The following is a 55,763-nucleotide window of genomic DNA, read 5'->3' as shown; positions in this document are numbered from 1 at the left end:
GGCAGGATATCGGGATGGGCATCGACCAGCCATTTCGGCGGCGTCGCCGTCGGCGTGCCGAGCACGACCTTGAGACCCGCCGCATGCAGCACGTCCATGGCGCGGTCGAGCCAGGCAAAATCGAAGCGGTCGCGCTGCGGCTCCAGCCGCGACCAGGCGAATTCGCCGATGCGCACATGGGAAATGCCGAGCGCGCGCATGCGCCTGGCATCCGTTTCCCAGCGCGCCTCGCTCCAGTGTTCGGGATAGTAGCAAACGCCCAGCATTATCGTCTCAGGTCCCCGTTGAGCACGGCCTTGCCCTCGCCGTCGAAGAGGTGGCAGGCCGAAGCCGGGATGCCGATCGTGATGGCATCGCCGACCCTGAGGCCGGAGAGGCCGTCGGCCTTGACCGAGAGTTCCGTGCCATCGGGCAGGGCGGCGAAGTAGAGGGTTTCGGAGCCGAGATGTTCGGCAACGCGCACCGTGCCCGTCAGGGTCGCATCGCCCTCGCCGGTGGCGGAGAGATGTTCTGGGCGCACACCGAGCGTCACCTCGCCCTTCGGCAGGTCGCCAGCCGGGGCAGGCAGCGACAGCGTGCCGCCGCCCGGCAGCGTGACGGTAACGCCCGCGCCGGCCGCGGTAGTGCGCGTCTTGATGAAATTCATCTTCGGCGAGCCGATGAAGCCGGCGACGAAGAGATTGTCCGGGCGGTGATAGAGATCGAGCGGCGAGCCGACCTGCTCGATCCGGCCGGCCGAGAGCACCACGATCTTGTCGGCCATGGTCATGGCCTCCACCTGGTCATGGGTGACGTAGATCATCGTCGCCTTGAGGTCGGCGTGGAGATGCGACAGCTCGATACGCATCTGCACGCGCAGCGCCGCATCGAGGTTCGACAGCGGCTCGTCGAAGAGGAAGACTTCCGGCTTGCGCACGATGGCACGGCCGATCGCGACGCGCTGGCGCTGGCCGCCGGAAAGCTGGCCGGGCTTGCGCTCCAAGAGCGCGTCGAGCTGCAGCATGCGGGCCGCTTCCGCGACGCGCGCGTCGATGTCGGCCTTGGCATGGCCGGTCATCTTCAGGCCGAAGCCGATATTGTCGCGCACCGTCATGTGCGGATAGAGCGCGTAGGACTGGAAGACCATGGCGACGCCCCGCTCGGAAGGGCCGACATTGGTCATGTCGCGCCCACCGATCGAGAGGGTGCCGCCGGAAATGTCCTCAAGACCGGCGATCATGCGCAGCAGCGTGGATTTCCCGCAGCCGGAGGGGCCGACGAAGACGCAAAATTCGCCGTCGGCGACGGAGAGATCGACGCCCTTGATGACGGCGTGGGCGCCGAACTGTTTCGTTACGCCCTTGAGGGTCACATCAGCCATGGTTCGGCCCTCCCGAGACCGGTTCCAGTTCGATCAGCAGCGCGCTTTCCGGCCGCAGCATGGGCAACGGCAGGCCTGCGGAGACGGCGCTGGCAAGGGTGAAGGTAACGTCGCCGGCAAGGAGCCTCTCCTGCGCCGCTGACGTACGGATGAACTCCGGCCTTTCCGGCAGGATTTGCGCGATGCGCCAGCGACCGCCAAAGCGGGCGAGATCGGCAGGAAGCCTCAGCGGTGCGGGCTGTTCCGCCACCATCTGCGGTCCCTGCGCCACGAAGAGCGCGATCCGCTCCGCACCGGCCGCGCCCCAAGCATAGCGCCCATCCACCGGCTCCAGCATGAAGTTCGCGCCCGCCTCATGCAGCAGCGGCCGCAGCCGCTTGTGGGCAGCGACGTAGGTGCCGAGCGTCGCCCGTTCTGCCTCTGTCATCTCCAGCGGGTTCAGTTCCACGCCGAAGTGATAGGCGAGCGCCACGAGGGCGCGGAAGTCGAGGCTCAGCATCCGGCCTGTCTGGTGGTTCGGCGAGGCCGAGACATGGGCGCCGAGCAGCTCCGGCGGCAGAAGGCGGCTCGCGCCGCGCTGGATTTCCAGCCGCTCCAGCGCATCGGTGCAGTCGGAGGTCCAGACGCGGTGGGTGCGGGCGAGCGCGCCGAAATCGATACGGCCGCCGCCCGACGCGCAGCTTTCGATCTCGACCTTGGGATGGGCGGCACGGATGCGGTCCATCAGCGCATAGACGGCGCGCGTCTGCCGGGCCGTGGCGGCGCGCCCGTCGGCACCGCCGACATGCGTCAGGTCGCGGTTCATGTCCCATTTGATGTAGGCGACCGGATGGGCCGACAGCACGGCGTCGATCTTGGCGAAGAGATAGTCCGAGACCTCGGGCCGCGCGAGATCGAGCACGAGCTGGTTGCGCGAGGGCAGAAGCGGGCGCCCGGCAACCTGCAACGCCCAGTCGGGATGGGCGCGGAAGAGGTCGGAGGAGGCGTTCACCATCTCCGGCTCGAACCAGATGCCGAATTCCATGCCGAGGGACACGACGTGGTCGATGAGGGGGCCGAGACCATCCGGGTATTTGCGCGGATCGACATCCCAGTCGCCGAGCGAGGTCGTGTCGTCGTCCCGCCGGCCAAACCAGCCGTCGTCGAGCACGAAGCGCTCGATGCCGAGGGCGGCGGCGGCGCTCGCCTGCGCCTTCAGGGCCGTGAGATCATGGTCGAAGTAATTGCCTTCCCAGGTGTTCAGCGTCACCGGCCGCGACCGCATGGCGCCGCCCGGCCAGTCGATCAGCTCGGCGCGCACGAAGGTGTGCAGGCTGGCGCTGTCGGCCGCGACATAGGCGATCGGGCTCTGATAGCTCTCGCCGGGCGCAAGGCGCATCTCGCCGGGCTCGAAGAGTTCACCGACATGCACGAGGCGGCGGCCGTCATCGAGACGGTCGATGGCGGTGAAATGATTGCCGCTCCAGCCGAGCGTGACGGCGATCCCGCCCCGCGCACCGGAGAGGAAGAGGGTGGGGTAGCGGTCGTGGGAGGTGCGACCGCGTCGGCTTTCCTGAAGCCAGAGCCCGGTGCCGAGCAGCTCTTGCCGCAGCTGGAATTCGCGCCCCCACATGCCGGTGAAGGTGGTCAGCGTCGCCGGATCCTCCGGGGCGAGGAACGAGGCGGCAGCAAGGCGATCGAGCTGGTAGGGCGCTTCGCCGAGATTGGTGAGGCGGCTCGACACAGTGATCACGTCGCCGGGCTTTGCAGCCAGCGTGATCTCCAGCCGGATCGCGGCGACGGTGTCGGTGGCGGTGAGGCGCGTTGCGCCTTCGTCTTCGCTCACCGTCCAGCCGGCGAAGGCGAGGGTGAAGTCGCGCCCGTCGCGGTGGCCGGTGATCGCCGGCCAGCCGAAGAAGCCAAGGCCCCCGGTCGGCAAAAGCACGGCGTTCGGCACGGCCGCATCCATCCCGTTGATGCGGCTGGAGCGGTCGAGGTGGGTCAGCGTGTCGTCGTCGCTCAGCGCGCGGCCGAGGCTGACGATCTCGGGCATGCCGGTCTCGGGCAGGGAGAGGCTAAGCGAGAAGGCCTCGCTGCCGATGGTCAGAAGGCGGGATGTCATCCTTTGGTGGCTCCAAGGGTCAGGCCGGCGATGAAATGCCGCTGCATGAGGAAGAACATGGCGACCGGTGGCAGGGCCGCGACGATGGCGCCGGCAGAAACGAGGTGCCAGGCGGCGACCCACTGGCCGTTGAGCGAATAGAGGCCGGCCGTCACCGGCATGGCGTGACTGCCCTGCACCAGCACGGTCGCCCAGAAGTAGTCGTTCCACACGAAGGTGAAGACGAGCACGGAGAGCGCGGCAATCGCAGGGCGCATCAGCGGCAGCACGACGTGGACGAAGATCTTCCACTCAGAAACACCCTCCACCCGCGCCGCCTCGATCAGCGAGAAGGGCAGGCCGCGGATGAAATTGCGCATGAAGAGCGTGCAGAAGCCGGTCTGGAAGGCGATGTGGAAGAGCACGAGACCGAGCGTGGTGTCGTAGAGCCCGGCCTTCAGCGTGAAGTCGCGCACCGGCACCATGAGGATCTGGAACGGGATGAAGTTGCCGGCCACGAACATGAAGAAGACGATGAGATTGCCGCGGAACTTGTAGACCGACAGCGCAAAGCCCATCAGCGAGGCGAGCGCCACCGAACCGATGACGGTCGGGATCGTCACCTTGAAGGAATTGAGGATATAGAGGCCGATCGGCGAATCCCGGAAGACGGCCGTGTAGTTGTCGACTCCGGCAAAGCCCGAGGGCACGCCGAAATAATTGCCGGCAGCAAGATCCGACGCCGGCCGCACCGAGGTGATGGCGACGCCGATCAGCGGCAGCAGCCACAGCACGAGCGCGATCGGCAGCAGGATGACATAGGCCTTCTGCGTCAGCGGCGAGGCCTTCTGGATGGGTGTCGGGAACATCAGGCGTTCCTTTCCTGCGAAAGCATCCGCACGATGAAGACGGAGATGAAGACCATCATGATCAGGAACAGCACCACGGCGATGGCCGCGCCATAACCCATGCGGAAGCCATATTCGGACAGCGCCTGCTCGTACATGAAGTAGGAGAGCACCTGGCTGGAGCCGTAGGGGCCGCCTGATGTCATGATCGAGACGAGGTCGAAGGAGCGCAGCGAACCGATGACGGTGACGACGAGCGCGATGAAGGTGGCGGGCGCCAGCTGCGGCAGGATCACGTACCAGAGCAGCTTCAGGCCCTTGGCGCCGTCCATGCGGGCGGCTTCCACCTGCTCCGGATTGATGTTGTTGAGGCCGGTCAGGTAGAGGATCATGCAATAGGCCGTCTGCGGCCAGAGGCCGGCAAGGATGATGCCGTAGGTGACGTAGCGCTCGTCGGCGAGGATGGCGATCTCCTGCCCCGTCAGCGATTTCAGGAGCGCCGAGAACAGGCCGAAATCGGGCGCATAGAACCAGGTGAAGATGAGGCCGACGACGACCTGGCTGATCACGAAGGGAAAGAAGAACAGCGACTTGTAGAGCCGGATGCCGGTGACCGTTTGGTTGAGGAAGAGCGCGACGGCGAGCCCCGCCGGAATGGCCAGCAGGTAGAGAACGAGCCAGAGCACATTGTTCTTCAGCGCCACATAGAAGGTGTCGTCATCCATCAGCTCGACATAGTTGCTAAGGCCGATGAAGACCTTCTCGCCGAGGCCGTCCCAGTCGTAGAAGGAGATGGCGATCGACTCGAAAATGGGGATCAGCACGTAGATGGCGAACATCAACAGGCCAGGCGCCATGAAGAGCCAGGGCGTGAGCCTCTGCTGGTTGCGCCTCCAGAAACCGGGCGCGCGGGCGGCGGTTGCGGTCATGTCCTCGGTCCTTGAATAGGGGCGATGGCGAACCGGCTGCCGGAGGCGTGTCCTCTCCGGCAGCCAGCCTCAGGGAGCGGACCGACACCCGGCGAAAGGCAGGGATGACCGGTCCGCGGAGGAGGGCTTACTTGTAGGCGCGGGCACGCACCTTCTCGAGCCGGGCAAGGATCTGGTCGATCTTGTCGGGCTTCACCATGAATTCCTGGAAGCCTTCCATGCCGGCCTTGGCCATGTCGGCAGGCGCGTCGCGGTCATAGAACTGGGCGAGCGCATGGGCGTTCGACAGCATCTCGAACCCGGCCTGGAGGAAGGGATCGGCAGGCTTTTCGGCCTTGTTGTTGACCGGTAGCTGGCCGAGCGTCGCATTCATCTTCGACTGCGCTTCCGGCGAGGCGAGATAGGCGAGGAAGGTCTTGGCGTCTTCCTTGTTCTTCGCGCCCGAGGGGATGTGGAACGTGTCGGTCGGCGCTTCCTCGGAGAAGGGAATGCCGGGGGTGATTTCCGGGAACTGCAGGAAGCCGATCTGCTCGTCCTTCAGGCCGCCGCTCTTCATGGTCGCAACCGCGAAGTTGCCCATCAGATACATGGCGGCCTTGCCCTGCACCATCTGCGGAATGGCGTCCTGCCAGTCGATGGCGGCGTGGTTGGCGATGAAGTAGCCCGGCGTCACCAGTTCGGCCCACTTCTCGAACACGGCCTTCACGCGCGGATCGGTGTAGGGAACCTTGCCGGAGGTCAGCTCCATGTGGAACTCGTAGCCGTTGACGCGAAGGTTCAGATAGTCGAACCAGCCGCCCGTCGGCCACAGCGCCTTGGTGCCGATGGTGATGGGCGTGATGCCGGCGTCCTTCAGCGTCTTGCAGGCGGCGAGGAACTCGGCCCAGGTCTTCGGCGGCTGGATGCCCTTCTCCGCGAAAATGTCCTTCCGGTAGTAGATGCCCCACTGGTAGTAGGTATAGGGCACGCCCCACTTCTTGCCGTCGATGGTCATCGAAGGCGCGGCCGACTTCAGCTGGTCGTCGAGGCCGTTCTTGGTCCAGACATCCGTGACGTCCTCGAAGAGGCCGGCCTTGACGAAGGGCTCCATGCGATTGCCCGCATACCAGGCGGCGACGTCAGGCGCGTCGGCCGTCAGGAAGTTGCGGATGGCGGACTTGTAGCCCTCGTGGTCGAAGTTGTTCCACTTCACCGTGATATCCGGATGGGCCTTCTGGAAGTCAGCGATCAGCTCTTCCATGGCCTTCTTCGGCACGGGGTCGGAATGGTCGGAATTGATGGTGATCTCGCCGGCAAAGGCAGCGGACGAAAACAGATAGGCAGCAGCGGCGATCGCGCCGAAACGCTTGAAAGCGGTCATATGATCCTCCCGATGACCAGAAATGCTCACCTCCCGGCCGGCCCGACTGTTCTCCCTTGGGCCCGCCCGAAAGCGTGACTTGATCCTCGTCTGCGATCCCGTAGAATTCTACCGCTCTTTGCTGAAATTTTTCCGGGATCCTAAGATGAAAGTGGTGTCACCCCTTCAATCCACCGACGAAGCGGTTCCGCTCCACAAGGAGCTCGATCCGCGCCATCCCCTTGTCGTCTTCAGCGATCACAAGTTCTGCGCCGGCATCAGCACGATCGTGCACCGCATGCCCGGGCCGCACATGCACAGCCAGATCGAGCTGAACTTCCTTCTGGAAGGGCGGATGACCTACTGGTTCGACGGCCGCGAACTGACGCTGAGCGAAGGACGGCTGGTGCTGTTCTGGGGCATGATCCCCCATCAGGTCATCGATCGGGCGGAGGGCACCCGCTTCATCTGCCTCTACGTGCCGATGTCGGTGTTTCTCGGCATGGCGCAGCTCAGCCGGTTCCGCGACGCCGTGTTCCGCGGCGCCATGGTCGAGGCGCTGACCATCCGCCCGCACGACCGCGGCGTCTTCTCCCAATGGCATCAGGAACTGCTGGCGGGTGGCAACGAGATCACCGACATCGTGCGCAGCGAGTTGACGGCCCGCGTGCAGCGCATCGAACACGAGGGATGGCGCGACCTGCGCGAAGACGGCGCCTCCATCGCCAGCCTCTCGGCCCATGATGGCGAGCGCATCGAGCATGTCGAGAAGATGCTGCGCTTCGTGGCCGAGCATGCGCTGGAGGATGTGTCCGCAAGCCAGGTGGCGGCCGCCGCCGGCCTGCATCCGAACTATGCCATGACGCTCTTTCGCCGCTCCGTGGGGCACACGATCAACCAGGCGATCGTGCGCCACCGGCTCGACACGGCGCAGTCGCTGCTGATTTCCACCGATCTTTCGGTGACGGAAGTCGCCTATGAATCGGGCTTCCGCTCGGTCTCGCGCTTTTACGAGGCCTTCGCCGACCGGTTCCGGGACCGTCCCCAGGCCTTCCGCAAACGCATGCGCATCAAGGCGGCCTGACGACACGGTGGCCACAAGCTACCACCGACACAGGGGTCATCCACTGTCCAGATCGCGCATGCCTCTTGATACAGCGGCCCTCATTATGCCCTGTTACGGCAGGGCGGCAGTGCTCGATCCGGACAGGCCGGAGGCCCTGAACATGGTGACCGAAACGACATGACGGCAACATTCTGCGTCACCGGCGCCCGCATTCTGGCGGGAAAGGCCTTCGAAGACGGCAAGGCGCTTTTGGTCCGCGACGGGCGGATCGAAGCCGTGCTCGGCGAGGCATCCGTGCCCGATAATGTCAGGCGCGTGCCGGCGCATGGCGCGCTGCTCGTGCCCGGCTTCGTGGACCTTCAGGTCAATGGCGGCGGCGGTGTTCTCCTCAACAATGCGCCGACCCTTGAGGGCATCGCCGCGATCTGCGCCGCCCATGCTGGGTTCGGCACGACCAGCCTGCTGCCGACGCTGATCACCGATCGGCCCGAGATCCGCGATGCAGCCGTTGAGGCCGGGAAGCAGGCCCTCGCCGCCGGCGTGCCGGGCTTTCTCGGCCTGCACCTGGAAGGCCCGCATCTCTCGCTCGCCCGAAAAGGCACGCATGACCCGGCCCTGATCCGCCCGATGACGGAGGCGGATCTGGCCTATCTGACGAGGGAAGCGAGGGATGTCGGCCTGAGGCTCATCACCATCGCCCCGGAAAGCGTCAGCGAAGATCAGGTCCGCGCACTGGTCTCAGCCGGCTACGTTGTCAGTCTCGGCCATACCGATGTCGGCGCACAGACGGCGGCAGCTTATTTTGCCGCCGGTGCCACCATGGTCACCCATCTCTTCAATGCCATGAGCCCGCTTGGCCACCGCGAGCCGGGTGTGGTCGGCGCCGCGCTCGATGCGGGAGGGGTCTCCTGCGGCCTGATCGCCGATGGGTTCCACGTCGATCCCGTCGCGATGGGCATCGCGCTGCGTGCCAAGCGCGGGCCGGGCCGCATCTTTCTGGTGACGGATGCCATGTCGACCATCGGTTCGAACGAGCAGGGCTTCGAACTGAATGGCCGGCAGGTCTATCGCCGGGACGGACGCCTGACCCTTGCCGACGGCACGCTGGCGGGTGCCGACATCGACATGCTCTCCTCGGTCCGCTTCGTGCATGAACGGCTGAGCCTTCCGCTCGAAGACGCGCTCGCCATGGCCAGCCTCTACCCGGCCGAGGCCTGTGGCGCGACGACCAAGGGCCGCATTGCCGCCGGCTGCGATGCGGATTTCCTGCTGCTGACGCCGGAACTGTCGCTTCTGTCCACCTGGATCGGCGGCCGCTGCGTCTTCCACGCGACCACGAGGGGACTGCCCGCATGATCGTCTGCTTCGACATTGGCGGAACCGCCATCAAGGGCGCCGTGGCGCACGCGGCGGGCGACATCCGGCCCGTGCCGCGCCACCCGACCCCGCGCGATGACTTCGACGCCTTCGTCGGCGTTCTCCGCAGCGTCATCCATGACGCCGGAGGCCGGCCGGACTGCGTGGCGCTGTCGATTGCCGGCATCATCGATCCCGACACGCAATGCGCCGTCGTCGCCAACATCCCCTGCATCCACGGCCGGCCGCTGAAGGCCGATCTGGAGGCTGCCCTCGGTCTCCCGGTGCTGATTGCCAATGACGCCGACTGTTTCGTGCTGGCGGAAGCCGGCGTCGGCGCCGGGCGGGGTCACCGTGTCGTTTTCGGCCTCATCCTCGGCACCGGCATCGGTGGCGGCCTCGTCATCGATGGCCGCCTGATCAATGCCGAGGGCGGCTTTGCCGGCGAATGGGGCCATGGCCCGATCGCGGCGACCGAGGCAGGGCATCCGCCGGTCCGTCTGCCCCGTTTTACGTGCGGGTGCGGGCAGGAAGGCTGCATCGACGCGATCTGCGGCGCGCGGGGCCTCGAGAGGCTGCACCATCACCTCTCGGGCGAGACGCTGACCAGCGAAGAGATCGTCACGGGCTGGACGGCGGGCGAGACGCAGGCCACCCGCACCATCGATGTCTATGTCGACGTCATCGCCTCGCCGCTGGCGCTGGTCGCCAACGTCACGGGCGCCACGATCATGCCGGCCGGCGGCGGGCTCGCCAATTCCGATGCGCTGCTGGCTGAGATCGACCGGACCTTGCGCAGCCGCATCCTGCGCACGTTCAACCGTCCGCTGCTGGTGAAGGCGCAATGTGCAATCGAGCCCGGCCTGATCGGCGCGGCGCTCCTGGGCCTCAGCGAGCGCCCGGCCTGAGGCGGGGCAGCTGACGAGAAGCCTCGTCCGGCGATGCCCGGCGCCTCGGTCTGACCTTACTGCGCCTTGGCGTCGCCGAGGAACTCTTCGCAGTAGCTCGGGCCGCTGCCGCTCTTGCGGTCGCCCTGGATGCGGATGGCGCGGATCACATAGTCGCTGTCTGTGGTGATCTGCACCGAGCAGCTGAGATAGAGCGTGCGGGCCGGCGAGATCAGCTTGCCGCGCTTGCCGTCGGCCGTCTTGGCATATTCGGCGGGAACGCGGCGCGTCTTGTAGCCGCCCTTCCAGCTGTAGATGGTCGAAGAGCCGCTTTCCGTGTCGGAGACCGGCGGGCCATAGGCCGCGAAGAAGCCACCGGCCGGCTTGCCGAGCCACTTGGCTTCCACCGCATTGCCGCCGCCGGCGCCGCCCGTCGTCGTGCAGCCGGCAAGCGCCAGCGCAAGGCCGGCCACCGTCATCATCCGAAGCTTCATGCCAATCCCTTTCACATCCTTCGCGCCGGGCGCCTCAGGCGCTGTCGGCTCCGGCGCCGCGGCCGGTCCTGTCTGGTTGTCCCGTGTCTGCGCCCTGCGTGACCGGTCTTGCCGTCATCTCTTCGGGAGGCCGGCCCGAAGGGCAGGGAAGAAACCGGTCCGGGCCGCAGCCGCGTTCCTGCTCTAGCGCCAATTGCCGATGTTGCAAATCACCGCGCCGCACGCTTTGGAAAAAAACAATCGAAAAGCGGCGCTATCCACACCGGCGCTGCCGACGGCGATCACCGACGACCCGCAGCCGCCCGCCACCCCCCACCATTCCTGCCTACGAAAGGCCAGGACGCCATCTCCACCCCCCGCTTTCGCCGGCCTCCGCAACCGTCATCCACCTGTCACACGCCGCGCCGCACCCGGCCGCAAAGGACCGCCGCACCTTTCTCCACAGCCCCGTATTTTTTGACGAATTTCCCCTTGTACATCCCGAAAGCCTGTTCTATAGGAGCGCCACTGGTCACGGAGTGTAGCGCAGTCTGGTAGCGCACCACGTTCGGGACGTGGGGGTCGAGTGTTCGAATCACTCCACTCCGACCAGTCGAAAAGCCCGCAAATGCGGGCTTTTTTCGTTTCTGGGGTGGCGCGGCGCCGATATGTGAAGGTGCCGGATACTGCACCCCCGACCGGTCCGGCAGGGGTGCGGCGCGCCTGGCTTGGGATCAATCCAGCCGGATGTTGGCGTCCTTGACGATTGGTCCCCATCTGGCGATGTCGTCGCTGACATGGGTCTTCGGCGCGTCCGGGGTCGAGGCAACGATGGTGGCGCTGAATTCGCCCTTGCGTTTGATGAGGTCGGGATCGGCGAGCGCTGTCTTGGCCACGGCGTTCAGCTTTTGACGATCTCCTTCGGCGTGCCGGCCCGCGCGAAAAGTGGGTTCCAGGTGTAGGACTCGTAGCCCGGCACGGGCTCCCCAATGCTCGGCACATCGGGGACGGAAGCGGCACGGTCCCTGGTGGTGTTTCCGGTTAAATATTTGATAATATTTAATAAAAATCGACGCGCAAGGTGCGCGGAGGGCGCCATCCGGCTGATCGGAAACACCAACCGATTGAACGATGGATGCGGCGCAAGCCATTGCGAAATTGTGATCTATCAAACCTCCCGGAAGCAAAAGGCGCGCTCCTTTCGGAACACGCCTCTGCATTGGGTTGGATTTCGCTGATAGGGGCGCGCGTCGTGCGCGCTCGGCTCAGATGTCCCCGCCCGCATCCTTCCAAAGGTCCGCGGCTTCCGAGGCGCTCATGCGGCGCACGTCGGCCTCGTGGCGGCGGCTGGAAAAGAGTTCGGTCGCCATCAGCTTGTCGGCGAGATCGGCGGGAAGCGTCAGCACCACGCGCGCCTCGTCGCCGCCGGCGTGAAGGCCGCCGATGCTGGAGCGTTTGGCGGTGATCATGCCACCGGCCACGGTGTTCAGCGTATCGGGATCGATGAGGATGAACGCGCCGGTGGCGCGGTTCTGCTCATAGGGATCGAAGACGGCCTGCTCGTCGAAATCGAGCGCCACCTTGCCGATCGCGTTCATCGCAAAGGCATCGGTGTGGGCCGACCAGACGCCCGTCTTGATGTCGAGCAGGCTGGTAGGGCGCACGGTGACGCGCTGGCGGCGCGCGCCGGCCTTCAGCCAGTAGCGCTTGCCGGGCTGGATGCCATCCGGCTGCAGCGCCACAAGCTGCGCATCGAAGGCGGTGCCAACCTGCGGCTGGGCGTCGATGGCCGCGATCACGTCGCCGCGCGCCACGTCCACCTGCCGGTCCAGCACCAGCGTGATCGCATCGCCGGAAACGGCCGCGTTGCGCACGAGGTCGAAGGTGACGATCTTGGTGACATTGGCGACCATGCCGGAGGGCAGCACGACGACGGAGTCGCCGGGCTTCACGGCACCGCCGGCAACCGTGCCCTGATAGCCGCGGAAGCTTTCGCCCGGACGCGACACGCGCTGCACCGGCAGGCGGAAGCCGACGGCTTGGCCGGAGCGTACCGGCGCCTGTTCGAGGAACTCCACCAGCGTCGGACCCTCGTACCAGGGCATGGCGGCGCGGCCGTCATAGACGACGTTCTCGCCCTTCAGCGCCGACATGGGGATGGCGGTCACCTGACGGATGCCGAGCGACAGCGCGATCTCGCGGAACTCGTTCGCAATCTCCTCGAAACGGGCACGGTCGTAATTGGTCAGGTCGAACTTGTTGACGGCGAGCACGAACTGCCGGATGCCCATCAGCGAGGCGATCGTGGCATGGCGGCGCGTCTGCTCCAGAATGCCGGCGCGGGCATCGACCAGCAGCACGGCGAGGTCGGCGGTTGAAGCGCCTGTCGCCATGTTGCGCGTATACTGCTCGTGGCCGGGCGTATCGGCAACGATGAAGGAGCGCCGGTCGGTCGCGAAATAGCGATAGGCGACGTCGATGGTGATGCCCTGTTCGCGCTCGGCCTGGAGGCCGTCGAGCAGCAGCGCGAAGTCCGGCAGGCCGAGATCGTTCTGCTTGCCGACGGAGTCACGGCGCAGCGTCGCAGCCTGGTCTTCCTTGACGGCCTTGGTGTCCCAGAGAAGACGCCCGATGAGCGTCGACTTGCCGTCATCCACGCTGCCGCAGGTGATGAGGCGCAGCGGACGGCTGTCGCGCTGAGCGGCCAGCGGGGTAGAGGAGAGCGGGGCGGCTGCCGGCACGGTGTCGGCGAGGGCGGCGGTTGCCGTTGCGGAGGCGGTCATGTCGTTTTACCTTTCGGCGAAAATCTAAATCGGCATTGAGTTCGCGGTGGTCTTTGTGACCTCCTCTTCTCCCCTCGGGGAGAAGTGCCGAACGCAGTGAGGCGATGAGGGGGGCTTCCTTCAACCCGGGGAGGGAACCCCTCATCCGCCCCTCCGGGGCACCTTCTCCCCAAGGGGCGAAGGGAAGATCAGAAGTATCCTTCGCGCTTCTTCTTTTCCATGGAGCCGGACTGGTCGCGGTCGATCGCGCGGCCCTGGCGTTCGGAAACGGTTGCGATTTCGAGTTCGGCGATCACCTCGTCGAGCGTGGTGGCGTCGGAGCGGATACCGCCCGTCAGCGGCCAGCAGCCGAGCGTGCGGAAGCGCAGCATGCCCTCCTGCACCTCTTCGCCCGGCAGCGCCTCGAAGCGCGGGTCTTCCGCCCACATCAGCATGCCGTCGCGCTCCACATATTTGCGCGGCTTGGCATAGTAAAGCGGTGGCAGCGGAATGGCTTCGGCCTGGATGTAGCGCCAGATGTCGACCTCGGTCCAGTTCGACAGCGGGAAGGCGCGCACGCTCTCGCCGCGGCGGATCATGCCGTTATAGATGTTCCACAGTTCCGGGCGCTGGTTGCGCGGGTCCCATTTATGGTCGGCGGTGCGGAAGGAGTAGATGCGCTCCTTGGCCCGCGAAGCTTCCTCGTCGCGCCGCGCGCCGCCGAAGGCCGCGTCATACTTGCCGGCGTCCAGTGCCTGGCGCAGCGCTTCCGTCTTCATCACATCCGTATGGTAGGCCGAACCGTGGCTGAAGGGCGAGATGCCTTCCACCGCACCGCGCGGATTGGTGTGGACGATGAGGTCGAGATCGAACCGGCGCGCCATCTCGTCACGAAAGGCGATCATCTCCGGGAACTTCCAGCCCGTGTCGATGTGCAGCAGCGGGAAGGGCACGCGGCCGGGGAAGAAGGCCTTGCGCGCCAGATGCAGCAGCACCGACGAATCCTTGCCGATCGAATAGAGCATGACCGGCTTGTCGAATTCGGCGGCGACTTCCCGGAAAATGTGGATCGCCTCGTTTTCGAGCGCCTTCAGATGCGGGTCGAGCGGCTGCTTGGCACCCTGCGGCTGGTTGTACTCGGGCGAAAGGGAAAGGTCAGTGTCCTGACGGGCAGCTTGCATGGTGAACGGGTACTCCGAAGGCAATTCGTAAGAAAAGGCAAGGCGCAGGGCCTTAATGGGCGGCGGCGGTCTCGGGGATTTCGGAAGCGGCTTCCGCGACATGCAGGCCGCATTCGCGCTTCTCGTCATTCTCCCACCACCAGCGGCCGGCGCGTTCCGGCTCGCCGGGCTTGATGGCCCGCGTACAGGGCTCGCAGCCGATCGAGGGATAGCCGCGCGCATGCAGCGGATTGATCGGTATGCCGCGCTCGGCAACCAGCGCGTTGATCGTCTCGATCTCCATGTCGGCGAGCGGATTGATCTTGATCAGGCCCCGCTCCAGATCGGCCTCGGCAAAGGGCGTCGTGGCGCGGTTGCCGGACTGGCCGCGGCGAAGGCCGGTGATCCAGAAGCTTGCGCCCTCCAGCGCGCGCGCCAGCGGCTTCAGCTTGCGCACGCCGCAACAGGCATGCCGGGCTTCCACGCTCTCGTAAAAGCCGTTCAGGCCATAGCGCGCCGCATAGGCATCGATGTCGGCCTGATCAGGATAAAAGCGCTTGATGAGAATGCCATAGGTCTCTTCGGTCCGGTCGATCAGCGCGACGGTCTCGTTGAAGAGCCTGCCGGTTTCCAGCGTGGAGACGGTGATGTCGAGCTTGGCCGTACCGATCGCGGCGGTGATCACCTGGTCCTCGATACCGAGCGAGGTGGTGAAGACGGCGCGGCCATCGAGACCGGCGACGAGCGCCAGACGCTCCTCGAGGCTGAGGGCTGAAAGCTGGCGGTCGAGCGCCTCGGCGGCGTCGATAAGTGGAGATGCGGACATGAACCCTGATCCTGTTCCTGGAACGGCGGGACTATCGCAGGACGCAACCCGCAGGAACAGAAAAACCGCTCTCTCTTGCGCGCGCTTGAGAGCAAATATCACCAAGCCAGGTCCCTAGCGCAAAAAACCTATAAAATCAATAGAAAATAATCCAGTCGCAGACTCAATCCGCTGCCGAATTGCGTTCCGTGGCACGACGCTGGCGAATGGCGCTGGCCAGAAAATCGCGCGACAGGCCATGATAGAGCGGTTCGGGCGCAAGGAAGCGCGAGGTGAGATAGCCGAGCATGGCGGCTACCATCAGCACCAGCACGTTTTCGCGCGCATCCGACATTTCCAGGATGATGACAAAGGCCGTCATCGGCGCTTGTACGACGCCTGCGAAATAGCCTGCCATGCCTGCGAGCGCGCCGAGCGACACGCTGGCGCCGAACAGAAGCGCCATGCTGCTGCCAAAGCCCGCGCCGACCGACAGCGACGGCGCGAAGATGCCACCGGGAATCCCTGAGAGCATGGAGAGGAAACTCGCCGCCAGCTTTTCGAGGAAGAAGAGGGGTGGTAGCGCCGTGCCTTCCACCGCGCCGCGCGCCTGGTCATAGCCGGTGCCGAAGGTGGTCCCGCCACTGGCGACGCCCAGCACGGCCACGGCAAGACCGCAGAGCGCTGCGGCAAGGATCAGCCGCCGCTGCGGCTGCGGGGCCGCCCAGCGTTTTACCCGACGCCCGGCCTTCAGCGCGCCGGCCGAAAACAGCGCGCCGAAGGCGCCGCCGCCGATCCCGCAGGCAATCACCATCCACCAGGCGTTCAGATCCGGCACCACGGCCGGCGCCGTGCCGAAATAGGTGTAGTTGCCGGCAAGCGCCAGCGCCGAAAGACCCGACAGGATCACGGCCATCAGAACCGTACTGTTGGAGCGTGCCGCATAGGAGCGGCCCATTTCCTCGATGGCAAAGACGATTCCCGCCAGCGGCGTGTTGAAGGCGGCCGCGATGCCGGCCGCAGACCCCGCGAGGATGAGCCCGCGCGCATGCGCCAGCCCGCCCCAGCGCGCCGCCTGCAGCATGATCGAGGCGCCCACCTGCACGGTCGGCCCCTCGCGCCCGATGGAGGCGCCGCTGAAAAGACCGAGAATGGTGAGAAGGACCTTGCCCACTCCGAGCCGCAGCGACAGCAATCGCCCGCGTGCCTCCCGCTCCATCAGATGCCGCCCGGCAATCGCCTGGGGAATGCCGCTCCCTTGCGCATTCGGAAAGAACCTGAGCGTCAGGAATGCCGACAGCGCAAATCCCGCCGGCGTCAGCAGAAGCGGCAGGTAACCCGCCGCCGGGCTCGATCCCGTCAGCGTGCGAAACAGATGCTGCGCGAAATCCGCCGCCTCGGCAAAACCGACACTGACCACCCCGATCGCCAGGGCCCCAGCCCAGAACACCACCCGCGGCCGCCACACCTGCAGCGACACACGAAACACCCGGGACCGCCGGAACAGGCGGGACTTGCGAAAATACGGAGCCATGGATGAGGTGTGCCATGGGATGACGGACAGGTGAAGGGCGGGGGGAGGAAAATAGCTGCGTGTCTGACGCTGCCCTCACGGCGTCCCGCATTGTCGCCTGGAGCGAGCCGGTGAACCAAGCCTTCGTCGGGGGGCGAGGACGGAGAGGCAGCCGAGCGCAAAATCCCGCTTTCCGACCCGGAAAATCCACCCTTACCGATCGCTCACCGCAGCCCGCGGATTTTCCCAAGGCACCTGGTTTGACCGCGCCAGCATGCCCTTGCCGAGAATGTGGTCGGCGGCTTTTTCGCCGGTCATGATCGAGGGGCCGTTGAGGTTGCCGTAGGTGACGTGGGGGAAGATGGAGCTGTCGGCGACGCGCAGACCATCGATCCCGATGACGCGGGTTTCGGGATCGACCACGGCCATGGGGTCGTTGGCATCGCCCATGCGGCAGGTTCCGCAGGGGTGATAGGCGCTCTCCAGATGCTCGCGCAGGAAGGCGTCGATTTCCTCGTCGGACTGGACACCGGCGCCCGGCTGGATTTCCGGTCCGCGGAACTCGTCGAAGGCCTTTTGGCCGAAGATCTCGCGGGTCAGCCGCACGCAATGGCGGAACTTCTCCCAGTCCTCCGGATGGCTCATATAGTTGAAGCGGATGACGGGATCGGCCATCGGGTCGGCCGAGCGCAGCGTCACGCTGCCGCGCGACTTCGACAGGTTGTAGCCGACATGGGCCTGGAAGCCGTGGCTTTTCGCCGCCGCCTTGCCGTCGTAGGAGATGGCGACGGGGAGGAAGTGATACTGGATGTCGGGCTGCTTCAGCCCCGGCGCCGAGCGCAGGAAGGCGCAGGCCTCGAACTGGTTCGACGCGCCAAGGCCGCCCTTGGTGAACAGCCACTGCGCCCCCGCAACACCCTGCCAGAACCAGGGCAGCCAGGAATAGAGCGAGACCGGCTTGGTGGAGACCTGCTGGAAATAGAATTCCATGTGATCCTGCAGGTTGGCGCCCACACCGGGACGATCCACCTTCACCTCGATGCCCATGGACTTCAGGTGCTCGGCCGGGCCGATGCCGGAGAGCATAAGCAGCTTCGGCGAATTGAAGGAGGAGGCCGAGACGATGACCTCCCTGTTGGCGCGGACAATTTCGATCTTGCCGCCCCGCTCGATCTCGACGCCGACGGCGCGGCCGTTTTCGATGATGACGCGCCGCGCGAAGCAGCGCACCAGATGCGCATTCGGCCGTTTCAGTGCGGGCTTCAGATAGGCATTGGCCGCTGACCAGCGCCGCCCGTTGTAGATGGTCTGCTCCATTCGGCCGAAGCCTTCCTGCTTGGAGCCGTTGTAGTCGTCCGTCAGTTCGAAGCCCGCCTGATGGCCGGCATTGAGGAAGGCGTGGAACAGCGGATTGGCGACAGGGCCGCGTTTGACATGCAGCGGGCCGTCCGTGCCCCGCCAGCCCTCCTCGCCGCCGGAGGAGGTCTCCATGCGCTTGAAATAGGGCAGAACATCCTGGTAGCTCCAGCCGCGCGCGCCAAGCTCCTCCCAGCGATTGAAGTCCTCCGCATGGCCGCGCACATAGACGAGCCCGTTGATGGAGGAGGAGCCGCCGATCACCTTGCCGCGCGGCGCGGTGATGCGCCGGTTGTTGAGATGCGGCTCGGGTTCGGAAAGATAGCCCCAGTTGTAGCGCTTCATGCTCATGGGCCAGGCCAGCGCCGCCGGCATCTGGATGAACGGCCCGACATCCGACCCGCCATATTCCAGCACCATGACGGTGTTCTTCCCGTCCTCGGAAAGCCGGTAGGCGAGCGCCGAACCGGCGGAGCCGGAGCCGACAATGATGTAGTCTGCCTGGTTCATGGGGTCAGTGCCTTGTTTCGACGATGCCATTTGCAATGGCGATAGGAGGATTGAAGAATTTATAGCTATTTGTTATGGTGCCGGAATGAAGGAAATTCGCTTCACGACAGCCGCGGATCGGGCGCTGCAGCGAATGCAGCCGAAACGAAAGGCAGCCATTCTCGACAAACTGGCGGCCTATGCGCGTGGCGCGCCTGTCGATATCAAGAAGATGCAGGGTAAGCCGTACTTCCGTATTCGCGTTGGCAGCGATCGCGTCATCATCGATGACAAGGGAAATGTCGTGATGGTCATTGATGCGGGGCCGCGCGGCAGCATCTACAAGGAGTAAGGACCAATGGGAGATATCCAGAAACTCGTGATCGACGGCAAATCCTACGTCCTTCTGAGCGAGGACGATTACGAGGACCTGATCGATGGTCTTCAGGCGGACGCCATCATGGCGCGCGTCGACGCCGGCGAGGAAACATGGCCTTTCGAGGTCGTGCGGGCAAAGGCGAACGGCGAAAATCCGGTTCGGGTCTACAGGCAGTATCGGCAAATGACCTCGACCGAACTCGCGGCGGCTGCCGGCATTTCCCAGCCCTACCTGTCTGACATCGAAACCGGCAAGAAACCCGGCTCCGTGGCTGTCCTCCTGCGCATCGCCAAGGCGCTCAAGGTCGATCTGGATGATCTCGTGGTCGAGGTCGAGCCGGACTGAGGAGGTGTGGGGCACCCCCCTCTGTCCTGCCGGACATCTCCCCCACAAGGGAGGAGATCGGGGTGCGGCAAGGTCGCGGCAAATTGGATCGTGGCGGATCGGGTGAGGGGCGCGCGCCGAGCCGATCTCCCCCCGTGTGGGGGAGATGCCCGGCAGGGCAGAGGGGGGTGATCCCACCCTCAGCCTGACCCCATCACCCTTTACCCCCGCAAGCCCCATCTCAGTACGGCGCCTCGCACGGTCCCATGCCGACATAGACCGTCTTCAGCTCGGAATAATGCTCCAGCGCCGCCAGCGAATTCTCGCGACCGAAGCCGGATTGCTTGGAGCCGCCGAAGGGGATCTCGACCGGGCAGAGATTGTAGGTGTTGATCCACAGCGTGCCGGCGTCGAGCTGGTCGATCACGCGGTGGGCCCGGGTGATGTCGGCGGTGAAGACGCCGGCGGAAAGGCCGAATTCGGTGGCGTTGGCGCGCGCGATGACCTCTTCTTCCGTCTCGAAATCGAGCACGCACATCACGGGTCCGAAGATCTCTTCCCGCGCGATGGTCATCCCGTCGGTCACGTCGGCGAACACGGTCGGCTGGATGTAGAAGCCGTCGCCCGCGACATCATTGGGGATTGCGCCGCCGGTGACGAGCGTTGCGCCTTCCGCCTTGCCGGTCTCGATATAACCGAGCACCTTGTCGCGCTGCGCCTTCGAGACCATGGGGCCGAGCTGCGTCGCCTCGTCCATGGGATCGCCGATGGCGATGGCTTCGGTACGCGCCTTGAGACGTGACAGGAAGGTCTCCTTGACGGCCTTGTGCACGAAGACGCGCGTGCCGTTCGAGCAGACCTGGCCGGTGGAGTAGAAATTGCCGAGCATGGCGCCGGAGATCGCGCCGTCGATATCGGCATCGTCGAAGACGACGATCGGCGACTTGCCGCCAAGCTCCATCGTCACGTGCTTCAGGTGGCCGGCAGCGGCGGCCGCCACCTTGCGGCCCGTCGGCACGGAGCCGGTGAGCGAGACCTTGGCGACATCGGGGTGGTTGACGAGCAGCGGGCCGGTCTCCCGGTCGCCCTGGATGACGTTGTAGAGCCCCTTCGGCGCCCCGGCCTCGATCAGGATCTCGGCGATCTTCAGCGCCCCGAGCGGCGTCATTTCGGACGGCTTGAAGACCATGGCATTGCCGGCGGCCAGCGCCGGTGCGCCCTTCCAGCAGGCGATCTGCTGCGGATAGTTCCAGGCGCCGATGCCGACGCACACGCCGAGCGGCACGCGCTTGGTATAGGCAAAATCACCGCCGAGCGGGATGTAGCTGCCGTTCATGCCGGCCGCGATCACGCCGCCGAAGAATTCGAAACTGTCGGCGCCAGACGTCGGGTCGGCGACGATGGTCTCCTGGATCGGCTTGCCGGTGTCGAGCGTTTCGAGTTCGGAAAGCTCGCGGTTGCGCGCCCGCATGATCTCGGCCGCCTTCTTCAGCACGCGCCCGCGGGCGGTGGGGCTCAGTGCCGCCCATTCCTTCTGCGCGCGTTTCGCCGAGGCGATCGCCTTCTCCACGATGGCGGGCGTCGCGGCATGGAGTTTCGCGATCACTTCGCCCGTGGCGGGGTAGACGCTCTCGAAGGGTGCGCCGGCCGTGTCTTCCACATAGGCGCCGTCGATGAAGTGCGAGGCTTTGGGTTGGGCTTTCATGGTCTCATTCTCCCCGCGGGTAGCGTTTGCTGTCCTCGAGATTGTCGAGGTTCATGTGGTTGCGCATGTAGCGTTCGGAGGCCTTCTGCAGCGGCTGGTGGTCCCAGGGATAATAGGCGCCGTTGCGCAGCGCCTCGTAGACCACCCAGCGCCGCGCCTGGCTCTCGCGCACGGCCGCGTCGAAGGCGGCCATGTCCCAGCGCGCCTCGCGCATCTGTCTGAAGGTTTCGAGCGTCGCGCGGATGACAGGATCGGTGGTTTCAGCTAGATTCGTCAGTTCGCGCGGGTCTGCCTCAAGATCGTAGAGCTGTTCCGGGTCGAGGTCGCAGTGGATGTATTTCCACTTGCCCTCGCGGATGCCGACCAGCGGTGCATAGGAGGCTTCCGCCGCATATTCCATCAGCACCGGCGTGGTGCGCGGCGCGCCGTTGATCACCGGCAGCAGGCTTTCGCCGTCCGTCCATGGCATCACGGCTTCCATGGAAATGCCGACGAGATCGCACAGCGTCGGCGTCACGTCGAGATTGGAGGTCGGCGCCAGATGCAGGCCGGGCGTCACGCCGGGGCCGGCGACCATCAGCGGCACGCGCGCCGAGCCCTCGAAGAAGTTCATCTTGAACCACAGGCCCCGCTCGCCCAGCATGTCGCCATGGTCGGAGCAAAAGAGGATCAGCGTGTCCTCGAGCATGCGCGTGCGGGTTAGCACGTCGATGAGCGAGCCCACCTTCTCGTCGAGATAGGAGATGTTGGCGAAATAGGCCTGCCGCGAGCGGCGCACGTTCTCGTCGGTGATGTCGAAGGAAGCGTAGTCGCAGGATTTCAGGATACGCTCGGAGTGCGGATCCTGTTCCGCGAGCATGCCGACCTCCGGCATCAGATGCGGGCAGTCCTCATAGAGGTCCCAGAACTTCTTCCGGGCCACATAGGGATCGTGCGGATGGGTGAAGGAGACGGTGACGCACCAGGGTCGGCGCTCCGCATCGTCGTTCTCGCGGGCGAGATGGTAGAGCTTCTGCTCGGCGAGGAAGGCGACTTCGTCGTCATATTCCATCTGGTTGGTGATCTCGGCCACGCCCGCGCCCGTCACCGAGCCCATATTGTGATACCACCAGTCGATCCGCTCGCCGGGCTTGCGATAATCCGGCGTCCAGCCGAAATCGGCGGGATAGATGTCGGTCGTCAAGCGTTCCTCGAAACCGTGCAACTGGTCCGGCCCGACGAAATGCATCTTGCCCGACAGCGCCGTGTAGTAGCCGGCCCGGCGCAGGTGGTGGGCGAAGGTCGGGATGGAGGAGACATATTCGGCGGCATTGTCATAGACGCGTGTGCGGCTCGGCAACTGCCCGGCCATGAAGGAGGCGCGGGCCGGCGCGCAGAGCGGCGAGGAGGTGTAGTTGTTGCGGAACCGCGCCGAGCGGGCCGCCAGCGCCTTCATGTGCGGCGCGTGCAGGAAGTCGGCCGGACCATCGGGAAAGAAGGTCCCGTTCAACTGGTCCACCATGATGATGAGAATGTTGGGGCGACCCGTCTTTGGCTCGGTCATGCCTGTGTCTCCTGAGAGGTGTGCCGGGCCTGCCGCTGGGCAAGCTCGGCGCTGACGTAATCCTCGACGAGGGCCTGGGAGGCCGCGATGCTGATCGGCGCCGATTTCAGACCTTGCCGCAGATAAAGCCCGTCGATCAGCGCAGCCACGCCCTCGGCGATCCGGGCTGCGTCATCGGTGCCGGCGAGATGTTTCAGGCTGGCGACGAGGTTCGAGCGCAGCCGCCGCGCATAGGTGAAGAGCAGGCGCCGTACGGCGTCCGAACGCTGCGCTTCCGAGTAGAAGGCGAGCCAGGCTGCCACCGTCTCCGGTGCGAACTGGTGTGCCTGGAAATTGACGCGGATAATGGCGGAGACCCGCGCCCGCGGCGTTTGCGCTGCCGTCAGTGCCGCCACCGCATCCGCGCGCAACTGGCGCAGCAGCGAGCGGATCGTCTCGATCAGCAACTGTTCCTTCGAGCCGAAATAATGATGCGCCAGCGCTGGCGAGACCCCGGCATGGCGGGCGATTTCCGCCATCGGCACCGCCAGCGAACCGTTCTCGCCGATTGCCCGCAGGGCAGCATCGACAAGCGCCTTGCGGCGCAGCGGCTCCATTCCGACCTTGGGCACGCAGTCTCTCCCGGCTGAGGGCCGCACCTTGCGGCGATGGCCCATGACAGACGTCAGATTATTTTTAATTGATCAATCAATCAACAAAAATCTGAGCCCCATACCCTGCATCGATGGGGGTGTTTCCGAGGCTTTTCGGGATGGTTTCCAAAACCTTGACGAAAAAATGTAAGATATTGGGAAGACTGCACTTTCATGAAACTGTCATGTTCGGAAAAGATTTTGTTGAGCTTGCACGCCGTATCAAGACGACAGTCGCCAATGCCCGGAGTGAAAGATGTCGGCAATCAGCGAAATGAAAGTGCAGGCACGCACCGTCGGTGACGAGCAGATCGTCTCGCTGGCACGGCTCGCCCTTGATTCGGCCTTCCAGCCCATCGTCGAGACCTGCACCGGCGGGGTGTTCGGGTATGAGGCGCTGATGCGCGGTTTTGATCGGCTGGGCTTTGACAGTCCGATCGCCCTTCTGGACCGCGCCGCCGCCGTTCAGCAATTGCTGCCGCTGGAGGTCATGATTTCCAGCCGCGCGATCGCCAAGTTCGCCGCGCTGCCATCCTTCGAAACCCGCACGCTCTTCATCAATTTCGACCCGCGCCTCGTCGTCTCCGGCTCCTGGCTGATCGAGGAGTTGCTGCGCTATCTCGATCGCGCCCGCATCCCGGCCTCCTCGATCTGCTTCGAGATTTCCGAACGTGTCGATACATCGCTGATCCCCGAGCTGAAAGCCGTCGTGCACATGATGCAACTGGCCGGTTTCAAGATCGCCATCGATGATTTCGGCGCCGGCTGCAACGGGCTGCGGGCGCTGTGCGACTACAACGTCGATTACGTGAAGATCGACCGGCATTTCATCGCGGGCATCGACCAGAGCCCGCGCCGCCGCCAGATCGTCAAGCATACGCTGGCCATGGCCCATGTTCTGGGCATTCGCGTCGTCGCCGAAGGCGTGGAGACAGAGGCCGAATTCATGACCTGCCGCGATCTCGGCTGCGATCTCGTCCAGGGATATTACATCGCCCGGCCGGTCACGGGCCGCGATCAGTTGCAAACCGTCTATCCGCATGTGGAGCGCGCCGGTCTGCGGCGCCTTGCCTCCGGCACGCTCGACAGCATGCTGATCCGCCGCCAGATCGAACATGTCGAACCCGTTTCCGAAAATGCCGACCTCGAAACCGTCTTCGACTATTTCCGCGCCAACCCCAGCCGCCGCTTTTTTCCCGTCGTCAATGCCAGCGGCGAGCCGCGCGGCATCCTCAGCGAGCAGCGGTTGAAGGCGCTGAGCTACCACCCCTTCGGCCGCGACCTGATGAAGAACAAGGTCTATCAGCGCGGAATCTCGCACTATGTGTCGAAGGCGCCGATCGTCGATATCCGCATGCCGGCCGAGCAGATGCTGGCCATGTTTGCCGACATCGACGGCGCCGAATGCGTGCTGCTCACCGAAAACATGCGCTATGCCGGCATCCTCTCGGCATCCTCGCTGCTCAAGATCATCAACGAGAAGCAGTTGCAGATGGCGCAGGACCAGAACCCGCTGACGGGCCTGCCGGGCAACCGCGCCATCCGGGACTATCTCGAGGATGTCGCCCTCGACGGTGATGGTGACCGCTTCCTCTGCTACTGCGACTTCGACAACTTCAAGCCCTTCAACGATGCCTATGGCTTCCAGTCCGGTGACCTCGCCATCACGCTGTTCGCCGGCTTCATGAAGCGTCACTTCGTGGGGGAAGATGTCTTCCTCGGCCATATCGGCGGCGACGATTTCTTCATCGGCCTCAAGGGCGTGCCGCGCGCGAGCGCCTTGGCGGCGCTCCGGCACCTGTTGGCGGATTTCCGTAGCGAGGTGCGGCAGTTCTACAGCGCCGAGGATCGGGCGCGCGGCATGATCGAAGGCCATGACCGCCAGGGTGCGAGCCGTCATTTTCCGCTGATGCGCTGCTCGGTTGCCGTTCTCGCCATTGCCGAAGGCGCGCTGGTGCCGGACGTCAACCTCATCAGCAACCGCATCGCCGTTTTGAAGGCGCAGGCCAAGGACAGCGAAAGCGGCATGGCCGTCGATCAGTTCGTATAGCCACGCTCCGTCCATTTGCGTGGCATGCCCCTGATTGTCGGGGGCGGTGTTCGACACGTCGGTGTGCGCGGCCTATAACCTGCGAATCAATGCCGGAGGAGAACCCCATGACGCCATTGCCCACATCCATGCGCCATATCGCTTTTGATGCGCCCGGCGAACCGGATGTCATGCATGTGGTGGAAGGGCCGGTGCCGCAGCCCGGACGCGGCGAAATCCTCATTCGGGTGCGCGCCGCCGGCGTCAATCGTCCCGACGTCTTCCAGCGGCAGGGCAGCTATCCGCCGCCGCCGGGCGCCAGCCCCATCCTGGGTCTCGAAGTCGCCGGTGAGGTCGCGGCCCTTGGCTCCGACGTCAAGGACGTGGCGATCGGCGAGAAGGTGACGGCGCTCGCCAATGGCGGGGGCTATGCCGAATATGCCGTCGTGCCCGTCGGCCAGGCCCTGCGCTTTCCGAGCCGTTACGGCGCCGTCGAGGCCGCCGCCCTGCCGGAAACCTTCTTCACCGTCTGGGCCAACGTCTTCGACATGGCCGGTCTGAAGTCGGGCGAGACGCTGCTTGTCCACGGCGGCACCAGCGGCATCGGCACGACGGCGATCCAGCTGGCACGGGCGCTTGGCGCCCGCGTTCTGGCCACCGCCGGCAGCGCCGACAAGTGCGCAGCCTGCGAGCGCCTCGGCGCCGTGCGCGCCATCAACTACCGCACCGAGGACTTCAAGGCCGTGGCGCTGGAGGTCACCGGCGGGCGGGGCGTGGACGTCATCCTCGACATGGTCGGAGGCCCGTATTTCGAGCGCAACATCGGCACGCTCGCCAGGGATGGCCGCCTCTCCATCATCGCCTTCCTCGGCGGCGACCGCGTCGAGAGCGCCGCCCTGACGCCGATCATGGTCAAGCGCCTGCGCGTCTTCGGCTCCACCATGCGCCCGCGCACCGGCGACGAAAAACGCGCCATCCGCGATCAGCTGGCCCGTACCGCCTGGCCGCTGCTGTCCAATGGCACCATCGCGCCGCTTATCCACGCCACCTTCCCGCTGGAACAGGCCACTGAAGCCCACCGCCTGATGGAAAGCAGCGACCATATTGGAAAGATCGTGCTGACCGTCGGGTAAGGCATGGGATGGTGGCCGCAAGAATATTCGGGCCGCCCGTCTTGTAATTGTCATGAAACGGCGTACCTTCTTCTCATCGTCAACGAATTGAGAGGAGGTGATCCAATGTCGAGTGAGATTTCGGTTCTCGTGAACGGCTTGGAAGGGGTGAACATGTCGGGGCAGTCCCTGGCCTGACCACACCTCCTGCGGGCGCCCGCCAAGGCTGGCGTCCGGGTCTGATCGAGACCAAAGCTCATGGGGGGTCGCCACGGTGCGGCCCCTTTTGCTTGTGCGGGGTGTGGTTTCCATTGCCGGTCGCTGCCGCCGCTCTCACCTCCCGTGCAGGTGAGGGATAAGGCAAAGGGCACGCCCTTTTTCCATCGTCATCCCGGCCGCCGAGCCGGGACCCAGCCAGCCCAAGTCCTTGGGCTGAAAAGACGTCTTCGACAAGCAAACGCACGTCGGCTGGATTGCGGGCAGGGCCGCAATGACGGAAAAACGGGCCACTCCCGCGTTCTATTGCACGTCCAGAATCCGCGCGCTCGCAGCCACCCCCTGACACCCCTCAAATCCCGATCCGCCCGATGCCGGGAAGCTTGAGGGCAGGGCGCATGACATCAATGCCGGCGACGAGACCGAGCACATGCACCTCGAAGCCGGAACGCACCCCGGCCGACAGGCCGATCAGCCCGTTCAGCGTCAGATGCATGTCGCGCCCGTCCGCATCGACGGAGAAGAGCTTTCCGTCCGGCAGGTAATCGCGCCCGACCGCATCCGGCGGCAGCACCACGCCGAGTTCGGGCACTTCGCGCAGCACATGCGCGACGAAGGTGTTGGAATTCGGCCCCGGCCAGATGCGATAGCCGCCGGGCTTGGCATAGGGATAGCTGGCAATCGCCGCCTCCACCTTCGGGATCAGCCGCGCCGCGCCGGGGCCGGTCATGGCGAGCACCGTGCGGGGCGCGTTCGAATACCAGCGGCCATCGGGCGCGTAGCCGTTGCGGCGGATGGGATTGCCCCAGCCGACCTTGTCGTAGCGATTGTAGCCGGCCGCGCCCTCATCCTTCGTCACGATCCAGGCGTGGCTCGCCACCGCTCCTTTGAAGCCGCCGGTCGCTGCGGAAAAGACGTAGATTGCCGCCGGTCGGCTGTCTTCGGCGGCGGGCAGGATGCCGGCCGAACTCCAGTCCGCCTCCCGCCAGCTGCCGGGCCGCTCGCGAACCGTCCAGTAGGCGGCCGAGCCGAGAACCGGGAGAAGGTAGATGACGGCAAAGGCAAGGGCGAGGCGGCGGATGAAGCGCATGAAGGTCCTTCCGGATCGGCGAAAAATCCGCTCCCGCCAAAGGGCGGCGCGGCAGTGCGTCCATCTTTTCCAGCCGTGTGCGGCCAATTTGCGACTGAGGCCCGTCCTGCCAATTTCCCGCCGGCCTCTTGCCCCGCCCGGCGCCGCGCGGCATGACAGGCAACCACAAACAGATACGTGAAATGGGTGCAGCATGGACAATCCGGTTCTGGTCGAAGTGACGCGCGGCGCGCTGGTGGAAAGCCGGCATCGCGGCATGGTCGTGGCGGTCGATGGCGACGGCAACACGGTGTTCTCGCTCGGCGATGTCGATCAGCCAGTCTTTCCGCGCTCCGCCTGCAAGGCCATGCAGGCCCTGCCACTGATGGAAACGGGCGCCGCCGACGCCTACGGTTTCGGCAGCCGGGAACTGGCGCTTGCCTGCTCCTCCCACAATGGCGAGCCGGAACACGCGGCCCTTGCCGAAGCGATGCTGAAGGCCGCCGGCCTCGACGCGGCGGCGCTCGAATGCGGCGCCCACTGGTCCTTCGACCAGAAGAGCCTGATCGGCCAGGCCCGCGCGCTGGAAAAGCCCTCGGCGCTTCACAACAACTGCTCGGGCAAACATGCCGGCTTCGTCTGTGCCGTCTGCCACGACGGCGGCACGGTCGAGGGCTATGTCGGCTATGACCACCCGCTGCAGAAGGAGATCCGGGGCACGATGGAAAGCCTGACCGGCGCCGTGCTCGCGCACGACAATTGCGGTACCGACGGCTGCTCCATCCCGACCTATGCCGTGCCGCTGAAGGGCCTCGCCCACGGCTTTGCGAAAATGGCGACCGGCACCGGCCTCGGCCCGGAGCGCGCCAAAGCCGCCCGCCGCCTGATCGACGCCTGCATGGCCGAGCCCTTTTACGTCGCCGGCACAAAGCGCGCCTGCACCGCCCTCATGCAGGCCGCCCCCGGCCGCATCTTTGCCAAGACCGGCGCCGAAGGCGTCTTCGTTGCCGTCATCCCGGAACAGGGCATCGCCATTGCGCTGAAATGCGAGGACGGCGCCACCCGTGCCGCCGAATCCATGGTCGCCGCCACGCTCGCCCGCTTCTTCGCGGGTGATGCCGAGGTTCAGGCCAGGCTCGCCGCCATGGCCAGCTACGAGATGCGCAACTGGAACGGCATGCCTGTCGGCGACGTGAGGGTGACGGCAGCGCTCGCCTGAGCCGCTAACACCGTTACGCCCGGATGACCGCCGCACCCGCCTCGCGGTAGGGCGCCATCCGCGCTTCCGGCATATCCGCCGCCACGATCAGCCCCGCCACGGCATCCAGCCCCAGCACCCCGGCTGGCGAGACCTTGTCGAGCTTGTCGGCCGTCAGCGTCACATAGGTCTCGGCCGATCGCCCCGCGATGAAGCGTTTGACGGCGGCTTCCTCCACGTCGCCGGTCGACAGCCCGTGCTGGGGGTGGGCGGCGGTGACGCCGAGCAGAAAGAGCTCGGGGGAGATAAGGCCGATCGACGCGATCGCGGCGGCGCCGACGGCCACCATCGAATGCTTGTAGATCTTGCCCCCGCATAGGATCACCTCGGCCGTCGGGTGGTCTTCCAGCGCCGCCGCGATGGTCGGGCTGTGGGTCGCCACGGTAAAGGCGAAGCTGCGGGGCAACAGGCGGGCAACGAGCGCATGGGTGCTGCCCCCATCCAGAAACACCATCTGTCCGGGCTGAACGAGCGCGGCCGCAGCGGCGGCCAGCGCGGTCTTCTCGTCGGTCGCGATGGCGTTTCGGGCCGCAAGGTCCGGCAGATCAGGCGCCACGGGCAGGGCGCCGCCATGCACCCGCTTCAAGAGGCCCTCTGCCGCGAGTTCCCGCAGATCGCGGCGGATCGTGTCTTCGGACAGATCCAGCATCTCGGCCACGCGCTTGGCGATGACCTGCCCCTCGCGGTTGAGGGTGTCCAGAATGAAGGCTTTGCGGTGCGTGGTCAGCATGGTCTCTGCATGAGATTGAACGATAATTCATGGTATCGCACGAAATGACTCGACATTCAAGAAATTTCCGGCATTTTCACGCTGCCTCGTGCAAGGACGGGGTGAACGAAGGAGATGAAACGATGTTGATCCTGATTGCAGGCCCTTACCGCTCGGGCACCGGCGATGATCCCGTCAAAATGGCGGAAAACCTGAAGCGGCTGGAGGCGCCGTCCTATGCGCTCTTCAAGGCAGGACATGTGCCGATGATCGGCGAATGGGTCGCGCTGCCGGTGTGGCACGCGGCCGGTGGCCAATCGGTCGGCGACGATCTCTATGAGGAGATTTTCCACCCCGTCGCCGGCCGGCTTCTCGCTTTGTGCGACGGCGTGCTGCGCCTGCCGGGTGCTTCCAAGGGCGCCGACAACGATGTGCGCATTGCCACAGAACGCGGCATTCCCGTCTGGTACGCGCTCGAAGACGTGCCGGGATACGTGGGCTGATCGGCGCCCCTTCGCAAAACGGCCATCCGCGCGGTATAGCTTTCGCGGATACGGCCTGACAGAGCGGCCCGAACGGAGGAAACCCATCCATGTTGACGCTGTACTACGCCAAGGGCACCTGTTCGCTGGCTTCCCACATCGCGCTGGAGGAGGCGGGGCTTGACTATCGCGCCGAGCGCGTCGATCTGGCGGCCAAGGCGCAGCAGACGCCGGAATATCTCGCGATCAACCCCAAGGGCCGCGTGCCGGCACTGGCGACGGACAAGGGCGTGCTGACCGAGACGCCCGCCATCCTCAGCTATATCGCGGCGCTGGCGCCGGAAGCGGGGCTGGGGCTGGCGGATGATGCGTTTGCCCATGCGCGGCTGCAATCCTTCATGGCCTACATGAATTCCACCGTGCATCCGGCCCATGCCCACCGCCTGCGCGGCAGCCGCTGGACGGATGATCCCGCCGCCATCGAAGCGTTGAAGGTCAAGGTGCCTCAGAACATGCGCGACGGTTTTGCCCTTATCCAGAACGAGATCTTCGAAGGCCCCTTCGTGTTCGGCGAGACCTATACGGTGGCTGACCCCTATCTCTTTACCGTCGCCGGCTGGCTGGAGGGGGATGGCGTCGACATCGCCGAGTTCCCCGCTATCAACGCCCATCGGCAGCGCATGGCCGAACGGCCGGCCGTGCAGCGTGTGCTGCAGGCGATCGGCTAGGCGCACCATCGCCCGTCGCCGGGGGCAGCGGAAGATCGCCGAGGGCGCGCGCGTCCATGCTCTGAAGGGCGGGATGCGCGAGCGGATCGTGCCGCCAGGCGAAACGGTTGCCGTCGTCGCAAGCCGCTGGCCGCCCCTGCAGATGCCGGCGCAGGGCTGTCAGCACGACGGTCGAAGCAATCCAGATTTTCTTGATCATGACGGCCTCCTTGCGTCGGCGACACCAGCGTCCTGCCGGCTTTCACTGAAAGAAGAATGCGCTTTTCAGGATGAGGCGGCAATTGAGATTGCCTCGTATGCAGTATAGAAAATCTGCATGAAGGCTTTGAACCGCATCCATCTCAACGGCCTGCGCGCCGTCGAAAGCGTCCACCGCCTCGGCTCCCTGCAGGCGGCCGCTAGCGAGCTTGGCGTCACCGTCGGCGCTGTCAGCCAGCAGGTGATCCGCACCGAGGCGCAGCTTGGCCGGCCGCTGTTTTCCCGCACGGCAAAGGGGCTGGTGCCGCTTTCCGATGCCGCCCCGGTCTTTGCCGCACTGGCCGCCGGGTTCGAGTCGCTGAACCGCGGCGTTATCCTGGCCGAGCCGGCGGATGACACGCGCCTGACGGTCTCCGTGGCGCCGGTCTTTGCCGCCCGCTGGCTGGTGCCGCGCCTCGACAGTCTCGCTGCCCGCCATCCGGAGATCACGCTGCGCATCGATGCCACAACGGCCCTTCTCGATCTCGACACGTCCGACGTCGACATCGGCATCCGCGTCGGGCGCGGCGACTGGCCGGGCGTTGTCAGCGAGTTGCTGCTGCCCCAGAAGGTCTTCCCGGTCTGCGCGCCCGCGCTCGCCACCGGCATGCGCACGCCGGCCGACCTTCTGTCCCTGCCGGTTCTGATCGATGGTCAGGCAATGTTCTCCTGGGATGTGTGGCTGAAGGCCGCCGGGCTTCAGGCCGGCTGCATCCGGCCGCGTCACGTCTTCAACGAGGCCTCGCTGTGTCTCGATGCGGCGATTGCCGGGCAGGGCGTCTTCCTCGGCTGGCAGACGCTGGCCGCCGATGCGCTCGCCGCCGGCCGCCTCGTCGTGCCGGTCCCGATCGCCGCGGCGACCGGCTTCGGCCACTTCTTCGTGCGCGCCCCCGGCCGGCGCGAAACCCGCACCGTCAGGGCCTTCAAGATCTGGCTGCGCGACGCGCTGGCAGAAAGCCTGACAGCGCTGCCGCTGGGGTAGGTCCACCGTCCCCTCAACCGTTATCCCAATTCCGCTTTCCGCCGGGCCATCATCTCCTGAAAGGCGGGGCGGGACTGGCAGCGGGACAGCCAGTCCTTCAGGGCCGGCGCGCCATCCATGAGCGCGGTGCGGCGCTGGGCGTAGCGCAGCACCTCGGCAAGGTTAAGGTCGGCGACCGTGAAGCGTTCGCCGACGAGATAGGGGTGATCGACGAGGTGCCGGTCGATCACGCCAATCGCAGGGCCAAGCCCGGCTTCGGCCGTCTCGATGATGGCCTTGCCCGCCTCGCTGTCCGCCTCTCCCCGGTCATAGACCATCACGATCTGAACGCTGTGGGGCTCCACGGCGGTGGCGGCAAACAGCGTCCAGTTCATGACCTGCGCCTCTTCGATGAGGTCAGCTGGCGCGAGCGGCCCGCCATGCTTGCGCGCGAGATAGAGCGGGATCGCCAGCGATTCCGTCATCAGAAGATCGCCGTCGAGCAGCGCCGGGATCTGCCCCATCGGGTTGATGGCGAGATAGGCGGGCGAGCGGGTGTTGAGCGGCGTCTCCGCTGCCTCCGGCGCCTCTCCGGCCGGCAGCCGCCGCGCCTGGATCACCGGCACGCTCTCGAAGACAATGTCGAGTTCCAGCGCCATCCAGTAGGCGCGCGAGGCACGGGAGGCGTAGACGCCGTAAAGGGTGGTCATGAGTGTTATCCTCTCTTCGGGTTCACGGCAGAAGGTAGAGCGCAAGCCTCGCGGGACAAAGCGCTCGCCGGTCCTGATGCCCATGAAAAAGCATGAAAAAGCGTGATGGATCGGCGCGGGTGGAGATCAGCCCCGCCGGTTCCCCGTCACCGTCAGCATGGAAAAGCCGTCCGCGCCGTCGATCAGGTCACCTGTCACCGCCTCGTTCCAGCGGTAGCCGCGAATGGCGGCTTCGCGGCACGCAAGGATGTTGCTGGCGATCAGCGCCGCGCCGGCCCCTTCGACGACTGAGACAGCCACGGCGGTTCCGGCCTCCCGCACCACGTTGCCGGTGACGGTCAGGTTACGCTGGAAGGGGCCCCAGCCGAGCATGATGCCCCATTTCGGCGCGCCCTCGATCACATTGCCGGTGATCGCCGTATCGGCTTCGGCCGCAATGCCGATGCCGAAGCCGGCGCCTTCGTGGCGATAGGGCCCGCGTGTCGTCAGGTTGCGGACGATGTTGCCCGAAACGGTCGCGATCCGGCCGCCTTCGTCGAGGTTGACGACGAGGATGCCGTTGGCGGCGCCGTCCACCTGGTTGTCGGAGATCACGGCGGCGACGAAGGAAAATTCGCTGTAGATCGCCGTTTCGCCGCTGTCGAGGCACTGGTTGGCGGTGATGATGACGCCCGAGCCGCCATTCGAGCGGATGGCGGAAAAGGCCGAGCCGCTGACATGGTTGCCCGTCACCACCACGCCGTGGGCCTGATAGACATTGATGCCGTTGCCGTTCTGCCCCGTGCCGCCATCGGTTGCGCCCGTGCGTTCCACCCGGTTGCCGCTGATCAGCGTGCCATCCTCGCCGGGCGCGAAACGATGCACGAGGATGCCGCCATTGCCACAGTCGCTGACCGTGTTGCCGATGATCGAAAGCCCCTTGCTGTCGACGGCGTAGAGCCCGGCGCCGGCGGCCCGGGTCAGCGTGTTGGCCTCGATCCGCCCGCCGCAGCCTTCGAGCGACAGCCCATGCCCGGCTCCGCCATCGATAAGGCAGTCGCGCATCGTGACGGCGCCGATCTCGGCCATGCGCACGACGCCGGGTCTTGCCGCGTCTGCGGGCGCGAGCACGGCGAGGCCGGACAGCGTGATGCGCGCGGCCCCTTGTGCGAGAAGGGCAGGGCCCTCGCCCGTCGCAAGAAGGCGGCTTGCCGCTCCGGCGCCGGTCAGCACGGTGCCATCCGGCAGGGCAAGGCGCCCCACACGGTAGTCGCCGGGCGGCAGGTAGACGGGATCGCCGCGCTGCGCTGCCGTCTCCAGCAGCGCCTGAAGGGCCGGGCCCTGGTCTTCGGAAGCAGCCGGCCGGATGCCGGCAGCCCCTGCATCCAGCGCGCCCCGAAGGCCGGGCACGGTTTGGGATCGGGCCACCTCAGCAAAGGCCGCCGCCACGGGCAGCGCGATCAGCACGCGAAACATCTGCCGGCGGGTCAGGCGTGGCGTATCATAAGCCGACATAGGCAAGGTTTTCCCGTTCTGGTTCAGTCAAGCGTAACACATTCCCGCTATACCGATCTTGAGCAACGGATGCAGAGACCGACGACACGCGATCGTCCCGGACCGGGACGCGAGCATAGGATGGCCGATGACAAACACCCCTGTAAAGCGTTTGCCGCCCCGCCGGCCGGCAACGGCTGCCACCGCTCCGGTGGTGGAGGGCAATGCGTCCGGACCGACCGTCGCCGCCCGTCAGCACCTGCTCGAAACCATGCTTGACCAGTTTCCCGACTATGTCTTCGCCAAGGACCGGCAAGGCCGCATTCTCTACGGCAACCGCGTCACCATCGAGGATGCGGGTTTTGACCACGCGGACGAGCTGATCGGCAAAACCGACATCGAACTCTACCCTGGCGAAATCTCCACCATGATCCATGCGCTGGAGCAGGACCTCATGGAGCGGGGCATCTCCAGCCTCGACAGCGAAGAGCCATCGATCTCCCATCATGGCGGGGCGCGCTGGCTGACCGTCTCGCGTGCGCCGCTGCGCGCGTCCGATGGCGAGGTCATCGGTCTCGTCGGCATCGCCCGCGACATCACCACGAGGAAGCGCGCCGAGCGGCAACTGATCGGCCAGGCCGCCCTCCTGGAGATGGTGGCCAAGGGCGGTTCGCTCGACACGCTGTTCCAGGCCCTCTTCGGCTTCTTCAAGGAATACCATCCACACGTCATTCCCTCTGTGCTTTTCATGGCGCCGGACGGGCAGCACCTGACGGTGGGGCCGGAAGCGGGGCTCCACCCCGACTATGTGCGCGCCATCGACGGGATCGAGATCGGCCCGGCCGTCGGCAGTTGCGGCACGGCGGCCTACACGGGCGAGCCGGTCTTCGTCGCCGATACGCTCACCGATCCGCTCTGGGAGCCGTTTCGCTTCGCGCCGCTGACCTACGGTTTCCGCGCCTGCTGGTCGATGCCGATGCGCTCGCACCATGGCGAGGTGCTGGGCACCTTCGCGCTCTATTCCCCGACGGCGGGCCTGCCGGACCGCAAGCAGATCGATCTCATCACCTTTGCCGCCAACCTCGCCGCCATCGCGATCATGCGCAAAAAGGCGGAGGAGAAGATCCGGCACATGGCCCTGCACGATCCGCTGACGGGCCTCGCCAACCGCCAGTATTTCGATGAACGCATCGGCGACATCATCGAAGCCGCCGCTGCCGGTGGCACCATGGTGGCCTGCGCCTTCCTCGACATCGACAATTTCAAGATGATCAACGACAGCCTCGGTCACAAGGCCGGGGACCAGTTGCTGCGCACGATCGCCAGCCGTGCCAAGGCGCGCGTCCATGCCAGCGATCTCGTCGTGCGGCTCGGCGGCGACGAGTTCATCATTCTCCTGTCCGACCTCGCGATGGATCCCGCCGCAGCCGCGGCCCGGCTGGAAGCGATCCGCGTTTCCATGTCGGCGCCGGTCACGCTGGATGGCCGCACCCTGCAGGTCACCTGCAGCATGGGCATGGCCTGCTATCCGCTGCACGGCCGCACCGCCGACGAACTGCTGGCCAATGCCGACGTCGCCATGTACCGCGCCAAGGACAATGGCCGCAACAATCTCCAGCTTTTCACGCAGGAGATCGACACTCGCACGCTGAGCCGCCTGTCGCGCCGCGAGGAACTGCGCGAAGCGCTGGCGACGAACCAGCTCTTCCTCGAATATCAGCCGCAGATCTGCCTCGAGAGCGGCGAGATCAAGGCCGCCGAAGCGCTGGTGCGCTGGCGCCATCCCGAGCACGGCATCGTGCCGCCCTCCGACTTCATTCCGCTTGCCGAAGAGGCGGGCCTGATCGGCGAACTGGGTGAATGGGTACTCATCGAAGCCTGCCGCCAGAACCGGGCCTGGCAGGCGGCGGGCCTGAAACCCATCACCATCGGGGTCAACGTCTCCGCCCCGCAATTTGCCGCTGCCGACTGGGTGCTCCGGGTCGCCGAGGTGCTGGGCGAAACGGGCCTCGATGCCCGATATCTCGAGCTGGAACTGACCGAAAGCCTCATCATGCAGGATGTGGCGCGCGCCATCGACACCATGTGCGCCCTGGAAGATCTCGGCGTCGGCCTCGCCATCGACGATTTCGGCACCGGCTATTCGAGCCTCGCCGCCCTCAAGCGTTTCCCGGTCGACCGGTTGAAGATCGACCGCTCCTTCATCGCGGACATTCCCGGTGATCGTGACGGCGAAGCCATCGCCTCGGCCATCGTCTCGCTCGCCCATGCGCTGGAGATCGACGTGATCGCGGAAGGGGTGGAAACGCAGGAGCAACTTGCCTTCCTGCGCGGTATCGGCTGCCAGCAGATCCAGGGCTACCTCGTCGGCCGTCCCATGGCCGCAGATGCGCTTGCCGCCCGTCTCGCCACCGCTCCTGCCGGTCGCTCGCCGGTCTGACGCCTCCGCCGTCATCACCCGGTTCGACAGGTTCGCAAAAGCGCGCCGTGCCACAGTTCGGCCGGATATGTGGAACAATTGCTGCATCTGCGCATTTTCGAACCGTGTCATTCTGGCCTTGGACAATCCTTGCGGCGCGCGCTGCTAAGGCAGGCGCCAGAAAGGCACATGAACCCAGAATCCGGAAAACGGGCGAGGCGCCGGCGATACGCCTCAGACCGTTGCCGGACCGGACCGCCTATTGGACCCAATGCTTTCATGACCCTGCCATCAGACACTTCGAGGCGGAATTTCCTTCGCCTCACCGGCCTTGCGGCCGCCTCCCTCGGCCTTGCCGGCTGCGTATCGACCACCACGGAGCGTTTCGTCTACGAGACCGCGCCGGTGTTCCGCGATCCCTACGGGCCGCCGCCCGGCTATCGCAGCGATCGCGGCGTGATCGAGGGCCGTGTCGGCGAAGACGTGGCTCTCGATACGGGACTGCCGCCGGCGACGTCGCAATATGCCGCCATCTACGGACCCGTTGTGGATGATGGCTTCCCGATCCCGGCCGTTCCCTACCAGCAGATCGATCCGCGCTTTTACCGGCAGGAAGTTGCCGATCCCTTCGGCGAGCGCCCGGGGACGATCATCGTCGATACCTCCAATCGCTTCCTCTACCTGATCCAGTCGGGCGGTAGCGCCATGCGCTACGGCGTCGGCATCGGGCGCGACGGCTTTGCCTGGTCGGGCCGCGGGGTCATTCAGTGGAAGCAGAAATGGCCGCGCTGGACACCGCCCGACAGCATGATCGCCCGCCAGCCGGAGCTTGCCAAATACTCCGCCGCCAATGGCGGCATGCAGCCCGGCCTTTCCAATCCGCTCGGCGCGCGCGCCCTCTATATCTTCCAGAACGGGCAGGATACGCTGTACCGCCTGCACGGGTCGCCGGAGTGGCGCTCCATCGGCAAGGCCGTCTCATCGGGTTGCGTGCGGCTGCTCAATCAGGATGTCATCGATCTCTACGATCGCGTCCGCGGCAAAGCGCCGATCCTCGTCATCTGACGGGGAGGGCGCCCTTGAGGCTTGGGGGCAATGCGCGCGCGCCCGACGGCGGGCGCGGTCAGCCGCGTCCGCCGATTTCTTCCTCTAGCACCTGCGCCATCACGGCGATGTCCTGCTGCTTCAAGGGCTTCTGGAAGAAGCTGCGCACGAAGCGGTACTCCAGCGCGCGCTGGCGATCGGCGTCGAGATGGGAACTCGTCAGCATCGCCACGACGGGCGCGTGCACCTGGAATTCGCGCGCATAATGGTCGAGAAACTCGAAACCGTTCATGATCGGCATGTTGATGTCGAGGATGATGGCGCTCGGCGTCGTCGTTCGCAACAGGGCCAGCGCTTCCTGCCCGTTATAGGCCTTCAGGACCGCGATCTCCGGATCGTAGCGATGGATTGTATATTCGCAGATGAACTGATCGTTCTCGTCGTCATCCACGACCAGGATCGAACGAATCTTCATGTAGCGTCCGGGCCTCCATTGCCCTGTCGGGCAGAACCAGCGTGAAGCGGCTGCCCTTCTCGCGTGGCTCGTACGCCACGCTGCCCCCCATTGCCTCTACACTCTTCTTCACAATGTAGAGGCCCAGACCGCTTCCCGCCGCATTGCCCGGCGCCATGCGCACGAACATGCGAAAGAGGTTGGTCCGCAGTGCGGGCTCGATGCCGATGCCGTTGTCGTCGATCGTGACGACCACATTCTTCCCGACGCGCGCGGCCCTGATCTCGACGCTCGCCTGCGCCTCGGCCGGATCGCGATACTTGATCGCATTCGACAGCAGGTTGGCGAGTGCGACTGCCACTCTTGAGGGCTTGTTGAGGATTGTCAATTCTGGATCGATGGCGACCGCAAAGCTTATCGACGAAAAGCCCTCCGTATGGTTAAGCGTTTCCAGAATGTCGGCGACCAGTGGCGCGATTGCAACTTTTGCGTCATCCTCGGCCAGCAGCCGGGTGCGTGTCAGAAGCATGATCTTGTGGATGAGATGGTCGAGCCGGGAGAAGCCGGTTTCCATCCGTTGCAGCGTCTCGTCGAGTCGCTCCATGTCCTGCCGCGCCAGCATGTCGCGGGCAATCGCGGTCATGCCGATGGCCGATGCGATGGGCGCGCGAAGGTCGTGCGAGGTGCGATAGGCGAACTCTTCCAGCTCGGCATTGGCGGCCAGAAGGGCGCTCTCACTCGCCTTCCGCTCGGAGATGTCGCGCAACGTGCCGCTGTAGAGCGTGCCGTCGGGCAGGTCGATCCTCACAACCGATGCATCGATCGGAAAGAGGCTGCCATCCTTGCGCCGCCCCTCCACCTCCCGGCCGGACCCGATGACGCGGGCAATGCCCGTGCGCTCATAGGCGGCAAGGTAGCCATCATGCGCCCGGCGATGCGGCTCGGGCATGAGAACCGAAATGTTCTGGCCCAGCAGTTCGGCGGACGAATAGCCGAAAAGGCGCGTACAGGCCGGGTTGACGCTGAGGATGATGCCGCGACTGTTGATGACGATGATGCCGTCCGCCGCCGCATCGACCACCGCGGAGAATCGGCTCTGCTGGTCGGAGAGCGCCCGCTGCACGCGGCGGCCATGCCGCGAGGCAACGAAGAGATAGGCGATCAGGGCCGCATAGACGATGCCGGTCACGATGACCAGCGCCGAGAGGGTGAAGCGTGGATTGGCCTGATCCGGCGCCAGTTCGAGCGGCATCATGTAGAGCTGCTCGATTTCGGTGAGCTCGACATAGGTGAAGACCAGCAGGATCATATAGGTGCTGACGGCCATCAGCCCGGCCAGTACGGAGCGGTAGATGCCGAGCTGCGGCGAGCCATAAAAGGAGAAGGTGAGGTTGAGGCACATGAAGCAGGCGGCCGTCTGGAGCGACATGCGCGTGCCGGAAATCCAGTCTTGGGCCGAGTTGAGAGCGATCATGTAGCCGATCACCGCTGCTGCCGTCATGGTGAAACAGACGAAGGAAAGACTTGTCTGCCACCAGTCCGGGCGGGCCCGCAGCGCCCTCAGCAACATGGCAAGGCTGGTCAGCACCAGACAGAGCGCCGTGTTCGGCGGAATGCGCCCGTGGTCATCCACGCTGTTCTCGAAGGTGCGGGACACAAGCACCTGATCGATGCCAAGCGAGGCGACGAAAACGTGCTGGTAGAGTGCGGCAAGGCCAAAAAGCAGGATCGGCACGAGCAGGAAAAGCGCCGGGCGACGCCGTCTTTTGAGGATGAGAAGGCAGGCGCTTCCAAGGCCCACCATGGAGAGCGCCGTGTTGGCCTTCATCTGGAAAAACACGGGAAAGTCCAGCGCCGTCCAGTCCGGTGCCGCAATCCATAGGGTCAGCACGCAAGCACCGATGAGGATGCACATCCAACCGGTGAAGAGCCCGAATCGGCGCCAGGCCTGATCGTAAACCACCCGTTTCTCCCACCCCGACCCGAACGGCCGGCTCTCTTCGCCGACCGTGCGCGGATGCGGCCGAACCATGCCGGCGCGTGCCCTATTTGTGCAACAGCCGCGCGGACCTGACAAGCGAAAGGGCACGCCGCGCGTACCGCCATCCAAGATCGAAGGCGGGCACGGGCAGGAAAATGCCATGGCGATGGAACAGGCTATTCTAATGCGCATTCTTCTCGACAGAAGCCGCGCGGCCCGCCCCGGCTCGCGCCCTTGAGGGAGGTCCCGCCATGCCCATTTCCTACAGAACCCGCGTTCTTGCCGAAGGTGGCGGACGCAACGGCCGCGCTGCGTCGGATGACGGCCGGTTCACCGCCACGCTGGCCGTGCCGCGGGCACTCGGCGGCGATGGCGCCGAGGGCACCAATCCCGAACAGCTCTTTGCGGCCGGCTATGCCGCCTGCTTCCTCGGTGCGCTCCACCTCGTCGCCGCCCGCGATCGCAATCCGTTGCCGGACGATGCGACCGTCACTGCCGAGGTCGGCATGGGCCCGCGCGACGACGGTGCCGGCTTCGGGCTCACCGTGCGCCTCGACGTCAGCCTGCCCGGCGTCGACAGCGCCCGCGCCGAACGCCTGACCCGCGCCGCCCACATCGTCTGCCCCTATAGCCACGCGATGCGGACGATGAACGAGGTCGAGGTCAATCTTGTGTGATCGGCGACCGGACGCGCCTTACCGCTTGAGACTGCCGAGAATGCCGCGGATCAAAGCCCGGCCGAGCGAGGATGCCACCGTGCGCGCCACCGTCTTCATCGCCGCCTCGGCGATCGTTTCGCGCTGGTAGCCGGAGGCGCGTCCGCGGGTGGTCCTGCCGGTTTCCGCCGGCGTGTCATTGCCGAAGCCCGGCAGGGTCCAGCGGCTGCCCTGGGCACGCTCGTCTTCCGCCGCCTCGCGGGCAGCCTCCAGCTGAGCGGCCTGCTCGGCCTTCTGGGCCCGGGCCTGCAACAGTTCGTAGGCCGATTCCCGGTCGACGTCCTCGTCATAGACGCCCCTGACGGGGCTTTGCGACAGAATCTGCTGGCGCTCGGCTTCGGTGATCGGGCCGACACGGGCTTCCGGCGGGCGCACCAGCGTACGCTCCACCATCGAGGGTGCACCCTTGGCTTCCAGCGTCGAGACCAGGGCCTCGCCGGTGCCGAGCGTGGTGATGACGGTCGCGCAGTCGAAATCCGGATTGGGCCGGAAGGTGTCCGCCGCCGTCTTCACTGCCTTCTGCTCGCGCGGCGTATAGGCTCGCAGCGCATGCTGAACCCGGTTGCCGAGCTGGGCGAGAATGGTTTCCGGCACATCCAGCGGGTTCTGCGTGACGAAATAGACGCCGACGCCCTTGGAGCGGATGAGGCGCACGACCTGCTCGACGCGCTCGACCAGCACCTTCGGCGCATCGTTGAAGAGCAGATGCGCCTCGTCGAAGAAGAACACCAGCTTCGGCTTGTCGAGATCGCCCACTTCCGGCAGTTCCTCGAAGAGCTCGGAGAGCAGCCAAAGCAGGAAGGTCGCGTAGAGCCGCGGGTTCATCATCAGCTTGTCGGCCGCGAGCACCGAAATCACGCCGCGCCCGTCATGGCCGGTGCGCATGATGTCGGTAATGGCAAGCGCCGGCTCGCCGAAGAAGTGCTGGGCACCCTGTTGCTCGAGGATCAGCAACTCGCGCTGCAGCGAGCCGACCGAGGCCTTGGAAACGAGACCGAACTGGGCCGACAGCGCCGAGGCGTTCTCGCTCATATAGGTGAGCAGCGCCTGCAGGTCCTTGAGGTCGAGCAAGGGCAGGTTGCCCTCGTCGGCGATCTTGAAGGCAATGTTGAGCACGCCTTCCTGCGCATCCGTGGCATTCATGAGGCGCGAGAGCAGCAGCGGGCCCATCTCGGACATGGTGGTGCGGACGCGGTGGCCCTTTTCGCCGTAGAGATCCCAGAAGATCACCGGGAACTGGCTGAAGCCGTAGTCGGAAAGCCCGATCTGCTCGGCGCGCTTCAGCAGAAAATCCTTCGGCTCGCCCATGGCAGAAATGCCGGAAAGGTCGCCCTTGATGTCGGCGCAGAACACCGGAACGCCGGCCGCCGCAAAGCCTTCGGCCAGCACCTGGAGCGTTACCGTCTTGCCGGTACCGGTCGCGCCGGTGATCAGGCCGTGGCGGTTGCCGAACTTCAGCTCCAGATATTCGGGCTTGTTGAGCGTATCGTCCGGCTTGCGGCTGGTTCCGATATAGAGCTTGCCTTCCTCGAGCATGCGCATGCGTCTCCCTGTGCGGCCGGTCCTGCCGGCGCCCCGTGCCTGTTCGCCCCCTTATAGAGGAAAAGCGGCTGGAAAGGCATGTCCTTTTGTCCGTCGGCAAGCGTTGTGCGGATTGACGCGGGACCCTCCAGCCAGCCATCCTGCCGGCGCAAATGTCGCAGGTAAGTGTCATCCGCCAGCCTTCGATGACAGGATCCTTCCGGCTGATTTTCGCGCCGCGGTCGATGGCCCCACATTGCCAGATGCAGCGGAATGAATTACCCATACGTCAACGTCAATTTACGAGGAGAAAACCCGTGAGCGAACTCGTCAACCGCGTCGTCGAAAATATCGGCATCAGCCCGGAGAAGGCCGAAAAGGCCGTAGGCATGATCCTCGGCTTCCTGCAGCGCGAAGCCGCTGACGGCCCGGTCGCCCAGATGATCGAAGCCATCCCGGGCGCGAGCGAGCTCGTCGCCAAGTACAATGGCGAAGGCTCCGGTGGCGGCGGCCTGCTCGGTGGCCTGATGTCCGCCTTCGGCGGCGGCGGCGTCATGGCGCTTGGCCAGCAGCTGATGAGCCAGGGCCTCGGCATGGCTGAAATCTCCGGCCTCGCCAAGGAAACCATTGCCTACGCCCGCGAAAAGGCCGGCTCCGACGTGGTCGATGAGGTCGTGGCCTCGGTTCCGGGCCTTAGCCAGTTCGTCTGATCGGGCGGATTTTCCGAAGATGCGAGAGCGGGGCGGGGCCATGGGGTCCGCCCCGTTTTCGTTCCGGCGGGACGCTCCCCTCATCCGCCTGCCGGCACCTTCTCCCCGAGGGGAGAAGGCCGTACCGCAAGTACAGTGCTGCGATCGACAGGCATGCGCGTGGCAGACCCCTCTCCCCTCGGGGAGAGGGCAGGGTGAGGGGCATTCATGATGGAGAATGTGTCCCACCCGCATGGCACGCAAAAAGCCGCCCTGAGGCGGCCCCGATGTCCGAGGGCGACACTGACCCGGTCACCCGCGGCTGGCGAGGTCCAGCAGCGTCATGAAATCCGGCTCGCTGCTCGGCTGCGGCGCGACGACGGGGGCGGCGGTCGCGCGGTTTGGTGCGCCGAGTTCGCTCTTCACCTGCTCGACGATCTCGGCCTCGATCTTCTGGCGCTCGTCGTCGGGCAGCGCCTTGAGGCTTTCTTCCGTCAGATCGTGATCAGAGAGGTATTGGGCGCGGATCAGTTCGGCCGGGCTCATCCGGGCATAGCGGGCGATATCCTCGAACAGCGCCTGCGATTCGTCCTCGCCGCTCTTGGCCGGTTCGCCCTCGACGGCGAGCACAAAGAGGTTGCGCGGCGAATAGGTCCCGTCCGCCTCGTCCTTGCCGATGGAGGGCACTTCTTCGCCGAACTGATCGGCAAAACGCGGCGATTGGCGGTCCCCGGCGGTCTGCGGCTGCACCTGATCGCGCCTGTTGGAAAACAGGGTGGCAATGGAAAATGCGCTGTTGTAGCTCGTCGAGATCATCATGTCTCTCCTCGGATGAGACATGACTAACAAACGAGACTTGCCCGGAACTGGCTGTTTTCAGGGGTTTCAGCCCCATTGCCTCCCGATTTTCAGGGGGTCTCCGGCATCCGGCGCACCGTCAGGAACAGGCGCGGGAAACGCAGCAGCACCCGCCCGTCCGTCATCGCCGGATAGCTCATCGCGATCCGGTCGCGATAGGCATCGGTAAAGGCGGGCACCAGCGCGGCCGGCAGCCGCTCCAGGAAGGGACGCAGCCCCGTGCCCTTCACCCATTCGACGATCGCATCCGTATCGGCCAGCGGATGGTTGTAGACCGTGTGCCAGACATCCACCTGCCGATCGGGTCCGGCAAGCCGCTCGAAGAGGCGCCGCGGCGGCGGAATGGGCGTGCGCAGCCGCTCCGCATCGGCAAGGTGTGCGGCAAACCGGGCCTCGGCCGCCGTCTCGCGCATGGCGGCGTGGGAGGGTTCGGTGAGGTTGTCGGGCATTTGCACGGCGAGAACGCCGCCCGGCAGCAACCGGTCGCTCAGCCAGGCCAGCACCTCCAGCGTATCGGGCACCCACTGGAACACGGCATTGGCAAAGAAAAGCGCCGCCGGCGCCTCCGGCTCCCAGGTGGAAAGATCGGCGCAGATGAAGCGGCAGTCCGGCAGGCGTTTGGCCGCCGCCGCGAGCATGTCGGGCGCAGTGTCGACGCCCGTCACCCGCGCGGCGCCGAACCGCTCGACGATCAGCGCCGTGGAATTGGCCGGCCCGCAGCCGAGATCGTAGATCGCCCCCTCCGGCAGATCCGGCACGGCGGAGAGAAGATCGCGCGCCGGACGGGTGCGCTGGTCCTCGAACTTCAGATACTGCGCGGCCGACCACGTCATGGAAAGCTCCGGGGGCGTTGATCCTGCGCTGGAATATAGCGGCCCCACTGGGCGAGGCCAGAGGGCGAGAGGATCGCCGCAGCGCCGGGGTCCCGGGGCTCTTGACAATCCCCCGCAAAAGGCGTTTGTCTCCCACCATGATCGCACGTGCCGCAACCACCGCCCGGTATTTTTGGTCGTTCCTCTAGGGAGCGGCCGCGATCTTGTTCGACGAGCCGCCATCGGGCGGCTTTCGTGTTTCAGGGCTCCCGCTGGCGAAAAAACCAAGGAGCCTGATGATATGACTGCCACCCTTTTGCAGATGCCCCTCGGCGAGGACGATACCGTAGCCGCTCTGCCGGAAACGCTGCGCCTGCGTCCCGCCCGTGCCACCGATGTGCCGGCGCTGTCCGCCCTCATTGCCGACCACGCCGCGTTCCACGGCGACAAGGCCGAGACCAAGCTTGCCCGTCTTGCCGACGATCTCTTTGGCGAGCGGCCCTGGCTGACGGCGCTGGTGGCGGAAAAGGCGGGCCGCATCGTCGGCTACTGCCTGCTTGCGCCGCTCTACCGGGCGGATCTGTCGGCCCGCGGCATGGAAATCCATCAGATCTTCGTGGCTGAGGGCCATCGCGGCGAAGGCGTCGGCCGGCATCTCATCGATTGCGCGCGCCGCACCGCCAGCCAGATGGGGTGCACCTATCTCTCGGTCGGTGCCGCCACGGGCAATTTCCAGGCGCACCGCTTCTACGAAGGCCTCGCCTTCCGCCCACAGCCGGTGACCGGCATGCGCTATCTCCAGGCCCTGTGATAGCGATGGCGTGATCGCGATAGCCTCCCGGCGGCGCCGCTCGTCGCTGCCGGGTGGGGACCTTACTTCACGGCCGGCACGGCCTTGAGATAGGCGGCGATGGCCTGCCGGTCCTCGGGCGTCAGCTTCGCCATGTTCTTCTGCACCTCGACCATGGACCCGCCGACACTGTCGAAGTCGGGGGTAAAGCCTGTCTCGAGGTAGGTGGCGATATCCCCCTCGCTCCAGCCGCCGATGGCCTCGGACCCCGGCGTGATGTTGGGGATCGTGCCCTGGCCCTCGGGATTGGGCGCGCCGGCCAGCCATTTGCCGCTTTCGAAGCCGCCGAGCGCATTGCGCGGCGTGTGGCATTCGCCGCAGTGGCCGGGACCTTCCACCAGATACTGCCCGCGGGCAATGACAGGGTTGGCCGTATCGACGGTCACGCGCGGCTTGTCGGTGAAAAAGAGCAGCTTCCAGCCGCCGAGCAGCAGGCGGATGTTGAACGGGAAGGGCAGGTCATGCGCTGCCGCCACATTGGTGCTCTTCGGCAGGGTCAGCATGTAGCCGTGGAGGTCGTTGATATCCTTCGGCGTCATGCGCGCATAGGAGCCATAGGGGAAGGAGGGGTAGAGGTGTTCGCCCCCGGGCCCCACACCGCGCGTCATGGCATCGCCGAACTGGGCAAGCGTCCATCCGCCGATGCCGGCCGTCTCGTCCGGTGAGATGTTGGGGACGTTGAAGGTGCCGAAGGGGCTCTTCAGGGGAAGTCCGCCGGACAGAACGAGCTTGGCATCGCCCTCTGCGCCGGGCGCCGCATGACAGCTCACGCAGCCTCCGGCCCAGAAGATCGTCTCGCCATTGGCAAGATCCGGTTGCCCGAGCCCTTCCCAGGTGGCGGCCGGCTGTGGGTCGGGCCGCGTCAGGAACCAGAAGCCCCCCGCACCGACGACGGCCAGCACGACCACACCCTTGGCAAGCGTCTTGAGAATACCCATGGCGGCGGTCCTTTCAGTCAGGGGGCGGGCTGTCCGCCCGATGGTTGGTTTATCGTGCTTGCCAAGGTGGGCGCAGACGCTTCGGTCCCAGCGCCGCCATCCACCCGCACCGTTGGCTTCCCGGCGCCCCTCCGACGCTCCAGTTCCATTGCCGTCATCCTCGGGCTTGATCCGAGGATGACGGCAGTGGGGCGGGATGCCGTCGTTTGGGGCGCCGCCGCGCAGCAGACACGGGGGCCTTCCAGACGAGGATGATTGCGCCTGTGGCCCGCGGCCACGCGGTGAAGCATACATCCGTCAACCTGCCCCCTGCGCCATGCGTCTGCCCATTCCGCCGTCATCCTCGGGCTTGACCCGAGGATCCATGCCGCCCTCCGCATGCTTGGCCGTGGATCCTCGGGTCAAGCCCGAGGATGACGGGATGGTGCGGTGCATGCCCTGCGAACGAGGGCTGCGGGTGACTCGGAGAGCCATAACCAAAAGGCCCGCCACCCCGCAGGTTGGCGGCCATCCTGGCGTGGATGCGATCCGGTCTACGGCCTTACTTCTTCAGGCGGTAGACCTCGTGACAGCTCCCGCAATTGGCGCCCATGGTGCCGACGGCGGCCTTCACGCCGGCCTGGTCGGCCGGAAGCTGGGCGAGCAGGGCATCGGCATCGGAGGCGAGCTTCGCCGACTTGGCCTTGAAGTCATCGAAATTCTTCCAGATCGCAGGGCTCGCTTCGGAGCCGGCCTCGGAGCCTTCCGGAAAGTGGTTCGGGAAGTCCTTGCCGACTTCGGACATCGTCGTCAGCGATGCCTTCACGACGTCGGCGTCGTAGGGCTTGTCGCCCTTGGCGATACCCGCCAGTGCGCCCATGGCGGCACCGGTCTTCTTCATGAGGCCTTCACGAATTTCGATTGGCGAATCGGCCGCGACAACCGTGGAAAAGCCGATGGCCGAGGCAAGGCCGGTAAGCGCGAGCGCGGCGAGGGCAGTCTTGAACTTCATGGGTATCTCCCGTTCCGTTACGTTCCCGGTCGCTTTCGTTAGCGCCGGCGCAATGACATCATTGCAATTTGTATGCACTGCGGAAGTCACAAATTTTTGAAATGTTTTAAACTCGCCGGCCGAGAGACTGCCGAATGCAGCCCGCCCGGCAAAAAGAAACCCCGGCGGTTGGCCGGGGTTCCATGGGATCGTCTGACAAAACCGTTACGCGGCTTCGTAAAGCTCGAGCACGTAATCCCAGTTGACGAGGTTGTCGACGAAGGCTTCCAGATACTTCGGGCGGGCGTTGCGGTAGTCGATGTAGTAGGAATGCTCCCACACGTCGACGCCGAGGATCGGGGTTGCGCCATGCACCAGCGGGCTCTCGCCGTTCGGCGTCTTGGACACCTCGAGCTTGCCGTTCTTGACCGACAGCCAGGCCCAGCCCGAGCCGAACTGGCCGGCACCGGCAGCCAGGAAGTCGGCGCGGAACTTGTCGTAGCCGCCGAGGTCGGACTTGATGGCCGCTTCGAGCTTGCCCGGCAGCGAGGTGCCGCCGCCGCCCTTCTTCATCCACTTCCAGAAGTGCAGGTGGTTGTAGTGCTGGCCGGCATTGTTGAACAGCGCCTGGTTGGTGCCGTAGGACTTCTTGACGATCTCTTCGAGCGAGAGGTCGGCAAGGCCGGCTTCCTCGGCGAGCTTGTTGCCGTTCGTCACGTAAGCCTGGTGATGCTTGTCGTGGTGATATTCCAGCGTCTCGCGCGACATGTAGGGGGCAAGGGCGTCGTAATCATAGGGAAGGGCGGGAAGTTCGAAGGCCATGGGGCGTCTCCTCTTCGGGTATGAAAGCGTTTGGGTCCAACGGCTTGGGGCCAGATGCCACCCGGCGGGGGAAATGCGCCGTCAGGCATTCGCCGGGTTGCATCTGGTCCGTCACGACTGCCGGGAACATAGGCACCTCCCATGCCGGAGGCAACGGTGGCGCCACCCTTTTTGACGCCTGTCAGGGAAAAAACATTGCGCCGCCGCACTGGTCAGGACGACGTCCTGCTCCAGCTCTGACCGGACCGGAAGGGCGCACGCAGCGCCCTGCCGACAGGCTTGAAGGAGGACATCATGACCCAGACACCGACACTGAAGGCGCCCCGCATCCGGTCCGTCGTTGCCGCACTCCTGTCGGCAGGTTTCGTCGCCGCCGCAGCGGCCGGCCCGACCCTTGCCTCGTCGCCGGACGCCTGGGAGGGCCTGCGCCAGCAGGTGGCGGCCGCCTGCCAGAAGCTGGCGCTGGACCGCATCGAGATGCCTGTCGTGACCGTCGATCCCTTCGGCTCGGAAAGCTTTGGGCTGGCGCTTGTGCGCGGCAAGGCCAAGGGCGGTGATGCCTATGTCACGTCCATCTGCGTCTACGACAAGCAGCGCCGGACCGTCGAACTCGGCAGTGACCTCAGCGACGACGTGGTGCGCGGCGCCAATCCCTGACGGGTCAGGCGTCGCCGTCCGAATGGGCCCATTCCATGTAGAGCTCGCGCGCCTTGGCGGCGATCGGCCCGGCGGCAATGTCGCGGTCCTCGAAGCGGGTGACGGGCACGACCTTGGAGTAATTGCCGGTGGTGAAGATCTCGTCGGCGGTCTCGAAGTCGCCGATCGTCAGCACGGCTTCCTCCACGTCGAAGCCGGCTTCCTTCAAGAGGCCCATCACGCGTGCGCGCGTGATCCCGGCCAGGAAGGTGCGGTTGGCGGCGGGCGTGAAGACGACGCCGTCCTTGACCATGAAGATGTTGGAAGCGCCGGTCTCGGCCACATTGCCCAGCATGTCGCGCACCAGCGCATTGTCGAAACCGCGGCGCCGGGCATCGGACAGGATGCGGGCATTGTTGGGATAGAGGCAGCCGGCTTTCGCGTCCGTCGGCATGCTCTCGATGGTCGGACGGCGGAAGGGCGAGACGGTCAGCGACATGCCCTTGGCCGCGTCGCCCATCGGCGCTTCGAAGAGACAGAGCGCAAAGCGCGTCGAGGCCGCTTCGGGTACGACGACCGAGAAGCTGCCATGTTCGGCCCAGTACATCGGCTTGATGTAGACGGCCGTCTTCCCGTCGAATTTCTGCAGGCCTTCCCAGGCCAGCGCCTCCATCTGGTCTGCCGGCATGGTGGCGTTGAGGCCGAGCGCCTCGGCCGAGCGGTTGACGCGCTGGCAGTGAAGATCGAGATCGGGCGCGACACCTTCGAACCAGCGCGCGCCGTCAAAGACGGTCGAGCCGAGCCACATGGCATGCGAAGTGGGGCCGATCAGCGGCGGATTTCCGGAAAGCCATTCCCCGTCCACATAGGTCCAGGTTGCGGATTTCGCGGCTGTGTCGATGGCCATTCCCTACTCCTTGCCAGGCGCCTTCAAGTCAGGCGTGGCAACAAAGCCCGGCGGGCGCGGCGGGTCAACCCCCGATCCCTTGCCCGTGCCGCCATCGTGAACAGGGCAGGCCGGATAGGGTAAAGAAAATCGGGCGCGGAAAATGGGACATGAAAAAACCCGGCCGCCGTGGGGCGACCGGGCTTCCAAGCGCGATCGTGGGAGGATCGAAGCGCTTATTCTGCGGGCACTGCGACCGGCTGGGCCTCTGCCTCGATGAGGCGGCCGCCTGCCTTGCCGCCGAGCGTGGCGTTGAACTGCTCGACATCCAGTTCACCTTCCCAGCGGGCGACGACGACGGTGGCCACCGCATTGCCGATGAAGTTGGTGATGGCGCGGCATTCCGACATGAAGCGATCGACGCCGAGGATCAGCGCCATGCCGGCGACCGGCACGGAGGGCACGACCGAGAGCGTGGCGGCGAGCGTGATGAAGCCGGCGCCGGTGATGCCGGCGGCACCCTTGGAGGACAGCATGGCCACGAGCAGCAGCAGAATCTGGTCGCCGTAGGAGAGCGGCGTGTCGGTCGCCTGGGCGATGAAGAGGGCAGCGAGCGTCATGTAGATGTTCGTGCCGTCAAGGTTGAAGGAATAGCCGGTGGGGACGACGAGGCCGACGACCGAGCGCTTGCAGCCGGCGTTTTCCATCTTGTTCATCAGGCCGGGCAGCGCCGCTTCCGAAGAGGAGGTGCCGAGGACGAGCAGCAGCTCTTCCTTGAGGTAGCGGATGAGCGCCAGGATCGAGAAGCCGTTGTAGCGGGCGACGGCGCCGAGCACGACGGCGACGAAGAGGAAGGAGGTGATGTAGAAGGTGCCGATCAGCATGGCGAGGTTGGCGATCGAGCCGACGCCGTACTTGCCGATGGTAAACGCCATGGCGCCGAAGGCACCGATCGGGGCGGCCTTCATGAGAACGCCCACCAGCTTGAACATTGGAACCGTGACCGCCTGCAGGAAGTCCGTGACCGGACGGCCGCGTTCGCCGACCATGGCGAGCGAGACGCCGAAGAGGACCGAGAAGAACAGGACCTGCAGAATGTCGCCATCGGCGAAGGCGCCGACGATGGTGGACGGGATGATGCCCATCAGGAAGCCGACGATCGACTGGTCATGCGCCTTTTCGGCATAGGTCGCGACGGCCTTGCCATCGAGCGTGGCCGGATCGATGTGCATGCCGGCGCCCGGCTGGACGACGTTCGACACGATGAGGCCGATGACGAGCGCCAGCGTCGAGAAGGTGAGGAAGTAGAGCATCGCCTTGCCGGCGACGCGGCCGACCTTCTGCAGGTCGCTCATGCCGGCAATGCCGGTGGCGACCGTCAGGAAGATCACTGGCGCGATGATCATCTTGACGAGCTTGATGAAGGCATCGCCGAGCGGCTTCAGGGACGCACCGAGCTCGGGATAGAAATGGCCGAGCAGGATGCCGAGCGCGATGGCGGCGAGAACCTGCACGTAGAGCTGGCGATAGAAGGGGAGCTTGCGCACGGGCTCGCTCGGCAGGTGGTGGTCGGACGCGGAAATCTTCATGGTTTCTCCTCCAAAGTGACGGACCCCGTCGCCTGCTGGCGGCCTCCCGGGGCGGGCGGTGACGCTGCGGCAGACCCTGCCCGTGCGTCTTGGTCCGTTCACAGCAACCGCCGTGCCAGTTCGCCAAGGGGAGATTAAGCGATTGTTCGGAAAGAAGATTTTTTTGGCCTTAACCCCCTTGAGATCGATTTGAGCGAAAATCCGCACGCCTCTCTTTTCATGCTGTGCGGATAAGCGCACAATGGGTCATGGTCCTCGCGAGCCCCCACTCTGTTGCTGCCGAAGCCCCGGCCCCTTCGCCTTCGCCCGCCCGGCCGGCGCGGATGTGGCTTGTCTTCGGCCTGCTCTTCCTCATTGCCGCGATCGGTGCCACGCTGGCTGCCCGCGACTACGGGCGGCGTTCGGCGCTTGAAACGCTGGCCGTCAACGGCCGGATCGAGTCGGACCTGAAGGCGGCGCTGCTGCGCGCCGTGCTGGAGCGACCCCGCGTGCTGCCGCTGGTGCTGTCCCAGTCGCGCGAGGTGACGGACATGCTGGGCGCGCCGTCGGCCGCGGGCATCGCGGGCATCAACCGCAAGCTCGAGGGGCTGGTGCGCGATACCGGCGCCTCGGTGATCTATGTCATCGCGGCCGATGGCCGGGCCATCGCGTCCAGCAACTGGCGCGAGCCGACGAGTTTCGTCGGCAATGACTATTCCTTCCGCGACTATTTCAAGAAGGCGATGGCGGATGGTCACGCCGAGCATTTCGCACTCGGTTCGGTCAGCCGCCGTCCGGGCCTCTACATCTCTCGCCGGGTGGGGCCGGCCGAAGCGCCGCTCGGCGTGGCCGTCGTGAAGACGGAGTTCGATGCGCTGGAGGCCGACTGGCGCGCCACGGGACGGCCGACCTTCGTGGCCGACCGGCGCGGCGTGGTGCTGATCACCAGCCTGCCATCCTGGCGCTTCATGACGGTCGCGCCCATTTCCCCTGCCGACCGCGCGGCCATCCGCGACAGCCTGCAATTTGGCGACGCCCCGCTGGAGCCCTTGCCCTTCGAGCGCCGCGACGAGGGGGAACTGCGCACCGCGCTGCCGGGCGAAAGCGAGGCCGACTATCTGGAACTGACCGTGCCGGTGGCCACCACCGGCTGGTCGTTGCGCTATCTGCAGCCCGTGCAGCCGGCCGTGTCCACGGGTATCCGCAGCGCCACGCAGACCGCGCTTTCGGCACTCTCGGCCGTCTTCCTGCTCGCCGCGCTGATCATCTGGCGCCGGCAGGTGGTGGCGGCGCGGCTGACGCGCGCGGCGACCGCCCAGGCCGAACTGGAACGGCGCGTCAGCGAGCGCACCCGCGAATTGACGACGGCCCGCGACCTGCTGGCCGCCGAGATCAGTCAGCACCGCACCACCGACGAGCGGCTGAAGGGCGTGCAGTCCGAGCTGGTCGCCGCCAACCGCCTGGCGATCCTGGGGCAGGTGGCCGCCGGCGTCGCGCATGAGATCAACCAGCCGGTCGCCACCATCCGTGCCTATGCCGACAATGCCCGCACCTTTCTCGATCGCGGCCAGCAGGGGCAGGCCACCGAAAACCTTCAGGCCATCGCCGGCCTGACGGAGCGGATCGGCACCATCACGGAAGACCTGAAATCCCTGGCCCGCAAGGGCCGTGGCGCGACGGAGGCGGTCGCGATCGACACGGTGCTGGACGGCGCCGTTCTCCTGCTTGGCAGCCGCTTCTCCGGCCGTCTCGACGCCATCGACATCGCGCTGCCAAGGCCTGCGCCGCAGGTGATGGGGAACCGCATCCGCCTGGAACAGGTCTTCATCAACCTTCTGCAGAACGCCATGGAGGCGCTGGACGGCGCGCCCGGCGGCCATGTGCGCGTCACCGCCGAGCCCGTGGGCAGCCGCGTCATCGTGCGCGTTGCCGATAACGGGCCCGGCCTGCCGGAAGCCATCCACGCCCAGCTCTTTTCGCCCTTCAACACCTCCAAGGAGCGCGGCCTCGGCCTGGGCCTCGTCATCACCAAGGAAATCCTCGCCGATTTCGGCGCGACGATCGCGGTGGAGAGCAGCCCGGCCGGCACGACCTTCATCCTCGACCTCGCCGCCGCCACTTCGGGTGGTTCCGGGACCGGCCCCGCCGCGCAAGGAGCGCCATGATGGAAAGCCCCGCCCTCGAAAACGTGTCGTCCGGCGCGGCCGCAGCCGTCGATCGCGTGCTGCTGGTGGATGACGACGTGGATCTGCGCCGTGCCACGGCCCAGACGCTGATGCTGGCGGGCTTCGACGTGGACGCCGTCGGGTCCGGGCAGGCGGCGCTCGCCACCGCCACGCCGGATTATCCGGGCGTCGTCGTCTCCGATATCCGCATGCCCGGCATGGACGGGCTCGAACTCTTCCGCCGCCTGAAGGCCGCCGATGCCGACCTGCCGGTGGTGCTGATCACCGGCCATGGCGATATTCCCATGGCCGTGCAGGCCATCAAGGACGGTGTCTACGATTTCATCGCCAAACCGTTTCCGGCCGAAAAACTGGTGCAGAGCGTGGAGCGGGCGCGCGAAAAGCGCCTGCTCGTGCTGGAAAACCGCCGCCTGCGCGCCGCCGCCGAGCAGGCACAGGCCGACGACATGCCGCTGATCGGCCAGACGCCGGCGATCGTGCGGTTGCGCGACATGCTGCGCCAGATCGCCGATACGGACGTGGATGTGCTGGTGCGCGGCGAGACCGGCAGCGGCAAGGAGGTGGTGGCAAGCCTGCTGCACCGCTGGAGCCGCCGCGCCCGCGGCCATTTCGTGGCGCTGAACTGCGGCGCGCTGCCCGAAAGCGTCATCGAAAGCGAGCTTTTCGGCCACGAGGCCGGCGCCTTTACCGGCGCCCAGAAGCGCCGCGTCGGCCGCATCGAACATGCCAGCGGCGGCACGCTCTTCCTGGACGAAATCGAGAGCATGCCCGTTGCGACCCAGGTGAAGATGCTGCGCGTGCTCGAAATGCGCGAGATTTCGCCGCTCGGCGTCAACAATATCAGGCCCGTGGACATCCGCGTCGTCGCGGCCGCCAAGCTCGATCTCGGCGACCCCGCCGAGCGCGGCGATTTTCGCGAGGACCTCTACTACCGCCTGAACGTGGTGACGCTGTCCATCCCGCCGCTGCGCGACCGGCGCGACGATATCCCGCTGCTCTTCACCCATTTCGCCACTCGTGCCGCCCGTCGTTTCGCCCGCCCGGTGCCCACACTCTCGGCCTCCGAGATCGCCGCGCTGAAGGCCCGCGACTGGCCGGGCAATGTGCGCGAACTCTCCCACGCCGCCGAACGCGCCGTGCTCGGCCTTCCCTTGGACGGGCAGGGAGAGACCCCGGCCGACGCCTCCGGGGCCGTGGCTGCGGCCCGCGAAGGTGGAACCCTTCCCGAGCAGGTGCAGCGCTTCGAGGAAGGCGTCATCCGCCGAACGCTCGCCGACAACAATGGCGACGTGCAGTCCACGCTCGCCGCCCTCGGCATTCCCCGCAAGACCTTCTACGACAAGCTTTCCCGCTACGGCCTGCGCCGCGCCGACTTCGAGGGGTGAATGGCGGCTAGGTTAGAGCAGGGGCTCGCGTAAGATTTCACAGTGCATGACGCATTTGAACATCTTGGATCAAAGGCAAAACCTCCCCTCCGTCATCCTCGGGCTTGACCCGAGGATCCATCGCCACACCCGTAAGTGGCTGAAAAAGTGGATCCTCGGGTCAAGCCCGAGGATGACATTTTGGAGATATTCGGCCTTATCTGAGCGTTATGCGGAGGCGGCCACTCGCACATCCCAGGACAGAACGCACGCTTCATAAATCATTGGCTTGTGTAGCGTGCGTGCGATTCCAGTCCGATGCTCCAGCCGTCCCTGATGCATCCATCAGTTCATTTCATGGGCTGACCGGGTTTCGGCCGCGCCGCGCCCTGCGGTAGAAGGCAGGCAACACACCACCGGAGACCCGCCTGATGCGCGCCATGTATTACGAAGACTTCGAGGCCGTGCCCGAGATCCGCAGCGTGCCGGATCCGGAGCCGACGGCGAGCGGGGTGGTCATCAAGGTCTCGGCAACCGGGCTGTGTCGCAGCGACTGGCATGGCTGGATGGGCCATGATCCCGATATCCGCCTGCCGCATGTGCCCGGCCACGAGCTTGCCGGCACGGTCGTTGCCACCGGGCGTGGCGTGATGAGATACAAGGTGGGCGACCGCGTCACCGTGCCCTTCGTTTCGGGCTGCGGCCATTGCGGCGAATGCCGCGCCGGCCATCCGCAGGTCTGCCCGGATCAGTTCCAGCCGGGCTTCACGCACTGGGGCTCGTTCGCCGAATATGTCGCGATCGACTATGCCGACCAGAACCTCGTCGTCCTGCCGGAAACGGTGTCGGATGCGACAGCGGCCAGCCTCGGCTGCCGCTTCGCCACAGCCTTCCGCGCCGTGGTCGATCAGGCCCGCGTCACCGGGGGCGAATGGGTGGCCGTGCACGGGGCCGGCGGCGTCGGCCTCTCGGCCATCATGATCGCCGCGGCGCTCGGCGCGAGCCCGATCGCCATCGACATTTCGGACGAGAAGCTTGCGATCGCCAAAAGCCTCGGCG

52 protein-coding genes and 1 tRNA gene (2 of these 53 only partly in view) are annotated in these 55,763 nt (G+C 65.7%); 22 read left to right on the top strand and 31 right to left on the bottom strand.

The features are described from left to right. From F3H41_RS16630 to F3H41_RS16605, 6 genes are all read right to left on the bottom strand, one after another. Positions 1-266 carry the start of a beta-galactosidase gene (locus tag F3H41_RS16630; RefSeq protein ID WP_149739800.1) on the bottom strand. The gene continues 1,669 nt to the left of window position 1, outside the view, so the window shows 266 of its 1,935 coding nt (coding positions 1-266); its start codon is at positions 264-266; its stop codon lies off the left edge, out of view. Continuing rightward, positions 266-1,360, bottom strand: a complete 1,095-nt coding sequence (gene ugpC, locus F3H41_RS16625) for a sn-glycerol-3-phosphate ABC transporter ATP-binding protein UgpC (RefSeq protein WP_149739799.1) — start codon at positions 1,358-1,360, stop codon at positions 266-268. Before ugpC ends, F3H41_RS16630 begins: the two co-directional genes overlap by 1 nt. Then, positions 1,353-3,461, bottom strand: a complete 2,109-nt coding sequence (locus F3H41_RS16620; protein WP_149739798.1) for an alpha-galactosidase — start codon at positions 3,459-3,461, stop codon at positions 1,353-1,355. The genes ugpC and F3H41_RS16620 overlap by 8 nt, the downstream gene beginning before the upstream one ends. Continuing rightward, positions 3,458-4,309 carry a carbohydrate ABC transporter permease gene (locus F3H41_RS16615; protein ID WP_149739797.1) on the bottom strand — a complete coding sequence of 284 codons (852 nt, stop codon included), beginning with the start codon at positions 4,307-4,309 and terminating at the stop codon, positions 3,458-3,460. The genes F3H41_RS16620 and F3H41_RS16615 overlap by 4 nt, the downstream gene beginning before the upstream one ends. Next, positions 4,309-5,217 (bottom strand): sugar ABC transporter permease, encoded by a 909-nt coding sequence (locus tag F3H41_RS16610; protein WP_149739796.1) that lies wholly within the window; start codon positions 5,215-5,217, stop codon positions 4,309-4,311. Before F3H41_RS16610 ends, F3H41_RS16615 begins: the two co-directional genes overlap by 1 nt. A gap of 127 nt (positions 5,218-5,344) precedes the next feature. Then, positions 5,345-6,577, bottom strand: a complete 1,233-nt coding sequence (locus tag F3H41_RS16605; RefSeq protein ID WP_149739795.1) for an extracellular solute-binding protein — start codon at positions 6,575-6,577, stop codon at positions 5,345-5,347. A 145-nt stretch (positions 6,578-6,722) separates the two neighbouring features. Between F3H41_RS16605 and F3H41_RS16600 the strand changes: the two genes are divergently transcribed. From F3H41_RS16600 to F3H41_RS16590, 3 genes are all read left to right on the top strand, one after another. Further along, positions 6,723-7,640, top strand: coding sequence for a helix-turn-helix domain-containing protein (locus F3H41_RS16600; protein WP_149739794.1), 918 nt, complete (start codon positions 6,723-6,725; stop codon positions 7,638-7,640). 159 nt (positions 7,641-7,799) lie between these two features. Beyond that, positions 7,800-8,978, top strand: coding sequence for an N-acetylglucosamine-6-phosphate deacetylase (nagA, locus tag F3H41_RS16595; protein WP_149739793.1), 1,179 nt, complete (start codon positions 7,800-7,802; stop codon positions 8,976-8,978). Further along, complete coding sequence (locus F3H41_RS16590) at positions 8,975-9,886, top strand: ROK family protein (RefSeq protein WP_149739792.1); 912 nt, start codon at positions 8,975-8,977, stop codon at positions 9,884-9,886. The genes nagA and F3H41_RS16590 overlap by 4 nt, the downstream gene beginning before the upstream one ends. A 56-nt stretch (positions 9,887-9,942) precedes the next feature. Here F3H41_RS16590 and F3H41_RS16585 read toward each other — a convergent pair whose 3' ends face one another. Then, positions 9,943-10,359 (bottom strand): hypothetical protein, encoded by a 417-nt coding sequence (locus F3H41_RS16585; protein WP_149739791.1) that lies wholly within the window; start codon positions 10,357-10,359, stop codon positions 9,943-9,945. A gap of 514 nt (positions 10,360-10,873) precedes the next feature. On the opposite strand from F3H41_RS16585, the gene F3H41_RS16580 reads away from it, so the two are divergent. After that, positions 10,874-10,950, top strand: a tRNA-Pro gene (locus F3H41_RS16580). Between the two features lie 122 nt (positions 10,951-11,072). Here the strand turns inward: F3H41_RS16580 and F3H41_RS21605 are convergent. From F3H41_RS21605 to betA, 7 genes are all read right to left on the bottom strand, one after another. Continuing rightward, positions 11,073-11,234: a hypothetical protein gene (locus F3H41_RS21605; RefSeq protein ID WP_244616243.1), complete on the bottom strand. Its 162-nt coding sequence runs from the start codon at positions 11,232-11,234 to the stop codon at positions 11,073-11,075. A 5-nt stretch (positions 11,235-11,239) separates the two neighbouring features. Beyond that, positions 11,240-11,437 (bottom strand): tripartite tricarboxylate transporter substrate-binding protein, encoded by a 198-nt coding sequence (locus F3H41_RS21600; RefSeq protein WP_244616242.1) that lies wholly within the window; start codon positions 11,435-11,437, stop codon positions 11,240-11,242. 166 nt (positions 11,438-11,603) lie between these two features. Then, the gene (gene cysN, locus F3H41_RS16570) at positions 11,604-13,121 is read right to left on the bottom strand and encodes a sulfate adenylyltransferase subunit CysN (protein ID WP_149739790.1); all 1,518 of its coding nucleotides are present in this window, start codon (positions 13,119-13,121) and stop codon (positions 11,604-11,606) included. 188 nt (positions 13,122-13,309) lie between these two features. Then, positions 13,310-14,281, bottom strand: coding sequence for a sulfate adenylyltransferase subunit CysD (gene cysD, locus F3H41_RS16565; protein ID WP_149739789.1), 972 nt, complete (start codon positions 14,279-14,281; stop codon positions 13,310-13,312). Positions 14,282-14,333: 52 nt separating this feature from the next. After that, on the bottom strand, positions 14,334-15,086 hold the full coding sequence (locus F3H41_RS16560) for a phosphoadenylyl-sulfate reductase (protein WP_149739788.1): 753 nt from the start codon (positions 15,084-15,086) through the stop codon (positions 14,334-14,336). A 163-nt stretch (positions 15,087-15,249) separates the two neighbouring features. Next, a complete protein-coding gene (locus F3H41_RS16555) occupies positions 15,250-16,599 on the bottom strand; it encodes a chloride channel protein (RefSeq protein WP_149739787.1) in 1,350 nt (449 codons plus the stop codon). A 192-nt stretch (positions 16,600-16,791) separates the two neighbouring features. Continuing rightward, positions 16,792-18,444 (bottom strand): choline dehydrogenase, encoded by a 1,653-nt coding sequence (gene betA, locus F3H41_RS16550; RefSeq protein WP_149739786.1) that lies wholly within the window; start codon positions 18,442-18,444, stop codon positions 16,792-16,794. Between the two features lie 85 nt (positions 18,445-18,529). On the opposite strand from betA, the gene F3H41_RS16545 reads away from it, so the two are divergent. Continuing rightward, positions 18,530-18,775 carry a cytotoxic translational repressor of toxin-antitoxin stability system gene (locus F3H41_RS16545; RefSeq protein ID WP_149739785.1) on the top strand — a complete coding sequence of 82 codons (246 nt, stop codon included), beginning with the start codon at positions 18,530-18,532 and terminating at the stop codon, positions 18,773-18,775. Between the two features lie 6 nt (positions 18,776-18,781). Further along, the gene (locus tag F3H41_RS16540) at positions 18,782-19,147 is read left to right on the top strand and encodes a helix-turn-helix transcriptional regulator (protein WP_149739784.1); all 366 of its coding nucleotides are present in this window, start codon (positions 18,782-18,784) and stop codon (positions 19,145-19,147) included. 220 nt (positions 19,148-19,367) lie between these two features. Here F3H41_RS16540 and betB read toward each other — a convergent pair whose 3' ends face one another. Genes betB through betI form a run of 3 tightly spaced genes read right to left on the bottom strand, consistent with a single transcriptional unit; the run spans position 19,368 to position 22,985 of the window. After that, the gene (gene betB, locus F3H41_RS16530) at positions 19,368-20,831 is read right to left on the bottom strand and encodes a betaine-aldehyde dehydrogenase (RefSeq protein ID WP_149739783.1); all 1,464 of its coding nucleotides are present in this window, start codon (positions 20,829-20,831) and stop codon (positions 19,368-19,370) included. Between the two features lie 4 nt (positions 20,832-20,835). Then, complete coding sequence (gene betC / locus F3H41_RS16525) at positions 20,836-22,374, bottom strand: choline-sulfatase (protein WP_149739782.1); 1,539 nt, start codon at positions 22,372-22,374, stop codon at positions 20,836-20,838. Further along, positions 22,371-22,985: a transcriptional regulator BetI gene (betI, locus tag F3H41_RS16520; protein ID WP_149739781.1), complete on the bottom strand. Its 615-nt coding sequence runs from the start codon at positions 22,983-22,985 to the stop codon at positions 22,371-22,373. The genes betC and betI overlap by 4 nt, the downstream gene beginning before the upstream one ends. A 277-nt stretch (positions 22,986-23,262) precedes the next feature. On the opposite strand from betI, the gene F3H41_RS16515 reads away from it, so the two are divergent. Then, on the top strand, positions 23,263-25,056 hold the full coding sequence (locus tag F3H41_RS16515) for an EAL domain-containing protein (RefSeq protein ID WP_149739780.1): 1,794 nt from the start codon (positions 23,263-23,265) through the stop codon (positions 25,054-25,056). 107 nt (positions 25,057-25,163) lie between these two features. After that, positions 25,164-26,168, top strand: coding sequence for an NAD(P)H-quinone oxidoreductase (locus F3H41_RS16510; protein ID WP_149739779.1), 1,005 nt, complete (start codon positions 25,164-25,166; stop codon positions 26,166-26,168). A 547-nt stretch (positions 26,169-26,715) separates the two neighbouring features. Here F3H41_RS16510 and F3H41_RS16505 read toward each other — a convergent pair. Beyond that, a complete protein-coding gene (locus tag F3H41_RS16505) occupies positions 26,716-27,453 on the bottom strand; it encodes a DUF3750 domain-containing protein (RefSeq protein ID WP_149739778.1) in 738 nt (245 codons plus the stop codon). Positions 27,454-27,646: 193 nt separating this feature from the next. On the opposite strand from F3H41_RS16505, the gene F3H41_RS16500 reads away from it, so the two are divergent. Further along, positions 27,647-28,651 carry an asparaginase gene (locus F3H41_RS16500; protein ID WP_149739777.1) on the top strand — a complete coding sequence of 335 codons (1,005 nt, stop codon included), beginning with the start codon at positions 27,647-27,649 and terminating at the stop codon, positions 28,649-28,651. A gap of 13 nt (positions 28,652-28,664) precedes the next feature. Here F3H41_RS16500 and F3H41_RS16495 read toward each other — a convergent pair whose 3' ends face one another. Next, positions 28,665-29,420, bottom strand: coding sequence for a DeoR/GlpR family DNA-binding transcription regulator (locus tag F3H41_RS16495; protein ID WP_149739776.1), 756 nt, complete (start codon positions 29,418-29,420; stop codon positions 28,665-28,667). Between the two features lie 122 nt (positions 29,421-29,542). Here F3H41_RS16495 and F3H41_RS16490 point away from each other — a divergent pair, with 122 nt between their 5' ends. The 4 genes from F3H41_RS16490 (at position 29,543) to F3H41_RS16475 (ending at position 31,828) form a co-directional block, all read left to right on the top strand. Next, positions 29,543-29,902: a DUF4406 domain-containing protein gene (locus F3H41_RS16490; RefSeq protein ID WP_149739775.1), complete on the top strand. Its 360-nt coding sequence runs from the start codon at positions 29,543-29,545 to the stop codon at positions 29,900-29,902. A gap of 89 nt (positions 29,903-29,991) precedes the next feature. Then, positions 29,992-30,609, top strand: coding sequence for a glutathione S-transferase N-terminal domain-containing protein (locus F3H41_RS16485; RefSeq protein WP_149739774.1), 618 nt, complete (start codon positions 29,992-29,994; stop codon positions 30,607-30,609). Positions 30,610-30,682: 73 nt separating this feature from the next. Next, a complete protein-coding gene (locus tag F3H41_RS21340) occupies positions 30,683-30,916 on the top strand; it encodes a hypothetical protein (RefSeq protein WP_188129506.1) in 234 nt (77 codons plus the stop codon). Between the two features lie 9 nt (positions 30,917-30,925). After that, positions 30,926-31,828 (top strand): LysR substrate-binding domain-containing protein, encoded by a 903-nt coding sequence (locus F3H41_RS16475; protein ID WP_149739772.1) that lies wholly within the window; start codon positions 30,926-30,928, stop codon positions 31,826-31,828. 20 nt (positions 31,829-31,848) lie between these two features. Here the strand turns inward: F3H41_RS16475 and F3H41_RS16470 are convergent, their stop codons facing one another. Then, the gene (locus F3H41_RS16470; RefSeq protein ID WP_149739771.1) at positions 31,849-32,517 is read right to left on the bottom strand and encodes a glutathione S-transferase family protein; all 669 of its coding nucleotides are present in this window, start codon (positions 32,515-32,517) and stop codon (positions 31,849-31,851) included. A gap of 126 nt (positions 32,518-32,643) precedes the next feature. After that, entirely contained in the window at positions 32,644-34,011 is a 1,368-nt protein-coding gene (locus F3H41_RS16465) for a TIGR03808 family TAT-translocated repetitive protein (protein WP_149739770.1), read from the bottom strand. Positions 34,012-34,138: 127 nt separating this feature from the next. Between F3H41_RS16465 and F3H41_RS16460 the strand changes: the two genes are divergently transcribed. Further along, complete coding sequence (locus tag F3H41_RS16460; protein ID WP_149739769.1) at positions 34,139-36,430, top strand: EAL domain-containing protein; 2,292 nt, start codon at positions 34,139-34,141, stop codon at positions 36,428-36,430. A 258-nt stretch (positions 36,431-36,688) separates the two neighbouring features. Further along, positions 36,689-37,474 (top strand): L,D-transpeptidase family protein, encoded by a 786-nt coding sequence (locus F3H41_RS16455; RefSeq protein WP_149739768.1) that lies wholly within the window; start codon positions 36,689-36,691, stop codon positions 37,472-37,474. A 58-nt stretch (positions 37,475-37,532) separates the two neighbouring features. Here F3H41_RS16455 and F3H41_RS16450 read toward each other — a convergent pair whose 3' ends face one another. Together F3H41_RS16450 and F3H41_RS16445 are read right to left on the bottom strand one after the other, a co-directional pair. Further along, complete coding sequence (locus F3H41_RS16450) at positions 37,533-37,928, bottom strand: response regulator (protein WP_149739767.1); 396 nt, start codon at positions 37,926-37,928, stop codon at positions 37,533-37,535. Further along, positions 37,897-39,870 carry a PAS domain-containing sensor histidine kinase gene (locus F3H41_RS16445; protein WP_188129505.1) on the bottom strand — a complete coding sequence of 658 codons (1,974 nt, stop codon included), beginning with the start codon at positions 39,868-39,870 and terminating at the stop codon, positions 37,897-37,899. The genes F3H41_RS16450 and F3H41_RS16445 overlap by 32 nt, the downstream gene beginning before the upstream one ends. A 269-nt stretch (positions 39,871-40,139) precedes the next feature. On the opposite strand from F3H41_RS16445, the gene F3H41_RS16440 reads away from it, so the two are divergent. Beyond that, positions 40,140-40,565, top strand: coding sequence for an organic hydroperoxide resistance protein (locus F3H41_RS16440; protein WP_149739765.1), 426 nt, complete (start codon positions 40,140-40,142; stop codon positions 40,563-40,565). Positions 40,566-40,583: 18 nt separating this feature from the next. Here the strand turns inward: F3H41_RS16440 and F3H41_RS16435 are convergent, their stop codons facing one another. After that, positions 40,584-42,140, bottom strand: a complete 1,557-nt coding sequence (locus tag F3H41_RS16435) for a helicase HerA-like C-terminal domain-containing protein (RefSeq protein ID WP_149739853.1) — start codon at positions 42,138-42,140, stop codon at positions 40,584-40,586. 302 nt (positions 42,141-42,442) lie between these two features. Between F3H41_RS16435 and F3H41_RS16430 the strand changes: the two genes are divergently transcribed. Further along, positions 42,443-42,835: a DUF2780 domain-containing protein gene (locus F3H41_RS16430; RefSeq protein WP_149739764.1), complete on the top strand. Its 393-nt coding sequence runs from the start codon at positions 42,443-42,445 to the stop codon at positions 42,833-42,835. A gap of 291 nt (positions 42,836-43,126) precedes the next feature. Here the strand turns inward: F3H41_RS16430 and F3H41_RS16425 are convergent, their stop codons facing one another. Further along, positions 43,127-43,633 carry a hypothetical protein gene (locus F3H41_RS16425; protein WP_210246667.1) on the bottom strand — a complete coding sequence of 169 codons (507 nt, stop codon included), beginning with the start codon at positions 43,631-43,633 and terminating at the stop codon, positions 43,127-43,129. Between the two features lie 89 nt (positions 43,634-43,722). After that, positions 43,723-44,505, bottom strand: coding sequence for a trans-aconitate 2-methyltransferase (gene tam / locus F3H41_RS16420; RefSeq protein WP_149739762.1), 783 nt, complete (start codon positions 44,503-44,505; stop codon positions 43,723-43,725). 280 nt (positions 44,506-44,785) lie between these two features. On the opposite strand from tam, the gene F3H41_RS16415 reads away from it, so the two are divergent. Next, positions 44,786-45,295 (top strand): GNAT family N-acetyltransferase, encoded by a 510-nt coding sequence (locus tag F3H41_RS16415; protein ID WP_348532497.1) that lies wholly within the window; start codon positions 44,786-44,788, stop codon positions 45,293-45,295. 62 nt (positions 45,296-45,357) lie between these two features. Here F3H41_RS16415 and F3H41_RS16410 read toward each other — a convergent pair whose 3' ends face one another. The 3 genes from F3H41_RS16410 to F3H41_RS16400 form a co-directional block, all read right to left on the bottom strand. Continuing rightward, positions 45,358-46,272 carry a cytochrome c gene (locus tag F3H41_RS16410; protein ID WP_149739761.1) on the bottom strand — a complete coding sequence of 305 codons (915 nt, stop codon included), beginning with the start codon at positions 46,270-46,272 and terminating at the stop codon, positions 45,358-45,360. Positions 46,273-46,813: 541 nt separating this feature from the next. After that, positions 46,814-47,263 carry a cytochrome c gene (locus F3H41_RS16405; RefSeq protein WP_149739760.1) on the bottom strand — a complete coding sequence of 150 codons (450 nt, stop codon included), beginning with the start codon at positions 47,261-47,263 and terminating at the stop codon, positions 46,814-46,816. Positions 47,264-47,467: 204 nt separating this feature from the next. Beyond that, positions 47,468-48,064: a superoxide dismutase gene (locus tag F3H41_RS16400; RefSeq protein ID WP_149739759.1), complete on the bottom strand. Its 597-nt coding sequence runs from the start codon at positions 48,062-48,064 to the stop codon at positions 47,468-47,470. 294 nt (positions 48,065-48,358) lie between these two features. Here F3H41_RS16400 and F3H41_RS16395 point away from each other — a divergent pair, with 294 nt between their 5' ends. Continuing rightward, a complete protein-coding gene (locus tag F3H41_RS16395; RefSeq protein WP_188129504.1) occupies positions 48,359-48,721 on the top strand; it encodes a hypothetical protein in 363 nt (120 codons plus the stop codon). A gap of 4 nt (positions 48,722-48,725) precedes the next feature. On the opposite strand, the gene F3H41_RS16390 is transcribed toward F3H41_RS16395, so the two are convergent. Further along, positions 48,726-49,607, bottom strand: a complete 882-nt coding sequence (locus F3H41_RS16390) for a branched-chain amino acid aminotransferase (protein ID WP_149739758.1) — start codon at positions 49,605-49,607, stop codon at positions 48,726-48,728. Between the two features lie 215 nt (positions 49,608-49,822). Next, positions 49,823-51,175 (bottom strand): dicarboxylate/amino acid:cation symporter, encoded by a 1,353-nt coding sequence (locus F3H41_RS16385; RefSeq protein ID WP_149739757.1) that lies wholly within the window; start codon positions 51,173-51,175, stop codon positions 49,823-49,825. Between the two features lie 323 nt (positions 51,176-51,498). Here F3H41_RS16385 and F3H41_RS16380 point away from each other — a divergent pair, with 323 nt between their 5' ends. The 3 genes from F3H41_RS16380 to F3H41_RS16370 all read left to right on the top strand — a co-directional run. Then, the gene (locus F3H41_RS16380) at positions 51,499-53,319 is read left to right on the top strand and encodes an ATP-binding protein (protein ID WP_149739756.1); all 1,821 of its coding nucleotides are present in this window, start codon (positions 51,499-51,501) and stop codon (positions 53,317-53,319) included. Beyond that, positions 53,319-54,725, top strand: a complete 1,407-nt coding sequence (locus F3H41_RS16375; protein WP_149739755.1) for a sigma-54 dependent transcriptional regulator — start codon at positions 53,319-53,321, stop codon at positions 54,723-54,725. The genes F3H41_RS16380 and F3H41_RS16375 overlap by 1 nt, the downstream gene beginning before the upstream one ends. A 410-nt stretch (positions 54,726-55,135) precedes the next feature. Beyond that, positions 55,136-55,763: the 5' portion of a zinc-dependent alcohol dehydrogenase family protein gene (locus tag F3H41_RS16370; RefSeq protein WP_149739754.1), read on the top strand. Its footprint extends 413 nt past the window's final position; only the first 628 of its 1,041 coding nucleotides appear in the window; the start codon lies at positions 55,136-55,138; its stop codon lies beyond the right edge, outside the window.

This window comes from Rhizobium sp. RU20A, assembly GCF_900155885.1.
Classification (GTDB): Bacteria; Pseudomonadota; Alphaproteobacteria; order Rhizobiales; family Rhizobiaceae; genus RU20A.
This window is presented reverse-complemented; position numbering and strand designations above follow the sequence as displayed.

Bases quoted from the DNA above. Each gene is read 5' to 3' on its own strand.
- betA (WP_149739786.1), bottom strand. From the start codon at position 18,444: ATGAACCAGGCAGACTACATCATTGTCGGCTCCGGCTCCGCCGGTTCG.
- F3H41_RS16510 (WP_149739779.1), top strand. From the start codon at position 25,164: ATGACGCCATTGCCCACATCCATGCGCCATATCGCTTTTGATGCGCCC.
- F3H41_RS16380 (WP_149739756.1), top strand. From the start codon at position 51,499: ATGTGGCTTGTCTTCGGCCTGCTCTTCCTCATTGCCGCGATCGGTGCC.
- F3H41_RS16615 (WP_149739797.1), bottom strand. From the start codon at position 4,309: ATGTTCCCGACACCCATCCAGAAGGCCTCGCCGCTGACGCAGAAGGCC.
- F3H41_RS16485 (WP_149739774.1), top strand. From the start codon at position 29,992: ATGTTGACGCTGTACTACGCCAAGGGCACCTGTTCGCTGGCTTCCCAC.
- F3H41_RS16435 (WP_149739853.1), bottom strand. From the start codon at position 42,140: ATGCTCGAGGAAGGCAAGCTCTATATCGGAACCAGCCGCAAGCCGGAC.
- cysD (WP_149739789.1), bottom strand. From the start codon at position 14,281: ATGCAAGCTGCCCGTCAGGACACTGACCTTTCCCTTTCGCCCGAGTAC.
- F3H41_RS16410 (WP_149739761.1), bottom strand. From the start codon at position 46,272: ATGGGTATTCTCAAGACGCTTGCCAAGGGTGTGGTCGTGCTGGCCGTC.
- F3H41_RS16605 (WP_149739795.1), bottom strand. From the start codon at position 6,577: ATGACCGCTTTCAAGCGTTTCGGCGCGATCGCCGCTGCTGCCTATCTG.
- F3H41_RS16385 (WP_149739757.1), bottom strand. From the start codon at position 51,175: ATGAAGATTTCCGCGTCCGACCACCACCTGCCGAGCGAGCCCGTGCGC.
- F3H41_RS21600 (WP_244616242.1), bottom strand. From the start codon at position 11,437: ATGGCGCCCTCCGCGCACCTTGCGCGTCGATTTTTATTAAATATTATC.
- ugpC (WP_149739799.1), bottom strand. From the start codon at position 1,360: ATGGCTGATGTGACCCTCAAGGGCGTAACGAAACAGTTCGGCGCCCAC.
- F3H41_RS16390 (WP_149739758.1), bottom strand. From the start codon at position 49,607: ATGGCCATCGACACAGCCGCGAAATCCGCAACCTGGACCTATGTGGAC.
- F3H41_RS16515 (WP_149739780.1), top strand. From the start codon at position 23,263: ATGTCGGCAATCAGCGAAATGAAAGTGCAGGCACGCACCGTCGGTGAC.
- betC (WP_149739782.1), bottom strand. From the start codon at position 22,374: ATGACCGAGCCAAAGACGGGTCGCCCCAACATTCTCATCATCATGGTG.
- F3H41_RS16395 (WP_188129504.1), top strand. From the start codon at position 48,359: ATGACCCAGACACCGACACTGAAGGCGCCCCGCATCCGGTCCGTCGTT.
- F3H41_RS16440 (WP_149739765.1), top strand. From the start codon at position 40,140: ATGCCCATTTCCTACAGAACCCGCGTTCTTGCCGAAGGTGGCGGACGC.
- F3H41_RS16600 (WP_149739794.1), top strand. From the start codon at position 6,723: ATGAAAGTGGTGTCACCCCTTCAATCCACCGACGAAGCGGTTCCGCTC.
- cysN (WP_149739790.1), bottom strand. From the start codon at position 13,121: ATGACCGCCTCCGCAACGGCAACCGCCGCCCTCGCCGACACCGTGCCG.
- F3H41_RS16475 (WP_149739772.1), top strand. From the start codon at position 30,926: ATGAAGGCTTTGAACCGCATCCATCTCAACGGCCTGCGCGCCGTCGAA.
- tam (WP_149739762.1), bottom strand. From the start codon at position 44,505: ATGACGTGGTCGGCCGCGCAGTATCTGAAGTTCGAGGACCAGCGCACC.
- F3H41_RS16495 (WP_149739776.1), bottom strand. From the start codon at position 29,420: ATGCTGACCACGCACCGCAAAGCCTTCATTCTGGACACCCTCAACCGC.
- F3H41_RS16460 (WP_149739769.1), top strand. From the start codon at position 34,139: ATGACAAACACCCCTGTAAAGCGTTTGCCGCCCCGCCGGCCGGCAACG.
- F3H41_RS16375 (WP_149739755.1), top strand. From the start codon at position 53,319: ATGGAAAGCCCCGCCCTCGAAAACGTGTCGTCCGGCGCGGCCGCAGCC.
- F3H41_RS16450 (WP_149739767.1), bottom strand. From the start codon at position 37,928: ATGAAGATTCGTTCGATCCTGGTCGTGGATGACGACGAGAACGATCAG.
- F3H41_RS16425 (WP_210246667.1), bottom strand. From the start codon at position 43,633: ATGATGATCTCGACGAGCTACAACAGCGCATTTTCCATTGCCACCCTG.
- F3H41_RS16500 (WP_149739777.1), top strand. From the start codon at position 27,647: ATGGACAATCCGGTTCTGGTCGAAGTGACGCGCGGCGCGCTGGTGGAA.
- F3H41_RS16555 (WP_149739787.1), bottom strand. From the start codon at position 16,599: ATGGCTCCGTATTTTCGCAAGTCCCGCCTGTTCCGGCGGTCCCGGGTG.
- F3H41_RS16415 (WP_348532497.1), top strand. From the start codon at position 44,786: ATGACTGCCACCCTTTTGCAGATGCCCCTCGGCGAGGACGATACCGTA.
- nagA (WP_149739793.1), top strand. From the start codon at position 7,800: ATGACGGCAACATTCTGCGTCACCGGCGCCCGCATTCTGGCGGGAAAG.
- F3H41_RS16540 (WP_149739784.1), top strand. From the start codon at position 18,782: ATGGGAGATATCCAGAAACTCGTGATCGACGGCAAATCCTACGTCCTT.
- betB (WP_149739783.1), bottom strand. From the start codon at position 20,831: ATGAAAGCCCAACCCAAAGCCTCGCACTTCATCGACGGCGCCTATGTG.
- F3H41_RS16490 (WP_149739775.1), top strand. From the start codon at position 29,543: ATGTTGATCCTGATTGCAGGCCCTTACCGCTCGGGCACCGGCGATGAT.
- F3H41_RS16465 (WP_149739770.1), bottom strand. From the start codon at position 34,011: ATGTCGGCTTATGATACGCCACGCCTGACCCGCCGGCAGATGTTTCGC.
- F3H41_RS16610 (WP_149739796.1), bottom strand. From the start codon at position 5,217: ATGACCGCAACCGCCGCCCGCGCGCCCGGTTTCTGGAGGCGCAACCAG.
- F3H41_RS16470 (WP_149739771.1), bottom strand. From the start codon at position 32,517: ATGACCACCCTTTACGGCGTCTACGCCTCCCGTGCCTCGCGCGCCTAC.
- F3H41_RS16585 (WP_149739791.1), bottom strand. From the start codon at position 10,359: ATGAAGCTTCGGATGATGACGGTGGCCGGCCTTGCGCTGGCGCTTGCC.
- F3H41_RS21340 (WP_188129506.1), top strand. From the start codon at position 30,683: ATGCGCGAGCGGATCGTGCCGCCAGGCGAAACGGTTGCCGTCGTCGCA.
- F3H41_RS16620 (WP_149739798.1), bottom strand. From the start codon at position 3,461: ATGACATCCCGCCTTCTGACCATCGGCAGCGAGGCCTTCTCGCTTAGC.
- F3H41_RS16400 (WP_149739759.1), bottom strand. From the start codon at position 48,064: ATGGCCTTCGAACTTCCCGCCCTTCCCTATGATTACGACGCCCTTGCC.
- F3H41_RS16545 (WP_149739785.1), top strand. From the start codon at position 18,530: ATGAAGGAAATTCGCTTCACGACAGCCGCGGATCGGGCGCTGCAGCGA.
- F3H41_RS16560 (WP_149739788.1), bottom strand. From the start codon at position 15,086: ATGTCCGCATCTCCACTTATCGACGCCGCCGAGGCGCTCGACCGCCAG.
- F3H41_RS16455 (WP_149739768.1), top strand. From the start codon at position 36,689: ATGACCCTGCCATCAGACACTTCGAGGCGGAATTTCCTTCGCCTCACC.
- F3H41_RS16405 (WP_149739760.1), bottom strand. From the start codon at position 47,263: ATGAAGTTCAAGACTGCCCTCGCCGCGCTCGCGCTTACCGGCCTTGCC.
- F3H41_RS16505 (WP_149739778.1), bottom strand. From the start codon at position 27,453: ATGCGCTTCATCCGCCGCCTCGCCCTTGCCTTTGCCGTCATCTACCTT.
- F3H41_RS16590 (WP_149739792.1), top strand. From the start codon at position 8,975: ATGATCGTCTGCTTCGACATTGGCGGAACCGCCATCAAGGGCGCCGTG.